Origin of the sequence: Sulfitobacter sp. HI0027, from assembly GCF_001634775.1 — a bacterium.
Lineage (GTDB): Bacteria > Pseudomonadota > Alphaproteobacteria > Rhodobacterales > Rhodobacteraceae > Sulfitobacter.
Window position 1 is genome coordinate 1 of the sequence record NZ_LWER01000418.1, and the last position, 41739, is coordinate 41739.

Genomic DNA, 41739 nt, shown 5'->3' on the forward strand with positions numbered 1-41739 from the left:
AGGATCAGGCCCGCGACCAGTGCGGCGGCGAAAAGCCCCGTCTTGCCGCTTAACGCGACAGCGCGGTCAGCCATTCGTTCAAGGCCTCTTCACGGAGTGCGGGGACTTCGCCGTTCGGCACCAACAGCGCCTTGCCGGGCTGGATCATCCCGTCAAACCCTTCGGGCAGACCGCCTTCGGGCGTCACGGCGGGGTACATCCAGTTGGTCGTCGGCAGCACCGATTGCGCGGCGTCAGAGACGAGGTATTGCAGGAACTGATCGGCCAGCTCCGGCTGATCCGACCCCGCGAGCTTTCCCGCCACTTCGATCTGCATGTAGTGGCCTTCGTCAAACAGCGCCGCTGTCTTGCTGTCGTCTTCCTCGGCGATCAGGTGGTAGGCGGGGGAAGTCGTGTAGCTTAGCACCATATCGGCCTCGCCTTCGAGGAACAGACCGTAGGCTTCGGACCAGCCTTTGGTGACGGTCACGACATTGTCGGCCAGCCCCGCCCAAACCTCGGGCGCCTCATCACCATAAGCCGCTTTGACCCACATCAGCAGACCCAAACCGGGCGTCGATGAACGGGGGTCTTGGATCACGATTTTCAGATCGCTCTCAGCCAGCGCTTTGAAATCGCCGGGCGCGTCCAGATCGGTGCCGTGGACAAAGGCGAAAAAGCCCCAGTCGTAGGGGACGAATACCTCATCTTCCCAAGTGATCGGCAGGTCATAGTCGGCCTGCAACCCGCTCGGCGCAAACAGCTCGGTCACTTTCGCGGCAGCGACAAGGCTGGTGTCCAGCCCCAGCACGATATCCGCGTCGGAACGTGCGCCCTCAAGTTTCAAACGCGCCAAAAGGGCCGCGCCATCGCCCATGCCAACGAATTTCAAATCGCAGCCGCATTCGGCCTCGAACCCCTCTTCGATCGCCGGGCCGGGGCCCCATTCGGTGACGAAACTGTCGTAGGTATAGACTGTCAGTTCAGGCGTCTCCGCCCATGCAGCCGATGCGCCCATGACGCCCGCAGCAAGTGTAAGATACTTCATTGCATCCTCCTTTTGCGGCGAAAGGTAAAAGGTGGATGTCTGTCCGGACCTTCCCTCCGCCGGTGTTAACCGGTTCAGGTTCAACGGGTCCGCACAAAACGCACATCTCAGCCCAAAGGCCCCCCGAGGTAGCGTCAGGGGTAGATGCCCCCCACACAATTGGCAAGGCAAATCCCCTTGAGGCAGGGCGCTGCCCCGGCTAAGGGTTTGACAACAGGAGGTCCGCCCATGTCGATCAACAGCTTTGGCCATCTTTACCGGGTCACCACATGGGGCGAAAGCCACGGTCCCGCCCTTGGCGCCACGATTGATGGCTGCCCCCCCGGCGTGCCGATTGACGAGGGCATGATCCAGCAGTGGTTGGACAAGCGCAAACCGGGCCAGAACAAATACACCACGCAGCGGCGTGAAGCGGATGAGGTGCGGATACTCTCGGGCACCTTTGAGGGCGTCACGACAGGCACGCCGATCCAGTTGATGATCGAAAACACCGATCAGCGCTCCAAAGACTACGGCGATATCAAGGACAAGTTCCGCCCCGGTCATGCCGACATCACCTATTTCCAGAAATACGGCATCCGCGACTATCGCGGGGGTGGGCGTTCCTCGGCCCGTGAGACGGCGGCGCGGGTGGCGGCGGGCGGACTGGCGCGCGAGGCGATCAAGGCGCTGGCCCCGAACCTGCAGATCACCGGCTACATGGTGCAGATGGGGCCGCATAAGATCGACCGGGATGCGTTCGATTGGAACCAGATCGACCAGAACCCCTTTTGGGTGCCCGACGCCAAGGCGGCAGGCGACTGGGCCGATTACCTCGACGGGCTGCGCAAGTCCGGCAGCAGCGTGGGTGCGATCATCGAAGTCACCGCGCGCGGCGTGCCTGCGGGTCTCGGCGCGCCGGTCTATGGCAAGCTCGACACCGATCTGGCCGCCGCGATGATGAGCATCAATGCCGTCAAAGGCGTGGAAATCGGCGAAGGCATGTCAGCCGCGATGCTGACCGGAGAGCTGAACGCGGATGAGATCACCATGGGGCCGGAGGGGCCGGAGTATTCCTCCAACCATGCGGGCGGTATCTTGGGCGGGATCAGCACCGGGCAGGAGGTGGTCGTGCGTTTCGCGGTCAAACCGACGTCCAGCATCCTGACCACGCGGCGCACCATCACCAAACAAGGCGAAGAGACCGAGATCATCACCAAGGGCCGCCATGATCCCTGCGTGGGCATCCGCGCGGTGCCGGTGGGCGAGGCGATGATGGCCTGCGTGTTGCTGGATCACCTGCTGCTGCACCGCGGTCAGATCGGCACTAACCGCGGACGGATCGGCCCCGAAGCATGAGGACCAGAGCATGAAAGTCGATGATTTCTCCGCCCGCCCCGCCCTTGGCGTCGGGCTGAAGATCACGGCGATCCTGCTCTTTACCTGCATGTCTGCGATCATCAAATCGCTGGCCGACGACGTGCCCGCGGGCGAGTCGGTCTTCTTTCGGTCCTTCTTTGCCATTCCGGTGATCCTGATCTGGCTGGCGCAACGCGGCAAACTGAAAAGCGGGCTCAAGACCAAGAACCCGATGGGCCATGTCTGGCGCGGGCTGTTCGGCACCACGGCGATGGGGCTGACCTTCACCGGCCTTGGCCTGCTGCCCCTGCCCGAGGTCACCGCCATCGGCTTTGCCACACCGATTTTCACCGTGATCCTTGCCGCCGTATTGCTGGGCGAACAAATCCGTCTGATCCGCGTGACTGCCGTGGCGATCGGGCTGGTTGGCGTGATGATCATCCTCTGGCCGCGTTTCAGCAGCATCGGTACGATGGAACAGACAGCCACGATTGGTGCGCTGTTGATCCTGATGGCGACGATGGTGCGCAGCCTTGTGCAGATCCACATCCGGCAATTGGTGCAGAACGAAGACACGGCGGCGATCGTCTTTTACTTTTCCGTCACTGCATCGGTCTTGGCGCTTTTCACCCTGCCCTTCGGCTGGGTCATGCCTGATCTGCAAACCTTTGGCTTGCTGGTGTTGGCAGGGTTAATCGGCGGAGTGGCGCAGATTCTTATCACCTCGGCTTATCGCTTTGGCTCGGCTTCTATGCTGGCGCCATACGACTATACCTCGATGCTCTTTGCCATCTTGCTCGGCTATATTTTCTTTGCAGAACTGCCGACAATGATGATGCTGGCAGGCGCGGCGCTGGTGATCAGCGCGGGCGCGCTGGTGATCTGGCGCGAGCGGCAGTTGGGGATGGAGCGCGGCAAAGCGCGGTCTGTCACCGATCCCAAGGCGTGATTCATTGCGGGCTTTCGCCCGGCCTTGGCTCTCCCTATGGTGCCCCGAAACCGGATAGAGGAGATGACCGATGAGCGACGCGGACCCGCAAGACCACAAGGAAAAGATGCAGCAGCGTCAGGCCGAACAGCGCGCCAAAGTGGCCGAGCTGCAAGACCCGGAAAAGGGTCTGGTGCTGGTCCATACCGGGCCGGGCAAGGGCAAATCCTCCTCTGCTTTCGGGGTCGTCGTACGCGCGCTTGGCTGGAAACAGCGCGTCGGTGTGGTGCAGTTCATCAAGGGCAAATGGAAAACCGGCGAACGGCTGTTCTTTGAACAACTCGACGAGGTGACATGGCACACGATGGGCGAAGGCTTCACCTGGGACACCCAAGACCGAAACCGCGATATCGCCGCCGCCGAGGCCGCATTTGGCAAGGCACGTGAGATGATGGCGAGCGGGGACTATGACCTTGTGGTGATGGATGAGATCAACATCGCCATCCGCTATGAGTACCTCAAGATCGAAGACGTGATCGCCGGACTTGATGCCCGCGACAAGCGCACAGCGGTCGTGCTGACAGGCCGCGACGCCCGGCCCGAGCTTTGCGACTATGCCGATCTGGTGACCGAGATGTCAGAGGTCAAACATCCGTTCAAAGCAGGCATCAAAGCGCAGCGCGGTGTGGATTACTAACCCCCTCGCTTTGCATTTCTGAAAATACCAAAGGCTGTCCTTTCCCAAGGGCGGCCTTTTTTAATTCTTTCGCGATCCGGCGCTTCATGACCGCACCATACGGCGCGGGTCTCTGCCGCCGATGGCCTCTCTGCACCGCGACATGTTACCGAAATCAAAGCACTATCTCTATTTCGTAACATTTTGATTGAACCGAATCGCCCCGCTGTGTAAATTACGTAGCAACAACAGGAGTACCCCCATGCAGGCATTCATCTGCGACGCGCAGCGCACCCCCATTGGCCGTTACGGCGGCGCCCTCTCTTCGGTTCGCGCCGACGATCTGGCCGCGATCCCGTTGAAGGCATTGATGGAGCGGAACCCCTCGGTGGATTGGGCGCGTGTCGATGATGTCATCATGGGCTGCGCCAACCAAGCGGGCGAAGACAACCGCAACGTCGCGCGCATGGCCGCCCTGCTGGCCGGTCTGCCCGTCGACGTGCCGGGCGCCACGATCAACCGGCTCTGCGCCAGCGGCATGGATGCCGTCGGTGCCTCTGCCCGTGCGATCCGCGCCGGCGACATGGACCTTGCCATCGCCGGTGGTATCGAGAGCATGTCGCGCGCGCCTTTCGTGATGCCCAAGGCCGAAACCGCATTTTCGCGCAACAACGCCGTTTATGACACAACCATCGGCTGGCGCTTTGTGAACCCAAAGATGAAGGCTCAGTTCGGCGTGGATTCCATGCCCGAGACAGCCGACAACGTCGCCGCCGACCATGACGTGTCGCGCGAAGACCAAGACGCTTTCGCCGCGCGTAGCCAGCAACGCTGGGCACAGGCGGATGAAAAGGGCCTCTTTGCCGAGGAAATCGCCCCCGTCACCATCCCGCAGCGGAAAGGCGATGACGTGATCGTCGACCGCGACGAACACCCCCGCCCCGGCTCCACGCTGGATAAACTCGCCAAGCTGCGCGGCATCAATGGCGCGGATCTGACTGTGACTGCAGGCAATGCCTCTGGCGTGAATGACGGCGCGGCAGCGATGCTGCTGGCGTCAGAGGCAGGCGTGAAAGACCATGGCCTCACCCCCATCGCCCGCGTTGTTGCCATGTCTGCCGCAGGTGTCGAGCCGCGCGTCATGGGCATCGGTCCGATCCCTGCCGTGCGCAAGGTGCTGGACCGCGCGGGCCTGACCATCGAACAGATGGACGTGATCGAACTTAATGAGGCTTTCGCCTCCCAAGGCCTCGCCACCCTCCGCGCCTTGGGCGTGCCGGATGACGCAGCCCATGTGAACGCCAATGGCGGTGCCATCGCCATCGGCCACCCCTTGGGCATGTCGGGCGCACGTCTGGTGATGACGGCGGCGCTGCAGCTCAAGCGGACGGGCGGCAAATACGCGCTATGTACAATGTGTGTGGGCGTGGGACAGGGCGTCGCCCTGATCCTCGAAAACGCAGGCTGAGACTTCTTTCCCGGAAAGGAACAGACCGATGTATGCACAGATGATCAAATCCACCGGCAAGGGCATCAAATCCCTCGACGAGATGGACCCCGAAGAACGCGCCTTTCAGGAGCGCATCAATGCGGGCGGCAAGATCGAGCCAAAAGACTGGATGCCCGATGGCTACCGCAAGAACCTGATCCGCCAGATCGGTCAGCACGCGCATAGCGAGATTGTGGGCCAGCTGCCCGAGGGCAACTGGATCACCCGCGCCCCGACGTTGGAGCGTAAGGCGATCCTGCTGGCAAAGGTGCAAGACGAGGCGGGCCACGGCCTCTACCTTTATTGCGCGGCGGAAACGCTCGGCGTGACCCGTGACCAAATGACCCGCGACCTGCTGTCGGGCAAGATGAAGTATTCGTCGATCTTCAATTATCCGACCCTAACATGGGCCGATATGGGTGCCGTTGGCTGGCTGGTCGATGGTGCCGCGATCATGAATCAGGTGCCGCTGCAGCGCACCTCCTACGGGCCTTACGCCCGCGCGATGGTGCGGATCTGCAAGGAAGAATCCTTCCACCAGCGCCAAGGCTTCGACATCATGATGAAGATGGCCAATGGCACGCCCGCCCAGCGCAAGATGGCCCAAGATGCGCTCAACCGTTTCTGGTTTCCGGCGCTGATGATGTTCGGCCCCTCAGACAAGGATTCGGTCCATTCCGCGCAGTCGATGGCGTGGAAAATCAAGATGAACACCAATGACGAGCTGCGCCAGAAGTTCGTCGACGAGACGGTGCCGCAGGCCGAATACCTCGGCCTCACGATCCCCGACGAAACCCTCAAGTTCAATGAGGAAACCGGCCATTACGATTTCGCCGAGCCGGATTGGGAAGAGTTCTTTCAGGTGCTCAAGGGCAATGGCCCCTGCAACACCGAACGGCTGGCGGCGCGCAACAAGGCTTGGGACGAAGGCCGTTGGGTGCGCGAGGGGCTTTTGGCCCACGCCGAGAAAAAGCGCAGCAGACAAATGGCAGCGGAGTAAGCGACATGAGCAGCCCTGAATCCAGTGAATACGACGGCACCGAAGCCGCCCCGCACGGCAAGGCGCGGACCACCGAATGGCCCCTGTGGGAGATCTTCATCCGCGGCCAGCACGGGTTGAGCCACCGCCATGTCGGCAGCCTGCATGCGGCGGACGCGGAAATGGCGATCAAGAACGCCCGCGACGTCTATACCCGCCGCAACGAAGGCGTCAGCATCTGGGCCGTTGAGGCCAGCGCCATCGCCGCCTCCTCCCCCGAGGAGAAGGGCGCGCTCTACGAGCCTGCCAATGACAAGGTTTACCGGCACCCGACGTTCTTCGACATTCCCGACGAAGTGGGGGCGATGTGAGCACCGATCCCAAGTTCGAATTCCTCTGCCGGATGGGCGACAACGCCCTTGTGCTGGGCCACCGCGTTTCGGAATGGTGCGGCACGGCTCCGGTGCTGGAAGAAGACATCGCGCTGGCCAATGTGGCGCTCGACTTGATCGGGCAAACGCAGCTATGGCTGGGCATGGCGGGTGAGGTCGAGGGCGCGGGGCGTGACGCCGACAAGCTGGCTTTTCACCGCGATGTTTGGGATTTCCGCAATGTCTTGTTGGTGGAACAGCCCAACGGCGACTTCGGCCAGACCATGATGCGGCAGTTCCTCTTCGACGCATGGCATCTGGCGCAGCTGACCGCGCTGATCGATTCCAGCGACAAGGAAATCTCTGCCATCGCCGAGAAATCGGCGAAGGAAGTGACCTACCACCTCGAACGTTCCTCCGACACGGTGATCGGCCTTGGCGACGGGACCGAGGAAAGCCACCGTCGGATGCAGGCGGCGCTGGATCTGCTCTGGCCATATGTGGGGGAGATGTTCCTTGGCGATGATGTCGACGCTGCCATGAAAGATGCGGGCATCGCCCCTGATCCAGCCAGCCTGCGCGCTGGCTACGACCAACTGGTCGGCGATACGCTCGCGGCAGCGACCCTGACCAAACCCGAAGATGATTTTGCCCATAGGGGCGGGAAAAGCGGCGCACGGCACAGCGAGCATCTGGGCCATATGCTGACCCATGTGCAGTGGCTGCAGCGCGCCTACCCGGACGCCACATGGTAAAACCCGCGCCCCACAGCCGGCCGGCCCCCGCGCCGGTGCCGGGGGTGGTGCGCGATACCGCCCCGCGCGGTGCCGCGTTGGCGGAAAAGCCCACGTTAGAGACGGTTTGGGCATGGCTTTCGGCGATCCCGGACCCGGAGATCCCGGCCATTTCGCTTACCGATCTTGGCATCATCCGCGATGTGGCGTGGCGCGACGACACGCTGGTTGTGACCATCACGCCGACCTATTCGGGCTGCCCGGCCACCAGCATCATCAACCTTGATATCGAGATGGCGCTGCGCGACCACGGCATCGAAAACCTTGACCTGAAACGGCAGCTTTCTCCGCCTTGGACCACCGATTGGATGAGTGACACCGGTCGCGCCAAGCTGGAATCTTACGGCATCGCGCCACCCCGCCCGGCCGGTGGGCCGCAGCATTGTCCGCACTGCAAATCCACCGCGGTGGAGCGGATCAGCCAATTCGGCTCGACCCCCTGCAAGGCGCAGTGGCGGTGCTGCGACTGCCGTGAACCCTTCGACTATTTCAAATGTATCTGAGGCCCCGATGAGCCAGTTTCACCCCCTGTTAGTGACTGATATCCACCACACCATCCGCGATGCGGTGGTGCTGACGCTGAAGCCGGAGGACCCCGAAGCTTTTGCGTTTACCCAAGGCCAATACCTGACCTTCAAGCAGGACTTCGACGGCACCGAGTTGCGCCGCAACTATTCGATCTGCGCCGGGTTAGACGATGGCGAGCTGAAGGTCGGTATCAAGCGCGTCGATGGCGGGGCATTCTCGACCTATGCCAATACCGAATTGAAGGTCGGCGATACGCTCCACGCCATGCCGCCACAGGGCAAATTCTTCACCGCGATTGAACCAGAGGTGGCGAAAAACTACCTCGGGTTTGCGGGCGGTTCGGGCATCACGCCGGTGCTTTCGATTCTAAAGACTGTGCTGAAACGCGAGCCGAACTCGACCTTCACGCTGGTCTATGCCAACCGCGCGGTGAATACGATCATGTTCCGCGAGGAGCTTGAGGATCTCAAGAACCACTACATGGGCCGCCTGACGGTGATCCACATCCTCGAATCCGGTCAGGATATGGAGTTGTTTGAGGGCCGTATCGATCAAGCGAAATGCAATGCGCTGTTTAAGCATTGGATTCAGATCAACAACATCGACACCGCCTTCATCTGCGGGCCGGAGCCGATGATGCTGGCGATTGCCGAGGCGCTGAAGACCAATGGGCTGACCGATGAACAGATCAAATTTGAACTCTTCAGCGAAAGCCAGCAGGGCCGTCTGGCGAAACAGGAAATGGCCAAACGCAGCGAGGGCCAGAAGGGCACCGAGATCACCGTCATCATCGACGGCGCGCGGCGCAGTTTCACCATGCAGAAGGGCCAATCGGTGCTGGAAGCCGCACTAGAGAACGGGCAGGAAGCGCCGTTTTCCTGCAAGGCCGGGGTTTGTTCGACCTGCATGGGCAAGGTGCTTGAGGGCGAGGTCGAGATGATCTCGAACCACGCGCTTGAGGATTACGAGGTCGAGCGCGGTTATGTGCTGACCTGCCAGAGCTACCCGCTGAGCGACACGCTCACCATAGACTACGACACGCACTAAAGGAGCCAACATGCGCGATATTCACAGTTACGCGGCAGGCGAATGGCTGGCCCCGGGCGCGGGCGCCCGCAACATCGCCAGCGCCATCACTGGCGAAGTGATTGCGCTGGCCGGCAACGATGCGCTCGACGCGCAGGCCATGCTGGGCTTTGCCCGCGACCACGGCGGCCCCGCCCTGCGCGCCATGACCTTCCATGACCGCGCGCGCATGTTGAAGGCGCTGGCGCTGCACCTTATGGAGCACAAACAGGCGCTCTATGACCTGAGCTACGACACCGGCGCGACGCTCTCGGACCACAAGATTGACGTCGACGGCGGCATCGGCACCATGCTGGTTTTCGCCTCTAAAGGTCGGCGCGAGATGCCGGATGCGCATGTTTATCTCGACGGTGCGCCCGAGCAACTGGGCCGCGACGGGCAGTTCATGGGGCGGCATATCTGCACCCCGCTGCAGGGCGTGGCGGTGCATATCAACGCCTTCAACTTCCCGGTTTGGGGCATGTTGGAGAAGCTGGCGCCTACGCTGCTGGCAGGTGTCCCGGCGATCGTGAAACCGGCGACGGCGACCTGTTACGTTACCGAACATTGCGTACGGCTGGTGCTCGACAGTGGGTTGCTGCCGAAGGGCGCGCTGCAACTGGTCAGCGGCGGCTTGGGCGACATGCTCGACCACCTCGACTGTCAGGATGCCGTGGCCTTTACCGGGTCGGCCGATACCGCGCTGAAGCTGCGCAGCAATCCCTTGTTGCTGCAGAACTCGGTGCGTTTCACGTCTGAGCAGGACAGTCTCAACGCCTCGGTCCTCGGCCCCGACGCAAGCCCCGGCACGCCGGAGTTCGACCTCTTCGTCAAGGAAGTGCAGCGCGAGATGACCGCCAAGGCGGGGCAGAAATGCACCGCCATTCGCCGCATCATGGTGCCGCAGGCGCTGGTCGACGCGGTGATCTCTGCTCTGTCAGAACACCTTGCCAAGACCACCATCGGCGACCCGCGTGCCGAAGATACGCGCATGGGCGCGCTGGTCTCGGGTAGCCAAAAGCGCGATGTGCTGGAAAAGGTGGGGCTGCTGAGTGCCGAGGCCGAGCGGGTCTTTGGCGATCCCGACAACTTTACCGTCAACGGCGCCGACAAAGACAAAGGCGCATTCCTGCCGCCAATGCTGTTCCACTGCGCTGATCCCGACAGCGCCGAGCGCGTGCATGACACCGAGGCTTTCGGCCCTGTTTCCACCCTCATGCCCTACCGCGATCTGGCCCATGCCTCGCAGTTGCTGAACCGCGGCCAAGGCTCTCTTGTCGCCTCGATCATCACCAATGACGGTGAGGTGGCGCGCGAGCTAACGATGGGTTCGGCAGCCTTCCACGGACGGCTCTATTTCAACAACCGAACGTCGATGGGCGAGGCCACGGGCCACGGCTCTCCGCTGCCGCATATGGTGCATGGCGGGCCGGGCCGCGCAGGGGGCGGCGAAGAACTGGGCGGCATTCGCGGCGTGATGCATTACATGCAGCGCACCGCCATTCAGGGCAGCCCCGACATCCTGACGGCCATCGGCAAACAATGGGTGCCGGGGGCCGAGGAAATCACCGACCGCGACCACCCCTTCACCCGCCGCTTCACCGAGCTGGATCTGGGCGAGACCTTCAACTCGCCCACCCGAGAAGTCACACTGGAGGATATCGAGACCTTCGCCCATTTCACCGGCGATACTTTCTACGCCCATATGGACGACGAGGCCGCCGCCGCGAACCCCTTCTTTCCGGGGCGCGTAGCCCATGGCTACCTCTTGCTCAGCTTCGCCGCGGGCCTTTTCGTGCAACCCGACCCCGGCCCGGTGCTGGCCAATACCGGCCTCGACAATCTTCGCTTTCTTGAGCCTGTCTCGGCGGGCGACAGCATCAAGGTGCGGCTCTCGGTTAAGCACAAGACGCCGCGCAAAGAAGAATATGGCGAGGTGCGCTGGCATGTGACCCTGACCAACCAACGCGAGGAGGCGGTCGCGGAATATGAACTGCTGACGATTAATGCCCTCTGATCCCTCCCTTCCCGCTGTCGCGGCCTTTGCGGGCTTGGGGGGCCAGCGCGTCTGGTCGCTGATGGTCAGCCTTTTCGGCGATCTGGCGCAGGGAGAGGGTGATGCGATCGACGGACCGGTCCTATCGACGATCATGGGCGCGCTCGACGTGCGGCCAGAGGCGAGCCGCGTGGCGCTGCACCGGCTGCGCAATGACGGATGGTTGCAGTCACACAAGATCGGGCGGATCAGCCAGCACAGCCTGACCGCCCAAGGCCGCGCGGAAAGTGCCGCCGCCAGCCCCCGCATCTACGCCGCGCCGCCCGACCTGTCAGAGCCATGGCAGATGGTGGTGACCGAAGAGAACGGGCGCGAGACCGACAGCGCCCTGCGGGGCGCGGGTTTTATCGCCGCCCTGCCCCGCGCCTATGTCGGGCGGGCCGATAGCGCGGTGCCCAAAGGCTGTCTTGCCCTGCCCGGCACGCCGCCGCCCGACTGGCTGCGCCGCGCGGTGGAGCCTGCCGAGCTTGAGGCCGACTATGCCGCGCTGCTGGCTGCGCTTTCTACCTTGGACGCCGAACTGCCGGATGCAGACAGGTTGAGCGCCTTGGATGTCGCGGTTCTGCGCTGTCTGATCGTGCACAACTGGCGGCGGCTGGTGCTGAAACACCCGGCCCTGCCCGGTGGATTGATCCGCCCCGAGTGGCCCGGCTACCGGTGCCATCTACTGGTCGACCGCTTGCTGCGCCTCTATCCCCGCCCCGCATTGCAGGATCTGGCCACCGCCTGACCCGGGGCAAAGCCTCCGCTTTCCCATGCCGGACAAGCACGATATAGACGTGCTCATGACAAATTTCCTCTATCAGAACGACCTGCCGGATGACCTCGACCTTGGGCCGATGGTCGCCATTGACTGCGAGACGATGGGGCTACATCCGCATCGCGACCGGCTCTGTGTTGTGCAGCTTTCGGGCGGCGATGGTCACGCGCATCTGGTGCAGGTCGCCAAGGGCCAGACCGAGGCGCCGAACCTCTGCGCGCTGTTGGAAGATCCGCATGTGCTGAAACTGTTCCACTACGGCCGTTTTGACATCGCCGCGATGCGCAACACCTTTGGCGCCACCGCAGCGCCGGTCTATTGCACCAAGATCGCCAGCCGTCTGGTGCGCACCTATACCGACCGGCACGGGCTGGCGAAGCTGTGCCAAGAACTGCTGAGCGTCGACATCTCGAAACAGCAACAATCCAGCGATTGGGGGGCCGAAAAGCTGACCCAAGCGCAGATCGACTATGCCGCGTCGGATGTGCTCTATCTGCACCGTCTGCGCGATGAACTTAACAAACGCCTGATACGCGAAGGTCGGATGGACATGGCGCAGGCCTGTTTCGATTTCCTGCCGATGCGCGCCCGGCTGGATCTGGAGGGATGGCCGGACACGGACATCTTCGCACACGCATGAACACACCTTTCCTCGACACTGCCCGCCGCGTCATCCGCTGCGAATCCGAGGCGCTGACGCTGCTGGCCGACAGCCTTGATGACCGCTTTCGTGCCGCTGTCGATCTGATGCGCGCCTGCAAGGGCCGCGTGATCGTCACTGGCATCGGCAAATCGGGCCATATCGGCAACAAGATCGCGGCGACGCTGGCCTCTACCGGGACGCCTGCGCAATTCGTGCACCCAGCCGAGGCAAGCCACGGCGATCTGGGGATGATCACCGCGGCTGATGTGGTGCTGGCAATTTCAAACTCGGGCGAGGCACCGGAACTGGCGAACCTCATCGCCTATTCGCGCCGCTATACGATCCCGCTCATCGGCATCACCAGCCGTCCCGACAGCAGCCTTGGGCGTCACAGTGACGTGGTGCTGGAACTGCCCCGCGCGGCAGAGGCCTGCGGCACCGGCGTGGTGCCGACCACCTCAACCACCTTGACGCTGGCGATGGGCGATGCGGTGGCCGTGGCCCTGATGGAGAACCGCGCTTTCACCGCCGAGCATTTCCGCGACTTTCACCCCGGTGGCAAACTGGGCGCAAGGCTGAGCCGCGTAGCCGATCTGATGCATGTGGGCGATGCGCTGCCGCTGGTCGCAGCCGACGCGCCGATGCCCGACGCGCTGAGCGAGATGAGCCGCAAGGGCTTTGGCGTGGTCTGCGTGACCGATGGCGCTGGCGCACTGGCTGGGATCATCACCATGGGCGACCTCGCGCGGCACCTTGACGGGTTGATGACCATGACCGCGCGTGAGGTCATGACCCCGGCCCCAGTTACCATCGGCCCCGACGAACTGGCCGAGAAAGCCGTGGGCGTGATGAACAACTGCAAGATCACCTGCTTGATCGTGACCGACCCGGCGCAGGCCGACGGCAAATCGCCCGTGGGCCTGCTGCATATCCACGATTGTCTGCGCGTTGGGCTGGGGTAGCGCGCGATGAAGGGTGATCGCCACTCTCGCGTCGTCTCTTGGCTGAAAGTGCTCTTTCCGCTGATCGCGCTGGCGCTCCTGTCGACCCTGTTCCTGCTGTCGCGCGCGATTGAACCGCAGGCGGTGATCCCCTTTGCAGATAAAGAAGTGCAAGAGCGGCTGCGCGACCAGCAGATCACCGGCCCCTTCTATTCCGGCACCACGGCGGATGGCGATCTGATCTCATTCTCGGCGGAAAAGCTGACCACCCCCGGCGGGGAAACCGGCACCAACGAGGCCGAAGAGATCGAGGCGACGCTGGACCTGCAGGGCGGTGCCAAGATCACTCTGCAATCCAACAGAGGTCGGTTTGACACCGGCGCGGAAGAAGCGGAACTGGCGGGCGATGTGCGGGTTAGCACCTCAACCGGCTACCAGATTCTGTCGGACCGGATGACTTCGAACCTCACCACACTAGATCTGCTATCACCCGGCCCGGTCAAAGCCACCAGCCCCGCGGGCGAGATCACCGCCGGGCGCATGGCCATCACCAACCGCCAGAACAGCGCCGGATCGCAATTGCTTTTCACAAAGGGTGTGAAACTGATATACACGCCGCAAGCAACGAAAGAGTAACTGCCTTGAGACATTTGATTATTTTGATGCTGCCGCTGTTTCTCGCGCTGCATGCTGCCCCTGTCTCTGCCCAATCTGCCGATGTGGCCTTTGGCGCGCTAGAGCAAGATACCAGCCTGCCCGTCGAAGTGACCGCCGACAACCTATCGGTCGACAACGCCACGGGCACCGCGGTCTTTACTGGCAATGTGTTGATTTCTCAGGGCGAAATGACCCTGTCTGCCGGTAAGGTCGAGGTGATCTATCGCACGTCGGATCAAGGCATCGCCAAGCTGGAAGCAACCGGCGGCGTGGTCTTGGTCGCGGGCGAAGACGCCGCTGAATCGCAGCGGGCCGACTATGATATCGACGCAGGCACCTTGGTAATGAGCGGCGATGTGTTGATGACCCAAGGCCCAAGTGCGCTGAGCGCGCAGGAAATGACGGTAAACCTGAACGACGGCACGGCGCAGATGTCAGGCGGCGTGAAGACCATTTTGCAGCCCGGCAGCGGCAACTGATGCCGCCCGAGCTGAAAGTCGCCGGGGGCGAATCCGGCCTGCGCATTCAGCATTTGCGCAAGTCTTATCGCAAGAAAGCGGTGATCCGCGACTTTTCGATGGAGCTTGACCGGGGTGAAGTCGTGGCGCTGTTGGGGCCGAACGGGTCGGGCAAGACCACGACTTTCTACGCGGTGGCCGGGCTGGTCACGCCCGAAGGCGGGCGCGTCACCGTGGATGGCAAGGATGTCACCACCCTGCCGATGTACCGCCGCGCGCAGTTGGGAATCGGCTATCTGCCGCAGGAAATGAGCATCTTTCGCGGGCTGTCGGTGCAAGACAACATCAACGCGATCCTCGATATTCGGGTCAAACACCGTCACCAGCGCCGCGAACGGCTCGAAGAGCTGCTGACCGAGTTTTCCATCGAACACTTGCGCCGCGCGCCTGCGCTGGCCCTGTCGGGTGGGGAGCGTCGCCGGGTCGAAATCGCCCGCTGTCTGGCCGCCAATCCCAACTATCTGCTGCTTGACGAACCCTTTGCCGGGGTCGATCCGATCTCTGTCGGAGACATCCGGCAATTGGTTGCCGACCTTAAAAAACGTGGCATCGGCGTGCTGATCACCGACCACAATGTGCGCGAAACCCTAGAGATCGTGGACCGCGCCTATATCCTGCATGAGGGCAAAGTTCTGATGTCCGGAACGCCCGAAGAAGTTGTGCAAAACGAGAATGTACGCCGCGTCTACCTTGGCGATAACTTCCGTATTTCCTAAGACTTAGCGCGTTTCGCCCGGCCTTCCAGCCCTCGGCAGGGCCCTGCCTGCACTTTGCGGAAAACCGCTCTGATTGTAGCGATAAAAGAATGGCGGGTGCATCGGCGCCATTGACTTTCAAACGGAAACGCGGCCTCATTGACCTATGGTGACATCGCGTTCCTGTTTGATCCTGCATCGCCCTTCCCGTGAAGGAACGGTTAAAATCATCCTGGTCGCAGCACCATTCCTCCATATCTGAAAGTTGTCGCGCTCCACGCATGTGGACCGTTTGGCAATGTTCGGAACAAGAAAGACAAGGAGACGATATGCGGTATCAGATCAGTGGCAAACAGATCGACATTGGCGATGCGCTCCGGACACATGTCCGGACCGAACTGGACGAGGCGGTCAGCAAATATGCCGAACGCCCGACAGATGCTCTGGTGGTGTTTTCCAAAACAGGTCACGAATTTGCCTGCGAGGCCACCGTGCATCTTTCCACCGGTCTCAATGCGTCGGCCAAGGCCAAGGCGACAGAGATCTATGCCGCCTTCGATAGCTGCTGCGAAAAGATGGAAAAACAGCTGCGCCGCTACAAGCGCCGCCTGAAGGACCATCACAAAGAACGCGCCGAACCGGTTGAACTTTTGGGTGCGTCCTCCTATATCCTCGCGTCAGACAGCGATTCAGATGCGCAGGAACCTGATACCCTCCAACCCATGATCATTGCAGAGATGCAGACGAAGGTGCCAACTTTGTCTGTCGGTGAAGCGGTGATGCAGATGGAATTGTCGGGCGACCCGGTGCTGCTGTTTCGCAAGGAAGGCCAGGAAGGGATGAACGTCGTGTACCGTCGAGAAGACGGCAACATCGGCTGGATCGACCCTTCGTAACCCACGGCGGTAATATCCGCCAAAGAGCAGGGCGAGCGGAATGGATTTCGGCAAACTCCTCAAGCCAGAGGCCGTGAAGGTTTTGACTTCGGCTTCGAGCAAGAAGCGTCTGATGCAGGATATCGGCGAACTCGCCCAGCAAGCCTATGGGCTGCCGGCCGGCCAAGTGGTGGATGCGCTGATGACGCGCGAAACCCTCGGGCCGACCGGTGTCGGCCACGGCGTCGCCCTGCCCCATGCGCGGATGGACGGGATCGACAAGGTTGTCGGTGCTTTCGTGCTGTTGGACAAACCGATTGATTTCTCTTCGGTCGATCGTCAGCCAGTCGATGTGGCCTTTGCCCTCTTCGCCCCCGAAGATGCGGGGGTGGAGCACCTCAAGGCGCTGGCACTGGTGGCCCGCACGCTTCGCGACACCAGCATCTGCACCAAGCTGCGGTCGAACCCCGACCCGGCCACGCTTTACACCATCCTGACCGAGGACAAGGCCGACAAGGCCGCCTGATCTTGGGCCGCCTGATCGTGGGCCGCCTGATCGTGGGCCGCCTGATCGTGGGCCGCCTGACCTTGGCTTAGATCGCGACCGGTTCCGGCTCTGGCGGGGTTGGCTCGGCGCGTTTCGCTTTCTTTTCTCCCAACATCAGCATCGCCGGTGTCACCACCAGCGTCAGCACAGTGGCCACCACCAGACCGCCCGCGATGGCCGAACTCAGCTCGGTCCACCATTGGGTAGAGGGCGCGCCATAAACGATCTCACGGGTGAAAAAGTTGATGTTGAGGCCGATCACCATGGGCATCAAGCCAAGCGCCGTGGTGACGGAAGTCAGCACCACCGGACGCAAACGCTGCGCCCCGGTGCGCAGCGCGGCCTCCAGCGGCGACAGCCCGGCTTTCTTGAGGTCATTATAGGTGTCGATCAGAACGATATTGTTGTTCACCACGATCCCCGCCAAGGCGATCACACCGATCCCCCCCATGACCACCCCGAAGGGCCGCCCGGTGATCAGCAGGCCGAATAGCACTCCTGCAATCGAAAACACGATGGCCGACATAACGACGAAGGCTTGGTAGAAGCTGTTGAACTGGATCACGAAGATCACGAACATCAGGAAAATCGCGGTAATAAACGCCCCCGCGAGGAAGATCATCGATTCCTGCTGGTCCTCCGCCTCCCCGGCGAAGGAGGCTTCGACACCCGGCGGCAGGTCCATCGCGTCAATCGCGCTGCGCAGGGCGACGGTTTGGTCGTTCACCAGAACGCCCGGTGCGACATTGGCCTCAATCGTCACCACCCGTTCCTGATCCACCCGCGTGATCGTACCGGTGCGGGGGCTTGGCTCAAAAGTCACGAAGTTCGAGATCGGCACCAGCCCCGCCGAGGTCGGCACGCGCAGCGATTGCAATTCTTCCAGCGTGCGCTCATCCGAGGGAAAGCGCACGTTGATGTCGATGGAGCCTTCGGCATCGTCGGGCCGGTAATCCGCCACGGTAATGCCGCGCGTCAGCAGTTGCACAGCCTGCCCCAGTGTCGAGATATCGGCCCCAAACCGCGCCGCCTCTGAGCGATTCACCGCAATGCGCCACTCCACCCCCGGCAGGGGGCGCGAGTCGGTCACATCGGTAAAGCCGCCGATATCGGCCATCTTTTCGCGGATTTGGTCGACCAACTGTTGCTGCACCTCAGGATCATGGGCTTGGACCCGCAGATTGACGGGCTTGCCCGCCGAGGGGCCGTTCGAGGCGGTCTGCACCTGCACGTCGATCCCCGGAATGGCCGCCATCTCGGTCCGGATTTCTTCGCCAATCATGGCGGCGGTCCGTCGTTCGTCCCATTCGGTGAACTCAACCTGAATGGTGCCGATCAGGTCGGCGCTGTCGCGGTTGCTGCTGCCGGTGCGGGCATAGACGCTGGCAATCTCGTCGTAGGCAAAGAGACGTTGCTCGACCTGCCGCACCAGCGCGTCTTGTTCGTAGATCGAGAAATTGTCCCGCGCGCGCACCTGTACCTGCGCAAAATCAGGCTCTACTTCAGGGAAAAAGGTGATGCCGTTGCCAAATTGCGCATAGGCGGTGAAGCCGCCCATCAGCATGGCAATGGCAAGGATCAGCGTAATCCAAGGACGCAGGATGGCGAATTGCAGCAGTTTGACATAGCCGCCGGTGAAGCCCTTCAGGTCACGCGGATCCCCCTGTTCGGCGGCAAATAGTGTGGCCTTATCCTTGGCCGATTGCGGGGGCCGTTTGCCGATGATCCCGCCAACCACAGGAATGAAAACCAGCGCCATGAAAAGCGATGCGGTCAGGGTCAGAATAACAGTAATCGGCAGAAATTTCATGAACTCCCCTACCGTGCCGGTCCAGAACAGCAGCGGGAAGAACACACTGAGCGTCGTCGCCGTCGAGGCGATGATCGGCCATGCCATGCGCTTGGCGGCATAGGCATAGGCAGCGCGGGGCGCATGCCCCTCTTGCAGGCGGCGGTCGGCCAGTTCGGTGGTCACGATGGCCCCGTCCACCAGCATCCCCACCACAAGGATCAGCGAGAAGAGCACCACAAGGTTCATCGTATAGCCCATGACCCAAAGCGCCGTGACCCCGGCCAAAAACGCCCCCGGAATCGCCAGCCCCACCAGTAGCGCCGAGCGGACGCCCAAAGCCCAGACGATCACGATCATCACAAGGATCACCGCCGCGATGACATTGGCCTCAAGATCGCTGAGCATGTCTTGGACCTGCTCGGATTCGTCTTGGGTGTATTTGACGGTGATGCTGTCGGGCCATTCCGCGCGCATCTCGTCGATCAACTCACGCACGGCGGCAACTGTTTCGATGATATTCGCGCCGGAGCGTTTCTTGATCTCAAGCGCCAGCGCGGGCTGGCCGTCGATACGGGCAAAACCAGTGGGGTCTTTGAAGGTCCGGCGGATCGCGGCGACATCGGCGAAGGTCACCACCGTATCGCCACGCACCTTGATCGGCAGCGACATGACATCTTCGACATTCTCGATCAGCCCTGGCACTTTGAGCACCAGCCGCCCCGCGCCGCTTTCAATCGCCCCCGCCGCAATCAGGCGGTTGTTGCGGTTGATCTGGCTGATCAGCTCTTCGAAGGAGATGTTGTAGGTCTCGAACACTGTGGGGTCGATCAGCACCTCCAGCAGTTCCGTACGCTCACCGCCGACATCGACCTCAAGCACGCCTGACAGCCCCTCAATCGCGTCCTTCAACTCCTCCGAAATGGTGTTGAGCGTCCGTTCCGGCACCGGGCCGGACAGGATCGCTGTCAGGATCGGGAAAAGCGCGGTGTTGATCTCGGTCACGACCGGATCGGTGGCGTCTTCGGGCAGGTCCGACTTGGCCCGGTCCACGCCTTCGCGCACCTTGTCGAGCGCCTCGTCGGAATCAAAACCGGGCTCGAACTCCAACTGCACCGAGGCATGACCTTCGGCGCCGTTGGAGGTGATCTGTTTCAGCCCGGTAATGGCACTGAGTTCGGTCTCAAGCGGTTCGACCAATAGCCGTTCGCTATCTTCCGGAGAGATACCTTCGAGCGAGGTCGAAACATAGAGTGTCGGGATCGGAATCTCGGGCGAGCTTTCCTTGGGGATGCCGATATAGGCATAGGCACCCACGGCCAAGATCATCACCAAGCTCAGGATCACCACGCGGGCGCGGCTGAAAGCGGCGTCGATCAGCGCGTTCATTCCGCCTGCTCCGGCTGGGCGGCTTCGGCGCGGCCGGTGATCTGCCCATCACCGGCTGGCTGTTCCTCCAATTCGTCAATCTCAGGCACGCCCGTTATCGGCTGCCCCTCGGGGCTTGAATCCGTGCCGGTTTCGGGCTGGGGGTTAACGGTCTCTCCGTCGTTCACGAAACCCTGCCCGATGGTGATGATTTCGGCCTCATCCGGCAGGCCCGCAATCCAGATACCATCGGTCTGGGCACGTACGATCGCGATCTTGTTGAAAACGACCTTGTCCTCGTCATTCACGGTTTTGACACCCAATGTGCCATTGGTGTCCAAGGACAGGATCGCCGGAGAAACGAAATGCGCACGGGTCTCGCCCGTAGGAATACGCACGCGGGCCGAGATACCGGCAGGGATCGCACCATCGGCGTTTTCGACCCTAACCTCGGCGGTAAAGGTCCGGGTTTCGGCGCTGGCGCTGCTTGAGACGAATTGCACCTTCCCCTGCGCCTCTGTCCCGGTGATGAACACGACCTCGGCGCTTTGCCCTTCCTTGATGTCTTTCAGCGACTGCTGAGGCACCTGCACTTGGATCGTCAGCGGGGTGTTGTCGACCAGACGTGCGATTTCCTCGCCGGTGGAGACGAACTCTCCGGCAGAGATATCCAGCATCTCTAACCGACCGGGAAAGGGGGCGCGGATTTCGGTGTTGTTCAGCGCCTCTTCGGCTGAAGTGACCGACGCCTGCGCGGCGGCCAAGGTCGCCCGCGCTTGGCTGACCCGGTCCACGGTCGAAACGCCCCGGTCCAGTAGGGCTTCGGCATTGTCGTATTCCCGCTGTGCGCGGCTTAATTCCTCGCGGGCGCGGGCCAGATCGGAATCGCGCGCCGTGGTGCTGAGCCGCGCGATCAACGCGCCCGCGTCGACCACATCGCCCTTGGCTACCAGCACCTCGGCGATTTCTCCGCCTGCTTCGGCGCGGACCATCGTGTCGCGGTCCGGCAGGGCCTGACCTTCGGCCACAAAGACCTGCGTCACGCTTTTGGCTTGAGAGCCGCGCACGGCCACGGTCACCGCCTCGGGCGAGAGGGGGGCAGGTGCGGCTTCCTCGGTTTCTTCGGAGGGGATGATATAGCCGCTGCCCATCCAAAGTCCGATCAACAGCGCGATTCCACCGGCGATGAATTTCGACCGTTTCGAGCCAGCGTCGCTTTCGAATGAAAGCGTCTGGCGCTCTTGAGATGTGTCACTCATTGATCGAACTCCATCACCGCGTTCCTGTTTGCAGGTCGCGCGTCAATTCTTGGGTTTGCTCACCCGGGTTGCGACATCATCAAGCGCGGTGCTGATCGCGTCGTAAAACTCGGCAAAGCAATCGAGCCTCGCGCGTACGCCGTCGGCCTCTTCGGGCAGTTTGCTGATCGTGTCGCTAATCTCGGCCTTGGCGTGGCGCGTGCCTGCCAGCGCGAATTTTGTCATCGCGGCATAGGCGTCATCGGCAAGTTGGAAGTAGTCCTGCCGGTCGCCGGTCTTGTTCACCCGCCGGATCAGGCCCCGCTCTTCCAGCACACGGATTGATGTGCTGATCGTGGCGCGGCTGACGGACAGACGGCGCGACAGCGCGCCAAAGGCAATCGGCTCGCCCTCGAAAACGAGCATGGCAAAGACCTGTCCCGCCATGCGCGGCAAGCCCTCGCCCATGGCGATCACGCCCATGCGCGTGATGAAATCATCGCGGACTTGGTCGATTTGGTCTGTGGTATCCATTTGTTCCCCGTCAACGACACGCTGCGTTGACGGTAGATAAACAAGGCCCGGCACAAATCAAGTCTATTCAGAAAATTCCGAACAGACTGAACACGACATGCCGCAAGGTCATTTTCGGGCGAACTGCCCTACTTCAACCCGTTTTGCGCGATGTAGCGGGCCAGATCGAGCACAAGCTGGCCGCGCGCTGTGGCGATGGCATTGGCCCCGCCTTCGGGGTTGAACGGCACGCTGAGGTCAAACAGGCCCGAACGCTCCCGACGGTCATCGGGGACGGCCACGAAATACTGACCAGAGGCGCGGAATTCTCCGGCTTCGGTGGCCACCATTTCGGCAAAGCGCACTTCGAGACGGGCGTCGGGGAAAGCCTCAAAAGGCCAAGGCTCAGACGCGATGCGCCGCCCGGTCATCCGCGCGAGGTTTTGGCTCAGCTCCAGCGCCACGGCCCGTTCAGGGGCATCGGCCCACAGCACATCGGTCGAACTGACCAGACTGCCGTCGGCCATCTGCAGGGAAATCTCTTCGGCGGCGGCATAGGTCGGCAGGGACACATCGCGCACCTCAACCGAGCTAAAAGCGATCGAAGTCTTTTCTGTGACCGCCGGGGCGCGCACGGTGAAACGCTCAGCAGCGCCGCCACAGGCCGCCAAGGCTGCCAGCAGGCCGAGGGTGATCAGAGGTCTTGCAACATTCATGCTTTACCGTCCCAGCAATAGAGAATTGGGGTTACGTTCGATGGTCCGCGCCAAAGATGCAAGCGCATCGGCGGCTTTCTGGATGTCGCGCAGGGTGCGCTCGGCGCTGCGGCTTAGCTGTTCGCCTTGGTTATAGCCTTCTATGGTGCGGCTGGCCTGCGCGAAAAGCGCGGTCAAACGTTCGACCACCTGCGGCAGATCGCGGGCCGAGACGGCGATGCTATCCGCCGCATTGCGGGCCGAGGCCAAGGTGCGGTTCACATTCTCAACCGCGCCGCCTTCGCGCAATTCTACCAACGTGGCGTTCACCTCATCCAATGCCCGCTTGAGCGCGCCCGGCAGGGCCACCGCATCTTCGGTGCCGATCACCGCATCGGCGGATTCGGTGAGGTCCGTCAGCGCGACGACCAATTCTTCGACTTCCAGCGTTTCCGCTTTGGCCGCCACGGCCTGAATGCGCTCGACCAACTCTGGCACGCCCTCAACCGAAGACGATACCGCGTTCGCCGCCTCCGACGCCCCTTCAAGCGCGGTGGACAGGCGCTCGGCGATCCGCTCTTCCTCAAGCTGGGCCACCAGTTCTTCGATCCGCACCAGCGTTCCGTTCAAGGCGATCGGCACGTTCTTGACCTCCTCGGAAGAGACCAGCCCCGTCAGTTCACCCAAAAGGGTCCGCACATCCTGCGGCGTTTCGCGCAGGTCTTCGTCTGAGACGAAAGCCTCTGCCGAATTGAGGAAAGTAATCGCACTGTTGAGCAACTCTTCGATCGGCAGGCTGTTGATGCGGGTAAAGACCCCTTCGACCGTGGCCGCCGCATCGGAAACATCGCTTTCAGTGGTCGGCATCAGCGCAAGACCGTTATCAGCCGCTTCCAACGATGCCTCAGGCACGTCTTCCACCGTCACGAACTCAACCTTCAAGCCGCCGGTCAGCAGACTGGCCGAGGCCAGCCGCGCACGCAGGCCGTTTTCCACACGCTCTTGCAAGAAGGCCAGCGCGGCTTCGGCGGTTACGTCGTCTTGCAATCCCAGATGCGCCGGTTGGATCGACAAGATCGCGTTGAGCCGAACCCGGCTATCGCCGAAGCGTTCGAAATCCACGAGGCCCGAGAGGGTCTCGACCTCACCAATCTCAAGCCCGCTCATTTCAACTGGGGCGCCGACGATCAGCCCTGAGATATTGTCGTCGAACACAACGCTCAACTTGAGCGGATCGACTTCGGAAGCGTTAAAGACAGAGTTCCGCGCGGTTTCCTTGTCGGGGTAGATCTCAAACACCGTCCCGTCAGACACCTGCGCCCCGCCCGAGACGAAGGTGTCAAAGGTGATGCCGCCGCCCACGAGGGTAGCGAGCGAGGAAAAGTCGATCTCGGCCCCCGCCGGGCCGATGTTGACGCTAAAGCCGGAGGCGTCCCAGAAACGGGTGGATTCATTGATCAGTTGGCGGTGCTCTTCAAAGATCAGCGCCTCAACAATGGCAAAGTTGCCCCGCGGGGCAATCTTGGCATAGCCTACGCGGCCCACTTCGATGCCCTTGTAAAGGATCGGCGCATTGTCGGTCAGCTGGCCATTGGCGGTGGACCGAAAGGCAATCTCAAGCCCGCCCTGACCGCCACGGATCAAAGGCTCGGTCGAGGACCCTTGAAAACGCTGCGCCGCCGGGCCGACCTGTTGGTCCCATGACCCTTCGATATAGACACCGCTCAGCACCGTGCTGAGGCCGGTAATGCCCTGCGCGGTGACTTCGGGCTGCACGACCCAAAAGACCGCGCCGTTGTCGATATAGGGGGCTACATCTTTGTCCAGCCGGATATGCGCCGTCACCCGGTCCAGATCCGAGGTGAAGCCGACCTTTTCGACCACACCGACCGTCACATCGCGAAAGCGCAATTCGGTCTCTCCGGCAGAGATGCCCGCGCCCTCTTCGAACTCCACAATGATCACCGGGCCGCGTTCACTATAAGAGCGATACGCCACGAAGAGCGCCACGATCAGGGCAAGGATCGGGATGATCCAGATCACCGACGCCCCACTGAGGAACATCTTGCGTGTCGGAGAAATCGGTACGTCGGGAGGCGTCTTAGTCATCGGTTTTCAGGCCCTCGTCCTTGGTCTGAGCGTCCCAGATCATACGGGTATCAAACGCTTGCGCCGCCAGCATGGTAAAGATCACGGAGAGGGCGAAAAAGATGCTCGCGGTACCGGGATTGATGGCGGCCAGTGTCTTGAGTTGCACCAGAGCGGATAAAATCGCAACCACAAAGATATCAATCATTGACCAGCGGCCAATGTACTCAACCACTTCGTAAAGGTAGTGCCGCTGCCGCTGCGAGGTGACAGAGCGCCGTTTGACGCTGATCGCAAGAAAGGCCACGGCCATGAACTTGGCCAGCGGAATGGCAACAGAGGCAAAGAGGATGATAAAGGCGATCCCCCAATTGCCGTATTGCGCCAGTTCCACCGCGCCGCCGATGATGGTGCTTTCCTCGACCTGAAACAGCGTCCGGGTCTTGAGCATCGGGTAGGTGTTGGCGGGGATGTAGCACATCAGCCCAACGGTCCAGAACGCCCAGACACGCTGAAGGCTCAACCGATCGCGTGAGACCAGCTTGCTGCCGCAGCGGCTGCAGGTCTGCGTGCCCATCGGCGCGGGCTTGCTACAACGGGTGCAGGCCACAACGCCCAATTCCCGCGCGCTCAGGATGTCTTGGGATGTTCCAGAGAGTTCCATACAGACCATTTGCATAAGAATCTGTCCTGCGCGATGACGAGGACCACCAGCGCGCCGAACATGTAAAACGCCGGGCCAAAGCCGACATCGGCCAGATCGGCCACTTTAACCAGCGCCACCGCACAGCCGATGGCAAAGACCTCGGCCATCGACCAAGGGCGCAGTTCCTCTGACAGGCGAAAGGCGGCGACGGCATGCCGCGCGGCCGGGCGATCCAGCACCACGGGGATCAACACATAGAGCGTCAGCAATACCCGCAAAAGCGGGATGAAAAAGATCAGCGCCGCCGTGGCCAGCGACAGAAAGATCATCGGCCCCCCGGAAAAGGCAAGCGCCGCATCCAGCACCGACACCGCGTTGCGGGCCCCCGCCGCGTCAATCGTAAGGAAGGGAAAGACCGCCGCCCCGATGATCAACACCATGACCGCCACCGCCACAGCGATGATCTGCAAACCTGCATTCCTGCGCGGCGTGATCAGGGCCGTGTGGCACCGCTCACAAGCCGCGCGTTCCCCATGGGCGGGGCGGCGTAGCCGGTAGACGGCGTCGCATTGCGGACAGACGATCAATTCGTCCATGGGCAGTTCGGCGAGGGGGGTGTCGGGGTGATCCATTCTGAACGCATATATGATGCCGCTCTTAGCTGTATCAACAAATATTCGCGGCCCTGTGGCGCATCTGCACCGGCGGATCACTGCCCTCGCGCGAATGTGAGCGGAACAGGGGACCATGCACATCGTTGGTCCAGCAGAAATCACAAAGGAGAAAGCAATGACCGATATCACCAATGCAAAGATCCTGATCCTCGCCACCAACGGTTTTGAGCAGTCCGAACTGGAAAAACCCCTGAACGATCTCCGCGACCGCGGCGCCACCGTCCATGTGGCCACCCCCGACGGGAATGAGATCAAGGGCTGGGACGAAGACGACTGGGGCAACACCGTGCCCGCAGACCTCGCCCTTCGGGACGTAAATGTTGATGACTACCAAGGCATCGTGCTGCCCGGCGGCCAGATCAATCCTGACCTGCTGCGCGCCAACAAAGACGCGGTGGCCCTGATCCGCAAGTTCCACGACAGCGGCAAGACCGTCGCCGCGATTTGCCATGCCCCATGGCTGCTGATCGAAGCGGGCATCATCAAAGGCCGTAACGCAACCTGCTTTAACTCCATCGCGACCGACGTGAAGAACGCCGGCGCGCAGTATGAAGACAGCGAAGTGGTGGCCGACCAAGGCATCGTGACCAGCCGCTCGCCCGAGGATCTCGACGCATTCGTCGCCAAGATCGTCGAGGAGATCGAAGAAGGCAAACACGACCGCAAAGCGGCCTAAGCCTGAGCTTTCGTTCCAAGATTGACCCCCGGCCCTCGCGCCGGGGGTTTTTTAGGCGCGGTCCAAACGCAGGCCAAGCTCCGCCAGCACCGCATCGGTGTCCGCCCCAATGCCACGCGGGGGGCTGGGCATCTGGGGCGCAGTTGCGCCAAAACGCGGCGCACGGCCCGATTGCAGCACGGCGTCCACCTTCACCACATTGCCCCGCGCCGCCATCTGCGGGTGATCCGGCGCTTCGGAAAAGCTGAGCACGGGGGCTACGCAGGCATCCGTGCCGTTGAAATGCGCCGCCCAATCATCACGGGTGCGGGTTGCGAATATCGCGGCGAATTCGGCGGTCCGCGCCTCCCAAGTCGCCCGGTCGTTCTGACTGGCGGCAAGGTCCGCAGGCAGACCCAGCTTCTCCAACAGGATCGCGTAGAACTGCGGCTCCAACGCGCCGACCGAGATGAACTTCCCATCGGCGCAGGTGTAGCAACGGTAAAACGGCGCGGCTCCATCAAGCCAATTGGCAGCGCGTTCCTCGGTCCATGTGCCTTGGGCCAACATGCCGTGGATAAGGCCCATCATCGCAGGCACCCCGTCGACCATCGCAGCATCGACAACTTGACCTTTGCCGGTCACCCCCCGCTCGATCACTGCCGAGAGGATGCCAAACAGCAAGAACATCGTGCCGCCGCCGTAATCCGCCACCATGTTCAAAGGCGGCACCGGGGGCGCACCCGCGCTGCCCATGGCGTGCAAGGCCCCGGTCAGAGCCAGATAGTTGATGTCATGCCCCGCCGTCTGCGCCCATGGGCCGGTCTGACCCCAGCCGGTCATGCGGCCATAAATCAGCTTGTCAGAGCAATTCGTCGGGCCGAGGCCCAAACGCTCCATCACGCCGGGGCGGAACCCTTCGATCAGCACATCGGCAGAGGCAATCAGCGCCCGCCCTGCCGCGATCCCTTCGGGGGTTTTCAGGTTCACCACCACCGACCGCTTGCCACGGCGGTTGATATCGGACGGGTCCGCCGGGGCGGCTTTGCGGTCGACCGTGATGACATCCGCGCCCAGATCGGCCAGCAATTGCCCCGCCAGTGGTGCGGGGCCGAGGCCGGAGAACTCCACCACCCGCAGCGACGACAGCGGCCCTTTGCGCGCCGCCCTGCTCATGCCGCCCCCGGCACCAAGACCTGCCGCGCGCCTTCGGTGAAATCCGACAGCGACAGCGCCCAAGTCGTGCCGGGCCAGCGCAATTCCATCTCGCGTTTTCGTGGACGGTAAACAGCGGTGTAAAGCGTGCCGAACCCGGCGTTGAATGCCGTGGAATAAAGCGGAGGTTTCAGAAACGCCCCGATGAATTTCTCTTCCGGGTCGCGGTGCAGACGCAGACGTTGCAAAAGATAGCGCTCCCGCTCGACCGTGGCGGTAAAACGGGCGTGGCTGATCCATTCCACATTTTCTTGGTGATTGGTCGCCACCGCGGCGCGGGTGATGACAGCCGGGCGGTCAGGGGCCATCATCGCGGTCAGGTAGCGCCGCTTCCGGTCGAGCACGGTGACGTTATAGCTCATATGCGTCGGCACCCGTGCCAGCACCTCGCCCGCCTCTTGCGCGGTTTCGCAGGTCTGCAGCACATAGCGCAGGATCAGCGGCACGCCGAAGCCTTCGCCTACCACACGACGCCCGCCAAAGGTCAGCGAGATCGACAGCCCCGCATCATTCACCCCATCGACCAGCCCCCACAGCCCGTCCGAGGTGCCCATGACCTGCCGCTCCTGCCAGCCCGAGCGCAGCACCATCGCATCGAATGCATTGGGATTATAGTCATAGTTGCGCACCATGACCGGTTCTTTCCCGGCCCAGATCGCCTGTGAACAGGCCGAGAGATAGGGCGGCGGGCAATAGAAGCTCAGAAACCGCGCCGCGTGATCGCCGCCGCCCGCGAGGGTGCAAAGCTCATCATAAAGCGGCAGCATCTCGGGCATATGTTTGCCCAAGGCGCGACGGCATTGGGCATAGGTCGGGCGCGCGGCCTCTCCTTCCTTCAGCCACCATGCGTGGTAGTCAGGCCAATAGGCTGCGAAGAGACCGGCCCACTTGGGGCCGGGTTGATCTTCGGACATTGCGCGCCAGTACATCGCGGCCTTTCATCTTGCTACAGGATCTTGAACGCCGGATCAGAAAGCTCCGGACCAGCAGACGCGGTGGGCAGGGGTTTGCCATCCACACTGCGTTTGATCCCATGGATCCACTTTTTCGCGCGCTCATTCAACTGGAAAGACTTGGTCATCGACCGCCCCCGCGTCACAAGGATGCCGATATCCGCGCCTTCGTAGCGGTAATCACCCGGTTGCAGGATGCGCAGGAAGAAGGCTTCGTTCTCGCTCTCCACCGCGCGGCGGTGATAATCGAAGCGATCAAAGACCACACTGCCGTCTTCCTTCATCTTGTAGATGCCGGTCTCGGGCGCTTCGGTGCAGATGTCGACGCTGTCATCGGTATGTTTGATGACCATCTGGCTCCAACCGTCGATGTTGTCCGGATCGGCCCAGCGGGCGTTCAACTCATCCACGTCGAGGTTGAACTTCTTGCGGCTGAACTCCAGCAAGTGGAACAGGAACAGCGGCGCATCGGCATGGGCAAAGGCGGCGTGGTTGGTCATCGAAGACGCACCTGTGATGCGCGGGTTCAACTCCCCCAGCCACAGATCGCCGGTCTTTTTGTCGATCAGGAAATCGAGCTCGAAATAGCCGCGATAACCCTCCTTGCGCAGCTGCTCCCCGAACTTGAAGGTCAGATCGCGGGCCTTCTCCCGCACCTTCGGCGGGAAGGCGGTGGCGAGGATTTCATTCCCGCACCAGCCGCCGCGATAGGGGGTCAGTTCTTTGAAACCTACCAGTTCGGTCATCAGCGGGCCGACGATGGTGCCCTCCTTGGTCGCACAGGCCTCAATCGCCGCGCCACGGCAATCAATCCGCTTCATGATCTTGATCTCGCCCTCGCCGATGATCTCGCTCTCGTGGCGGCGGAAGTCGGCTTCGGACTTGATGAAGAAGGTCGTGTGCCCGCTGTCGCCATAGGCCGACTGCAACACCAGATCATGGCCGATCCCGGCCTTCTCGCAGGTCTTTTTCAGGTCGTCGTAAGATTTCACCTCGGCCAGAACGTTCGGCACCGAGGGCACGCCCGCCTTGTTGCCGATGCGCACGGTTTCGATCTTGTTGTCCATAGACTGGCGCAGCTTGGCTTTCGGGAACCAGACCTCGGCGCCCAACTCCTTGCTGAGACGCTCGGTCTCTTCGTCGAACATCAAAAAGACGAACTTGGGCTTGCCGCCGCGGCGCTTGATAAAGTCGATGACCTCTTTGTGCTGCAGCAAGTAGTTGTTGATGTCCTCGATGCTCTGGAACTCTGCATGGGGCTGTTCCGAGGGGCAAAAGACGTTGGGGTGCTTACCGCCGTAGCAGTCGATATAGCAGATGTATTTGAAATTCTTCACCCATTCATCAAGGCCGAGCAGATTGAAGTTGGTGGCCGAGATGAAATAGACCGGGTCCTCGTTTCGGTGAAAGAACCGGCGGATTTCGGAGATATTCTTGAGAATTTTTACCATGTCGTGGGTCCTTTTGGTCAAACGGGTGAAGAAGAAAGGTCTTTGCGGCGCACGCGTTTCAGCGCCTCCGCGGTAAAGACGCGCAGGCCCAGATCGGGCCGGTATCCGTGGATCTCGCTCACGTCCAAGGCACGCATAAAGTCGAGAATTTCCTGACTGACGACCTGTCCGGGGACAAGGATCGGAAAGCCGGGCGGATAGGGGATGATGAAACTGGCCGAGACCACGGTATCGCCCGCGTCCATTACCTCTTGGAGTGAGCCGTTCAGGTCGAGGTAGTCACAGTTTTTCTCATCATAGGCGAGGAAGAAGGGCGTGCGAATGTCCCCCTCGGGCGTATCCGCGGCGCGGAAGGCTTCGTGGAAGCAACTGAAATCCGGCAGCGGGGGGTAGTTTTCCATCAGGTTGGTGACACGCCGATCAAACGACAGCCGTTCCATCCGGCTGGCATCGTCCAAAAGATCGTCGAGCGACTTGGCGATCTCGACCAGCACTTCGATCAGATAGGCGACCGAAGAGCGCGTGGTGCCGATGTTGGTCATGAACAACACGGTATTGCGCGAGGTCTTGTTGATCTGGATGCCGTATTTATCCATCAGGATCTGCGTCTTGAAGGTATCGCCATCCCAACCGGTGCCGCCCACGGCCAAGGTAACGCGGGTGGCGTCAAGGACGAACTCATCCTGCTCCCAACAATCCCACATATCAGTCCAGCCCTGCTCCACGTCATAATAGCTGGTGACGCCGCTTTCGCGGTGCTGTTCGGGGATCATGTCGCCGGCGGAAAGCACTTTGAAATACTTCCGTAGCAAGGCGTGTTCGCTGATCGCGCGGCGCATAGACATCGCCGCTTCGACCTGCCGCTGGACAAATTCGAAACCTTCCAGTTCCACCTGCCGTCGCCCGACATCGAGCGAGGCGATGATCTGGTAGTTTGGCGAGGTTGACGTGTGGGTCATATAGGCTTCGTGAAAGCTCTGCTCGACCTCGCCTTTGAAGTCCTGATCGTTGACGTGGATCATCGACCCCTGCCGCAGGGAGGTCAGGGTTTTATGGGTCGATTGCGTGGCATAGGCCCGCACCCGCGCCTGCGGTGGCGGGATCAGCCGGGTGTTGAGCAGGGTCTCATCATCCGCGTCTTTCAGCGTCTTTTGCTGCGCTTCATAGGCCTCGGCATGGGCGTCAGACTTGAATTTCTCGCGCAGGGTATTGGCCGCGTTCATCGCCGTGCGCTGGCGATACGTGGGACTAAACCGGGCAAAAGCGAACCACGCCTCATCCCAGAGGAAGATCAGATCGGGCTTGATCGCCAGACATTCCTCCATCACCCGCTCGACGTTATAGACCAGCCCGTCGAAGGTGCAGTTGGTCAGCAAAAGCATCCGCACCCGATCAAGCTTGCCCGCCGCTTTCAGCTCCAGCAGCCGGTGCTTGATCTCGCGCAGCGGCACCGCGCCATACATCGAGTATTCATTCAGCGGGTAGCTGTCGAGATAGCTGACCTGCGCGCCGGCCAGCACCATGCCATAGTGGTGGCTCTTGTGGCAGTCACGGTCCACCAGAACGATGTCGCCGGGCCGGACCAGCGCCTGGACCACGATCTTGTTGCAGGTCGAGGTGCCGTTGGTGGCGAAAAACGTCTGTTTAGAGCCGAAAGCGCGGCTTGCCAGTTCCTGTGCTTCTTTGATCGGGCCATGCGGTTCTAGCAGACTGTCGAGGCCGCCAGAGGTTGCCGAAGTCTCCGCAAGGAAGATGTTAGGCCCGTAGAACGCGCCCATGTCCTGAATCCAGTGCGAGCGCGAGATCGACTTGCCGCGGCTGATCGGCATGGCGTGGAAGACGCCTGTGGGCTGTTTGGAATACTCCACCAGCGCGGTGAAGAAGGGCGACTTGTTGCGCGCCTGCACCCCCCGCAGGATGTTGAGGTGTAATTCCATGAAGTCTTCTTGGTTGTAGAAAACCCGCCGACAAATCCCCAGATCGAGCCCCGCGATATCCTCGACCGAGCGTTCGGTGACCAGATAGGCGTCCAACTCGGGCCGGACCTTGGCGATCATCCGGCAGAGTTCGGGGCCGTAGCTTTCGGGCTCAAGCGCGTCGATCTCATCCCGCCCCCCTGCGCGGGCGAGGTAGCGGGTCAGGATTTGCTGATCGACTTTCGACTTCAGCGTCAGCCCCGGACGCACCACAATGGCTTGGATGTTGTGGTTGAACATCACCGCAATCAGCGCGTCTTCGAGGCTCGGCACCACGACGGCTTCGTAGATAAACGGGTCTTCGCTGCGGCGCATGCGGGTGACATTGCTGCGCAGCCAGCGCTCTTGCTGTTCGTTCACATTGTCAACGATAAGCACTTCGAAATAGGGCTTGGCCAGAGCGCGCGCCTCGGGTGGGAGCATCGCCTCGTCGTCATGTTCGTCTTGATCCAGACTGTCGCGTTCCAGCGGGATCGTGCGACGGCGGTAAGCGCCGGTGGTTAGCGCACGGGTCACACGGTTCACGGCAAAGGCCAGATCCTCGAAATTGCCATGGGCAAACTGACGGCGCATGTGGTCAAAGGCGGACATGCCCGGAAAGGCCCAATAGGGCTCAATCAGGGCCAGCGAGTCGAACAGCGCCTCGATTTCCTTGCGGCCCTGCGCCGCGCCTTTGCCCTTAGGGTCACGCGACATGGCGGCGGCGGCGGCGCGCAGGGCGCTCCACCGATCCGACCGCAGTTGAATGGCCGAGGAATAGTCGTTCATAGAATGCATCAGTCGTCCTCTGCTGGAGGGCCGACCGATGCCTAGGTACCGCAGTGTGCGAACCTAACCTCGGCCTAGCCGCTGGTATTGTCGTTCTGCCCGGGTGTTTCGGGCGTTGTTTGTGGGTCTGGCATGGCCGCAGCAGGTGCCGCGGGCGCCGGTGTCTGTGCCACTTCCGGCGCGGTGCCGGCGGTGGCGCTGGCAAGCGGTTCCGGCGGGAAACCGTTCTTGCCCTTATAAGCGGGGATCTCGGCAGGCACCTGCTGGGCGGGCACATCGACATGCAGCCCCGCGCGGCTGCCCTGCTGCGGAACTTCGAGCGGGCCGAGGGTGTGCAGGAAAGCATCCGCGCCGCTGTCGCGGTCATAGACCGGGAAATCGGTCGGGCGATCACGGAAGGATTTGAGCAACTGGCCCAAGCCCTTCATCCCCGTCTCACGCTGGCGGCGCACCATGTTGAGATCGATCTCAATCGGGAACATGTCTTCTTGGCCTGCCGACTGGTGCAGCACCATCGAGGTCGGATCAACGACACAGGACTTGCCCACACCGCCAGCGCCAAGGCCGTTCACGTCAAAGATATAGCACTGGAACTGCGCCGCCGTGGCCCGCGCGATGGCAAGCTCTGCGTCGCGGTCCGTGGTGCCAGTCAGAACGGGGTGCAACAGCACTTCGACACCCTGAGAGGTCAGCTGGCGCGTCGTCTCGGGGAACCACATGTCATAGCAGATCGACAGGCCAAAGCGGCCCACATCCGGCACGTCAAAGATGCAGAATTCATTGCCCGCCGCGATCCCGGCCTCATAGGGCCGGAACGGGAACATCTTGGCATAGCGGCGCACCACTTCGCCTTCGGGGTTGATGACGACCGAAGTGTTGTAGACCCGGCCATCTTCGGGATGCTTAAGGAACATCGAACCGGGGATCAGCCAGACGCGGTGTCGCCGCGCGGCGGCCTGAAACTGTTCAATCGTCTCGTTCTCGGGTGGCAGGGCAAACCGGTCGAGCGGACCGAAAGGCGCCAGTTCAGAGAACAGCACCATCTGCGTCCAAGGGAAGCGTGCCATCAGAATGTCGAGCCGCTGGATCATGCCATCGACATTGGGCTGCAAGGCATTGACGTACATCTGCACGCCGGCAATCGCGAAAGGGGTCATGCGTGAATACTCCGAACAACGCGGCGCAATGGACCATTTCCCTGCTTATCTCCGCGACGCACGTGTCTTACGCCCTCACGACCAGAACGGAAACAGGCGAACGACGCACAATGCGGTCGGCGTTGGAGCCGACGAGGAATTCGCGCAGGCTGTCGGGGTGTTCTGATCCCATGACCACCAGATCGGCGTTTGATTTCTTTATCGTTTTCAGCGCCTCGCGGTGGATTTTGCCGAACTTGAGGTGCTGCTTCACCTTTACGTCATCAGGCACTTCCCGCCCGACAAGTTTTTCAAGCGCTTTGGCCGCGCGGCCTGTGGCCTGTTTTTCGTAATCTGCGGGAAAGAACCCTTCGACCAGCGGCGTGCCCATGTCAGGCACGACCGACAGGATATGCAGGGTGCCCTTGGACAGACGGATCATATCCACCGCCTGCGGCAGCGCTTTCTCCCATGATTTTGGGTCACTCAGGTCAACCGTCAGCAAGATATTGTCAAACATGGTGCGCCCTCCTCAGGCTGTCGCGGGCTTGCGGGTGTCACGCGCGGCACGGCCCCGTTGCAGGAAGACGACCAGTGCCAGCAGCAACAGCGCGGGGATGAACATCCAATATTTGCTGGGTTGCGGCATCGGTTTCAGCACGCGCAGCACCTCTTGGTCCCAATCAAGGCCCGCGCCTTGTGCAGGGCTATCGTAGAGAACATCGTCGATGATCATCTTGTCGCCATCCTCGCGGAACATGAGACCTGCGGCTTCCAGCTTCTCGGCCCCCGTCTCGCCCGCGCCGATCGGCAGCAGCGCGACGAACTCCAGCGGGTCGCCCAGATCGTTCACACCCGCAACGCGCAGGCGCAGCCGCTCACCGGCGGGCGTTTCCTCAGCCGCCTGCACGATCTCGGTCGGGGCCTCTTCACTATAGGGCGGATAGACCATGTCCATCCAAAAGCCCGGACGGAACAGGGTAAAGGCAATCAGCAGCAGCGCGATGGTTTCATAGAAACGGTTGCGGGCCAAAAACCAGCCTTGGGTCGCGGCGGCGAAAAGCAGCATCGCCACGGTTGCCACGACAAAGATGAACAGCCCCTGCCCCCATGTGACCCCGATCAACAGCAGTTCCGTGTTGAAGATAAACAGGAACGGCAGCGCAGCTGTGCGCAGGGAGTAGAAGAAGGCCACGAGACCCGTGCGGATCGGATCACCGCCCGAAACGGCGGCGGCGGCAAAGCTTGCCAGACCCACCGGCGGGGTCACATCGGCCATGATGCCGAAGTAGAACACAAAGAGGTGCACGGCGATCAGCGGCACGATCAGCCCGTTCTGCTGACCCAATGTCACGATCACCGGCGCCAACAGGGCCGAGACGACGATGTAGTTCGCAGTGGTGGGCAAGCCCATGCCAAGGATCAGCGACAGGACCGCGGTCAGGAAGAGGATCGCAAGGATATTGCCGCCCGAGAGCACCTCAACCACATCGGCCAGCGCCGAGCCGACGCCGGTCTGGCTCACCGCGCCGACGATGATACCAGCCGTTGCCGTGGCGATGCCGATACCGATCATGTTGCGTGCGCCGGTGACCAACCCGTCGATCAGGTCAAGCACACCCGCCTTCACGTCGTTCACAAACTGGCTTTCGCCGCGGAACATCGCCATCAGCGGGCGCTGTGTCAGCAGGATAAAGATCATATAAGCCGCCGCCCAAAAGGCCGAGAGGCCGGGCGACAGGCGGTCGACCATCAGCGCCCAGACCAGCACGACGACAGGCAGGATGAAATGCAGCCCTGACCGCGCGGTCGGCCCGGGCATCGGCAACGATGTCACCTCAGCATTGGGATCGTCCAGTTTCAACGGTTCTTCCTTACTCGCCACATAGAGCAGGCCAACATAGACCGCCGTGAGGAAGACAAAGATGATGTAGCCCGCTGTCTCAGGGAAGGCCGGGCGGATCCAGCCCATCAGGTAATAGACGGCAAAGGACAGGGCGCAGATGGCGATGATCGCAAAGGCGATGCCGATCAACTGCTGCACCAGCGGCTTGGGCGTATAGGCGCGGGGCAGACCCTGCATCCCGGCTTTCATCGCTTCAAGGTGCACGATGTAGACCAGCGCGATGTAAGAGATAACCGCAGGCAAGAAGGCGTGTTTGACCACGTCGAAATAGGGGATGCCGACATACTCGACCATCAGGAACGCCGCAGCGCCCATCACAGGCGGCATGATCTGACCGTTGACCGAAGAGGCCACCTCGACCGCGCCGGCTTTCTCGGAGTTGAAGCCCACTTTCTTCATCAGCGGAATGGTGAATGTGCCGGTGGTCACAACGTTGGCGATGGAGGAACCGGAAATCAGGCCGGTCATGGCCGATGCCACAACCGCCGCTTTCGCCGGACCGCCGCGCATGTGGCCCATGAGGCTGAATGCGACCTGAATGAAGTAGTTGCCCGCGCCCGCACGGTCCAACAGCGAGCCGAACAGCACGAAGAGGAACACGAAAGAGGTCGACACACCAAGCGCGATGCCAAAGACGCCCTCGGTGGTGATCCACTGGTGGTTCACGATCTCCGACAGGCTGTTGCCCTTATGGGCGATGATGCTGGGCATAGAAGGGCCAAGCACGGTGTAGAAAAGAAAAATGCTCGCCACGATCATCAACGCAGGCCCAAGCGCGCGGCGGGTGGCTTCGAGCAGGATTAACAGTCCGGTAACCCCTGCGATATAGTCTGGCAGGATCGGCGCGCCGACGCGGTTGGCGATTTCGCGGTAGAAGATAAAGAGGTAAAGCGCACAAAAGGTGCCAACGATCGCCAATGCCCATTCCCAGATTGGAACGCGGTTCTTGGGCGAGCCGAGCAGCACTGTCGCAATCACGAAAAGTGCGGGGATCGGGATCCACCAAATCGCGGTCGAATCTTTGGTGCTGACCATAAAGAGCGCGGCAAGAACGGCCGGAACGATGACACCAAGTGCCACCTGAAAACTCGTGCGCGTGGCCGGGAACACCATGATGCCAAGGAATACGGCAAAGCCCAAGTGAATGGAGCGGGCCAGCGTATCATTGAACAGACCAATGGGTGACGCGATGTAGAGTTGAAACAGCGACCAAGCCAGTGCCACCAACAGCAGCAAGGTGCCCATCAGCCCGCTTACAGCACGGCCGCCCGTATCAGAAGAAGCGACAAGTTCGTCCAGTTCCGCCTGGCTCAGTCCGCCTCGGTCACCGGTTGCGGCGGTTTCGACAGCCGCCGCCTTTTGCTGGTCCTTCTCAGACATATCGTCCCCCTGTCGGCTCCACCTTGGGGTGGATGCGCATATTGTTCTTTTCGGGTCTCTGACGGCAGCGTACCGCCGCCAGAGCTATCATGTCACGCGAAGATTACTCGATCCAACCTTGCTCTTTGTAATACTTCTCTGCACCGGGGTGCAGCGGCGCAGACAGACCGCCCGAGATCATCTCTTCTTGGGTCAGGTTCTCGAACGCCGGGTGCAGACGCTTGAAACGGTCGAAGTTGTCAAAGACAGCTTTGACGACCTGATAGACCACATCGTCATCCACATCAGCGGATGTCACAAAGGTCGCTTTCACGCCGAAGGTTTTCACGTCTTCGTCGGTGCCCTTGTACATGCCGCCCGGCACGGTGGCCTCGGCATAATAGGGGTTGTCGTCGATCAGGCCTTGGATCGCATCACCATCCACGGGGATCAGCTTGGCGTCGATGGTCGACACGGCTTCTTGGATGGAGCCATTCGGGTGGCCAACGGTGTAGATGATCGCATCCACTTTGTTGTCGCCCAGAGCGGCGGCCTGCTCGGCTGGTTTCAGCTCGGAGGCCAGTGCGAAATCGTCCAGCGTCCAGCCCTTGGCGTCCATCACGACTTCCATGGTGGCGCGCTGACCGGAACCGGGGTTGCCGATGTTGACGCGCTTTCCTTTGAGGTCGTCAAAGGACTCGATGCCGCTATCAGCACGGGCGATGACGTTAAACGGCTCACCATGCACGGAGAAGACCGCGCGCAGGTTGTCGAACTTGTCACCTTCGAACTGCGAGGAGCCGTTGTAGGCGTGGAACTGCCAGTCGGACTGGGCAACGCCCATGTCCATGTCGCCCGCTTTGATCGCGTTGATGTTGGCGATGGACCCGCCGGTGGAGGGCGCGGTGCATTTCAGGTTGTGATCCGCTGTGCCGCGGTTCACCAGACGGCAGATCGACTGACCGACGACGAAGTAAACGCCTGTCTGGCCACCGGTGCCGATGGTGATGAACTTTTCCTGCGCCATGGCCGCAGTGCCGGCCACCATGGCACCGGTCATCGCGAGCATTTTGAACATTTTCATAAGATGTCTCCCATTGTTATATTGGCGGACCACCCTTTAGGCGGACACCATTGCATGCACAAGTAGAGCGCCGCAGCCTTTAGGCAATTGACTGGGCAGGGAAATTTCTAACGCGCCGTTCAGGGCCCAAGCAGACATGCCCTTGTGGCGGGAATCCCCGAATTCAGGTTAGGTCGGATTGCCATCGCGATCAATGCAACTCCCTTTCATGGCGTAACCCGACCCCCAAAGCCTATCCTACACGCTGAGGCAAATCCGGCAGAACCGGCGCGGCGGCGATGAGCGATTTGGTATAGGCGTGCTGCGGCGCGTCGAAGACCTGCGTTGTCTCTCCGGCCTCTACGATCTTGCCGGACTGCATCACCAGCACCCGGTCCGTCACCGTACGCACCACCGACAGGTCGTGCGAGATAAAGAGATAGGTCAGGTCATAATGGCTGCAAAGATCGGCCAGCAGATCGAGGATCTGCGCCCGGACCGAGACATCCAGCGCGCTAACCGCCTCGTCGAAAAGGATTAACTCTGGCCGGATGATCAGCGCGCGGGCAATGGCGATCCGCTGGCGCTGTCCGCCCGAGAATTCGTGAATGTATTTGCGCGCATCTGCGGGGCGCAGCCCCACGGCGGTCAGCGCTTCGTCAATCGCGCGGGTCCGCTCCGCCCCCTGCGGCGCGCTGTCGAGCAGGTGGAAAGGCTCGGTCACCAACCGATCAACCCGGTGGCGCGGATTGAAGCTGCCGAAAGGGTCTTGGAACACCACCTGCATCTTGCGGCGCACGGCAAGGTTCGGCTTTGTCCCGGTAAAGACGGGCTGACCATCGACGGTGATGCTGCCCTCTTGCACCTGTTCCAGACCCAAAATCGCCCGCGTCAGGGTCGATTTTCCGCAACCGGATTCCCCCACCAAGCCCAACCGCTCCCCCCGGTTCAGGGTAAAGCTGAGGTTGTCCACCGCGCGGAACGTGCCCGGCGCACCGAACAGGGTTTTGCGCGGCAGATGGTAATCGCGGCAGACGCCTTTGACCTCCAGCAGCGGCACGGGCGCGGGTGGCGTGGGCAGGTTGACCTCATGGCGGGAGGCCTCGAAGAGCATCTTGGTATAGGGGTGGCGCATGTCGCGCAGCAGGCTCTGAGTCTCTCCTTGCTCGACAATCTGGCCCTTGCGCATGACGATGATCCGGTCGGCCATATCGGCCACGACGGCAAGGTCATGGGTAATCATCAACAGCCCCATGCCATCTTCGCGCGCCAGACGGGTCAGCAGGGCGAGGATTTGCGCCTGTGTGGTGACATCTAGCGCCGTGGTCGGCTCATCGGCGATCAACAGACGGGGACGCAGGGCGATGGCGATGGCGATTACCACCCGCTGACGTTGCCCGCCGCTCAACTCATGCGGATAGCGCGACAGGGGGAAGCGGTCTTGGGGCAGGCCGACGCGGGTCAGCGTTTCGGCGGCGCGGGCCTCGGCCTCGGCGCGTGAGACGCTGGGCTCATGCACGCGGATGGTTTCGGCCACTTGGCGGCCAATGGTCTGCACCGGATTCAGCGCGGTCATCGGCTCTTGAAACACCATGCCGATGTCATTGCCGCGCACGCCGCACAGCGTCGCTTCGCTCATCTGGCTCAGATCGTCATCGCCCAGCATGATATGGCCGGTGGTCGTGCCCCCCTTGGGCAGCAGTTGCATTGCCGCCAGCGCGGTCATCGACTTGCCCGAGCCGCTTTCCCCGGTCACGGCTACGATCTCTCCCGGTGCGACGGAAAAGGTCACCCCGTCGAGGATGCGCAGCCCGTGGATCGACAGCGAGAGATTGGAGACAGTCAAAAGCGTCATGTGCGTGCCACCCTCAGGCGGGGATCAAGCATGTCCCGCAGCCCGTCACCCATCAAGTTCAACCCCAGCACCGTCAGGATGATCGCGAAACCCGGCATCAAGGCCATATGCGGCGCAATACTGACCATGGTTTGCGCATCGGCCAACATTCGGCCCCATGACGGCACCGGCGGCTGCGCGCCAAGGCCGACGTAGCTCAGCCCCGCTTCGGCAAGGATACCCAGAGAGAATTGGATGGTCCCCTGCACGATCAGCAGATTGGCGACATTGGGCAGGATATGCTCCGCCGAGATACGCGCGGCGGATTTACCGGCGACCCGCGCGGCGAGGATGAATTCACGTTGCCACAAAGACAGCGCCGCCCCGCGTGTGATCCGGGCGAAAACGGGGATGTTAAAGATGCCGATGGCAATGATCGCATTGATCGCCCCGGCGCCAAAGACCGCCGTGATCAAAATGGCGATGACAATGGCCGGAAAGGCAAAGACCAGATCATTGCCGCGCATGATGACTTCATCCACAAGGCTCCCACGCCGCGCTGCGGCCCAAAGCCCCAGCGGCACGCCCGCGCCCATGCCGATGCCCACCGCCACCAACGCCACGGCGATAGAGGTCCGCGCGCCGACCATGATCATGCTCAGAATATCGCGGCCAAAGTGATCCGTGCCCATCGGATGCGCCAGCGACGGGCTGTGCAGCTTGTTCGCGATGTCGAGCCCGGCATAGTCATAAGGCGTCCAGACAAAGGAGATCAGCGCCGCCAGCAAAAAGACCGAGGTCAACACGGCCCCAAGAAACAGGTTGCGGTTCATGTGCGGGCCCTCAACCGGGGATCGACGGCGGCATAGGCCAGATCGACAAGGAAATTCACCAAGATCACCGAAAAGACCAAGAGCATCACCACCGACTCGACCACGATCAAATCCCGCGCCGAGATCGACTGGAACACCAGCCGCCCAAGGCCCGGCAGGTAAAAGACCTGCTCGATAATGATTGACCCGGCCAGCAGGAAGGAGAACTGCAAACCGATGATCGTCAGCACCGGGATCAGCGCATTGCGCAGCCCGTGCCGCCAAAGCGCCTGCCGCGCCGTCAGCCCCTTGGCCCGCGCGGTCCGCATGAAATCTTCGCCCAAGACATCCAGCAGGGCCGAGCGCATGACCCGCGCGAGGATCGCCGCCTGTGGCAAGGCAAGCGCAATGGCAGGCAGGGTCAGCGCATGCAGCCCGGCGAAAAGCCCCTTGTCCCAGCCGACGAAGCCGCCCGCTGAAAACCAGCGCAGGTTGATCGAAAAGATCAGCACAAGGATCATGGCGAACCAAAAGTTCGGCACTGCCACGCCCAATTGCGTTGCCCCCATGACGCCAACGTCGCCCGCCCGCCCCCGGCGGGAAGCGGCGTAGATGCCCGCCGGAAAGGCCACGATGACAGAGAGGAAAAGCGCATAAAGCGCCAAGGGCACAGAGACCCAAAGCCGGTCACCGATCATCTCGGTCACCGGGGT

General features: G+C 61.6%; 38 protein-coding genes and 1 riboswitch. Of the genes, 19 read left to right on the forward strand and 19 right to left on the reverse strand.

The window, feature by feature from the left end; translation table 11 throughout:
- Positions 1-49: 49 nt before the first annotated feature.
- Positions 50-1027 carry a thiamine ABC transporter substrate binding subunit gene (gene thiB, locus A3722_RS18650; protein WP_067916365.1) on the reverse strand — a complete coding sequence of 326 codons (978 nt, stop codon included), beginning with the start codon at positions 1025-1027 and terminating at the stop codon, positions 50-52.
- 34 nt (positions 1028-1061) lie between these two features.
- A riboswitch (TPP riboswitch) is annotated at positions 1062-1163 on the reverse strand.
- A gap of 92 nt (positions 1164-1255) precedes the next feature.
- On the opposite strand from thiB, the gene aroC reads away from it, so the two are divergent.
- From aroC to A3722_RS18740, 18 genes are all read left to right on the forward strand, one after another.
- Positions 1256-2365, forward strand: coding sequence for a chorismate synthase (gene aroC / locus A3722_RS18655; protein ID WP_067630526.1), 1110 nt, complete (start codon positions 1256-1258; stop codon positions 2363-2365).
- A 10-nt stretch (positions 2366-2375) separates the two neighbouring features.
- Entirely contained in the window at positions 2376-3314 is a 939-nt protein-coding gene (locus A3722_RS18660) for a DMT family transporter (protein ID WP_067630529.1), read from the forward strand.
- 70 nt (positions 3315-3384) lie between these two features.
- A complete protein-coding gene (gene cobO, locus A3722_RS18665) occupies positions 3385-3990 on the forward strand; it encodes a cob(I)yrinic acid a,c-diamide adenosyltransferase (RefSeq protein WP_067630532.1) in 606 nt (201 codons plus the stop codon).
- Positions 3991-4231: 241 nt separating this feature from the next.
- The gene (gene pcaF / locus A3722_RS18670) at positions 4232-5437 is read left to right on the forward strand and encodes a 3-oxoadipyl-CoA thiolase (protein ID WP_067630535.1); all 1206 of its coding nucleotides are present in this window, start codon (positions 4232-4234) and stop codon (positions 5435-5437) included.
- A gap of 28 nt (positions 5438-5465) precedes the next feature.
- Positions 5466-6458, forward strand: coding sequence for a 1,2-phenylacetyl-CoA epoxidase subunit PaaA (paaA, locus tag A3722_RS18675; protein ID WP_067630537.1), 993 nt, complete (start codon positions 5466-5468; stop codon positions 6456-6458).
- A gap of 5 nt (positions 6459-6463) precedes the next feature.
- Positions 6464-6808, forward strand: coding sequence for a 1,2-phenylacetyl-CoA epoxidase subunit PaaB (gene paaB / locus A3722_RS18680; protein ID WP_082849541.1), 345 nt, complete (start codon positions 6464-6466; stop codon positions 6806-6808).
- Positions 6809-6840: 32 nt separating this feature from the next.
- Positions 6841-7563, forward strand: coding sequence for a 1,2-phenylacetyl-CoA epoxidase subunit PaaC (gene paaC / locus A3722_RS18685; protein WP_067630576.1), 723 nt, complete (start codon positions 6841-6843; stop codon positions 7561-7563).
- A complete protein-coding gene (gene paaD, locus A3722_RS18690; protein WP_082849543.1) occupies positions 7557-8105 on the forward strand; it encodes a 1,2-phenylacetyl-CoA epoxidase subunit PaaD in 549 nt (182 codons plus the stop codon). Before paaC ends, paaD begins: the two co-directional genes overlap by 7 nt.
- Positions 8106-8112: 7 nt before the next feature.
- Complete coding sequence (locus tag A3722_RS18695) at positions 8113-9177, forward strand: 2Fe-2S iron-sulfur cluster-binding protein (protein WP_067630540.1); 1065 nt, start codon at positions 8113-8115, stop codon at positions 9175-9177.
- Between the two features lie 10 nt (positions 9178-9187).
- Positions 9188-11212: a phenylacetic acid degradation bifunctional protein PaaZ gene (gene paaZ / locus A3722_RS18700; protein WP_067630543.1), complete on the forward strand. Its 2025-nt coding sequence runs from the start codon at positions 9188-9190 to the stop codon at positions 11210-11212.
- The gene (locus A3722_RS18705; protein ID WP_067630546.1) at positions 11202-11981 is read left to right on the forward strand and encodes a PaaX family transcriptional regulator C-terminal domain-containing protein; all 780 of its coding nucleotides are present in this window, start codon (positions 11202-11204) and stop codon (positions 11979-11981) included. Before paaZ ends, A3722_RS18705 begins: the two co-directional genes overlap by 11 nt.
- A gap of 55 nt (positions 11982-12036) precedes the next feature.
- Positions 12037-12651 (forward strand): ribonuclease D, encoded by a 615-nt coding sequence (locus tag A3722_RS18710; protein ID WP_067630549.1) that lies wholly within the window; start codon positions 12037-12039, stop codon positions 12649-12651.
- Complete coding sequence (locus A3722_RS18715; RefSeq protein ID WP_067630552.1) at positions 12648-13616, forward strand: KpsF/GutQ family sugar-phosphate isomerase; 969 nt, start codon at positions 12648-12650, stop codon at positions 13614-13616. Before A3722_RS18710 ends, A3722_RS18715 begins: the two co-directional genes overlap by 4 nt.
- 6 nt (positions 13617-13622) lie before the next feature.
- On the forward strand, positions 13623-14231 hold the full coding sequence (gene lptC, locus A3722_RS18720) for an LPS export ABC transporter periplasmic protein LptC (RefSeq protein WP_067630555.1): 609 nt from the start codon (positions 13623-13625) through the stop codon (positions 14229-14231).
- A 5-nt stretch (positions 14232-14236) separates the two neighbouring features.
- The gene (gene lptA, locus A3722_RS18725; protein WP_067630558.1) at positions 14237-14731 is read left to right on the forward strand and encodes a lipopolysaccharide transport periplasmic protein LptA; all 495 of its coding nucleotides are present in this window, start codon (positions 14237-14239) and stop codon (positions 14729-14731) included.
- Complete coding sequence (gene lptB / locus A3722_RS18730; protein ID WP_150120346.1) at positions 14728-15486, forward strand: LPS export ABC transporter ATP-binding protein; 759 nt, start codon at positions 14728-14730, stop codon at positions 15484-15486. Before lptA ends, lptB begins: the two co-directional genes overlap by 4 nt.
- Positions 15487-15794: 308 nt before the next feature.
- Positions 15795-16361 (forward strand): ribosome hibernation-promoting factor, HPF/YfiA family, encoded by a 567-nt coding sequence (hpf, locus tag A3722_RS18735; RefSeq protein WP_067630564.1) that lies wholly within the window; start codon positions 15795-15797, stop codon positions 16359-16361.
- 40 nt (positions 16362-16401) lie between these two features.
- Complete coding sequence (locus A3722_RS18740) at positions 16402-16866, forward strand: PTS sugar transporter subunit IIA (protein WP_067630567.1); 465 nt, start codon at positions 16402-16404, stop codon at positions 16864-16866.
- A gap of 67 nt (positions 16867-16933) precedes the next feature.
- Here A3722_RS18740 and A3722_RS18745 read toward each other — a convergent pair whose 3' ends face one another.
- The 7 genes from A3722_RS18745 to A3722_RS18775 all read right to left on the reverse strand — a co-directional run bounded on the left by A3722_RS18745 (position 16934) and on the right by A3722_RS18775 (position 25856).
- Entirely contained in the window at positions 16934-20065 is a 3132-nt protein-coding gene (locus A3722_RS18745; RefSeq protein WP_067629465.1) for an efflux RND transporter permease subunit, read from the reverse strand.
- Complete coding sequence (locus tag A3722_RS18750) at positions 20062-21303, reverse strand: efflux RND transporter periplasmic adaptor subunit (RefSeq protein WP_067629467.1); 1242 nt, start codon at positions 21301-21303, stop codon at positions 20062-20064. Before A3722_RS18750 ends, A3722_RS18745 begins: the two co-directional genes overlap by 4 nt.
- Positions 21304-21345: 42 nt before the next feature.
- Positions 21346-21816, reverse strand: a complete 471-nt coding sequence (locus tag A3722_RS18755) for a GbsR/MarR family transcriptional regulator (protein WP_067629469.1) — start codon at positions 21814-21816, stop codon at positions 21346-21348.
- A gap of 128 nt (positions 21817-21944) precedes the next feature.
- Positions 21945-22511: a PqiC family protein gene (locus A3722_RS18760; RefSeq protein WP_067629471.1), complete on the reverse strand. Its 567-nt coding sequence runs from the start codon at positions 22509-22511 to the stop codon at positions 21945-21947.
- A 3-nt stretch (positions 22512-22514) separates the two neighbouring features.
- The gene (locus A3722_RS18765; protein WP_067629472.1) at positions 22515-24599 is read right to left on the reverse strand and encodes a PqiB family protein; all 2085 of its coding nucleotides are present in this window, start codon (positions 24597-24599) and stop codon (positions 22515-22517) included.
- Positions 24592-25251 (reverse strand): paraquat-inducible protein A, encoded by a 660-nt coding sequence (locus A3722_RS18770; protein ID WP_201722075.1) that lies wholly within the window; start codon positions 25249-25251, stop codon positions 24592-24594. Before A3722_RS18770 ends, A3722_RS18765 begins: the two co-directional genes overlap by 8 nt.
- On the reverse strand, positions 25209-25856 hold the full coding sequence (locus tag A3722_RS18775) for a paraquat-inducible protein A (protein ID WP_067629476.1): 648 nt from the start codon (positions 25854-25856) through the stop codon (positions 25209-25211). Before A3722_RS18775 ends, A3722_RS18770 begins: the two co-directional genes overlap by 43 nt.
- Before the next feature lie 157 nt (positions 25857-26013).
- On the opposite strand from A3722_RS18775, the gene A3722_RS18780 reads away from it, so the two are divergent.
- The gene (locus A3722_RS18780; protein WP_067629478.1) at positions 26014-26574 is read left to right on the forward strand and encodes a type 1 glutamine amidotransferase domain-containing protein; all 561 of its coding nucleotides are present in this window, start codon (positions 26014-26016) and stop codon (positions 26572-26574) included.
- Positions 26575-26625: 51 nt separating this feature from the next.
- Here A3722_RS18780 and A3722_RS18785 read toward each other — a convergent pair whose 3' ends face one another.
- From A3722_RS18785 to A3722_RS18835, 11 genes are all read right to left on the reverse strand, one after another.
- Positions 26626-27729 (reverse strand): CaiB/BaiF CoA transferase family protein, encoded by a 1104-nt coding sequence (locus A3722_RS18785; RefSeq protein WP_067629479.1) that lies wholly within the window; start codon positions 27727-27729, stop codon positions 26626-26628.
- A complete protein-coding gene (locus A3722_RS18790) occupies positions 27726-28697 on the reverse strand; it encodes a C45 family autoproteolytic acyltransferase/hydolase (protein ID WP_067629480.1) in 972 nt (323 codons plus the stop codon). Before A3722_RS18790 ends, A3722_RS18785 begins: the two co-directional genes overlap by 4 nt.
- 17 nt (positions 28698-28714) lie before the next feature.
- On the reverse strand, positions 28715-30172 hold the full coding sequence (locus A3722_RS18795) for a biotin carboxylase (RefSeq protein ID WP_067629482.1): 1458 nt from the start codon (positions 30170-30172) through the stop codon (positions 28715-28717).
- A 17-nt stretch (positions 30173-30189) separates the two neighbouring features.
- Positions 30190-32925 (reverse strand): aminotransferase class I/II-fold pyridoxal phosphate-dependent enzyme, encoded by a 2736-nt coding sequence (locus A3722_RS18800; protein ID WP_067629484.1) that lies wholly within the window; start codon positions 32923-32925, stop codon positions 30190-30192.
- A 65-nt stretch (positions 32926-32990) separates the two neighbouring features.
- Positions 32991-34073: a carbon-nitrogen hydrolase family protein gene (locus A3722_RS18805; RefSeq protein WP_067629486.1), complete on the reverse strand. Its 1083-nt coding sequence runs from the start codon at positions 34071-34073 to the stop codon at positions 32991-32993.
- 67 nt (positions 34074-34140) lie between these two features.
- Positions 34141-34572, reverse strand: a complete 432-nt coding sequence (locus tag A3722_RS18810) for a universal stress protein (RefSeq protein WP_067629488.1) — start codon at positions 34570-34572, stop codon at positions 34141-34143.
- 12 nt (positions 34573-34584) lie between these two features.
- On the reverse strand, positions 34585-37338 hold the full coding sequence (locus A3722_RS18815) for a TRAP transporter permease (RefSeq protein ID WP_067629489.1): 2754 nt from the start codon (positions 37336-37338) through the stop codon (positions 34585-34587).
- A gap of 103 nt (positions 37339-37441) precedes the next feature.
- Complete coding sequence (locus A3722_RS18820) at positions 37442-38401, reverse strand: TAXI family TRAP transporter solute-binding subunit (protein ID WP_067629490.1); 960 nt, start codon at positions 38399-38401, stop codon at positions 37442-37444.
- 232 nt (positions 38402-38633) lie between these two features.
- Positions 38634-40235 (reverse strand): ABC transporter ATP-binding protein, encoded by a 1602-nt coding sequence (locus tag A3722_RS18825; protein ID WP_067629491.1) that lies wholly within the window; start codon positions 40233-40235, stop codon positions 38634-38636.
- Complete coding sequence (locus A3722_RS18830) at positions 40232-41047, reverse strand: ABC transporter permease (protein WP_067629497.1); 816 nt, start codon at positions 41045-41047, stop codon at positions 40232-40234. The genes A3722_RS18825 and A3722_RS18830 overlap by 4 nt, the downstream gene beginning before the upstream one ends.
- Positions 41044-41739: ABC transporter permease (locus tag A3722_RS18835; protein WP_067916367.1), on the reverse strand; the 696-nt coding region annotated here is incomplete at its 5' end. The genes A3722_RS18835 and A3722_RS18830, both read right to left, overlap by 4 nt.

Coding starts and splice junctions, on each gene's coding strand:
- lptC (WP_067630555.1), top strand. CDS start 13,623: ATGAAGGGTGATCGCCACTCTCGCGTCGTCTCTTGGCTGAAAGTGCTC.
- A3722_RS18660 (WP_067630529.1), top strand. CDS start 2,376: ATGAAAGTCGATGATTTCTCCGCCCGCCCCGCCCTTGGCGTCGGGCTG.
- paaZ (WP_067630543.1), top strand. CDS start 9,188: ATGCGCGATATTCACAGTTACGCGGCAGGCGAATGGCTGGCCCCGGGC.
- A3722_RS18705 (WP_067630546.1), top strand. CDS start 11,202: ATGCCCTCTGATCCCTCCCTTCCCGCTGTCGCGGCCTTTGCGGGCTTG.
- pcaF (WP_067630535.1), top strand. CDS start 4,232: ATGCAGGCATTCATCTGCGACGCGCAGCGCACCCCCATTGGCCGTTAC.
- thiB (WP_067916365.1), bottom strand. CDS start 1,027: ATGAAGTATCTTACACTTGCTGCGGGCGTCATGGGCGCATCGGCTGCA.
- A3722_RS18715 (WP_067630552.1), top strand. CDS start 12,648: ATGAACACACCTTTCCTCGACACTGCCCGCCGCGTCATCCGCTGCGAA.
- A3722_RS18800 (WP_067629484.1), bottom strand. CDS start 32,925: ATGCATTCTATGAACGACTATTCCTCGGCCATTCAACTGCGGTCGGAT.
- A3722_RS18775 (WP_067629476.1), bottom strand. CDS start 25,856: ATGGATCACCCCGACACCCCCCTCGCCGAACTGCCCATGGACGAATTG.
- paaC (WP_067630576.1), top strand. CDS start 6,841: ATGGGCGACAACGCCCTTGTGCTGGGCCACCGCGTTTCGGAATGGTGC.
- A3722_RS18790 (WP_067629480.1), bottom strand. CDS start 28,697: ATGTACTGGCGCGCAATGTCCGAAGATCAACCCGGCCCCAAGTGGGCC.
- aroC (WP_067630526.1), top strand. CDS start 1,256: ATGTCGATCAACAGCTTTGGCCATCTTTACCGGGTCACCACATGGGGC.
- A3722_RS18830 (WP_067629497.1), bottom strand. CDS start 41,047: ATGAACCGCAACCTGTTTCTTGGGGCCGTGTTGACCTCGGTCTTTTTG.
- A3722_RS18760 (WP_067629471.1), bottom strand. CDS start 22,511: ATGAATGTTGCAAGACCTCTGATCACCCTCGGCCTGCTGGCAGCCTTG.
- paaD (WP_082849543.1), top strand. CDS start 7,557: ATGGTAAAACCCGCGCCCCACAGCCGGCCGGCCCCCGCGCCGGTGCCG.
- A3722_RS18710 (WP_067630549.1), top strand. CDS start 12,037: ATGACAAATTTCCTCTATCAGAACGACCTGCCGGATGACCTCGACCTT.
- A3722_RS18740 (WP_067630567.1), top strand. CDS start 16,402: ATGGATTTCGGCAAACTCCTCAAGCCAGAGGCCGTGAAGGTTTTGACT.
- A3722_RS18805 (WP_067629486.1), bottom strand. CDS start 34,073: ATGACCCCTTTCGCGATTGCCGGCGTGCAGATGTACGTCAATGCCTTG.
- A3722_RS18695 (WP_067630540.1), top strand. CDS start 8,113: ATGAGCCAGTTTCACCCCCTGTTAGTGACTGATATCCACCACACCATC.
- A3722_RS18785 (WP_067629479.1), bottom strand. CDS start 27,729: ATGAGCAGGGCGGCGCGCAAAGGGCCGCTGTCGTCGCTGCGGGTGGTG.
- A3722_RS18755 (WP_067629469.1), bottom strand. CDS start 21,816: ATGGATACCACAGACCAAATCGACCAAGTCCGCGATGATTTCATCACG.
- A3722_RS18795 (WP_067629482.1), bottom strand. CDS start 30,172: ATGGTAAAAATTCTCAAGAATATCTCCGAAATCCGCCGGTTCTTTCAC.
- A3722_RS18745 (WP_067629465.1), bottom strand. CDS start 20,065: ATGAACGCGCTGATCGACGCCGCTTTCAGCCGCGCCCGCGTGGTGATC.
- A3722_RS18820 (WP_067629490.1), bottom strand. CDS start 38,401: ATGAAAATGTTCAAAATGCTCGCGATGACCGGTGCCATGGTGGCCGGC.
- A3722_RS18810 (WP_067629488.1), bottom strand. CDS start 34,572: ATGTTTGACAATATCTTGCTGACGGTTGACCTGAGTGACCCAAAATCA.
- paaB (WP_082849541.1), top strand. CDS start 6,464: ATGAGCAGCCCTGAATCCAGTGAATACGACGGCACCGAAGCCGCCCCG.
- A3722_RS18750 (WP_067629467.1), bottom strand. CDS start 21,303: ATGAGTGACACATCTCAAGAGCGCCAGACGCTTTCATTCGAAAGCGAC.
- A3722_RS18765 (WP_067629472.1), bottom strand. CDS start 24,599: ATGACTAAGACGCCTCCCGACGTACCGATTTCTCCGACACGCAAGATG.
- hpf (WP_067630564.1), top strand. CDS start 15,795: ATGCGGTATCAGATCAGTGGCAAACAGATCGACATTGGCGATGCGCTC.
- cobO (WP_067630532.1), top strand. CDS start 3,385: ATGAGCGACGCGGACCCGCAAGACCACAAGGAAAAGATGCAGCAGCGT.
- A3722_RS18780 (WP_067629478.1), top strand. CDS start 26,014: ATGACCGATATCACCAATGCAAAGATCCTGATCCTCGCCACCAACGGT.
- paaA (WP_067630537.1), top strand. CDS start 5,466: ATGTATGCACAGATGATCAAATCCACCGGCAAGGGCATCAAATCCCTC.
- A3722_RS18825 (WP_067629491.1), bottom strand. CDS start 40,235: ATGACGCTTTTGACTGTCTCCAATCTCTCGCTGTCGATCCACGGGCTG.
- A3722_RS18770 (WP_201722075.1), bottom strand. CDS start 25,251: ATGGTCTGTATGGAACTCTCTGGAACATCCCAAGACATCCTGAGCGCG.
- A3722_RS18815 (WP_067629489.1), bottom strand. CDS start 37,338: ATGTCTGAGAAGGACCAGCAAAAGGCGGCGGCTGTCGAAACCGCCGCA.